This window comes from Actinomycetota bacterium (assembly GCA_018830725.1).
Classification (GTDB): Bacteria; Actinomycetota; Humimicrobiia; order JAHJRV01; family JAHJRV01; genus JAHJRV01.
In genome coordinates this window covers 1-40676 of record JAHJRV010000005.1, presented here as the reverse complement: position 1 = coordinate 40676, position 40676 = coordinate 1, and the positions used below count along the sequence as shown (strand labels likewise).

Sequence of the window (40676 nt, the reverse complement as noted above, 5' to 3'; positions counted from 1 at the left end):
TCATCAGGAAAAAGCATAGTGTCAATAATTAATACCCCTTCCCTTGTTAAAAATGCACTTGAGTTGATATTATGATATCTTGAACTTGAATATATATATAAGTTATCAGCTATTTTTATCTCATTTACACTCATTTTTTATGTTTCCAATTTCCTTACTCATCAAGGCGGAGATTTTAGCGCATTATTTTTTATAAAGTAAATTTTAGACCTATTTTGTTAATAACACACTAATATATTACTCTAAATAGTTTAACACACTTTACACTTTAAAAAATAAGTTTGGTGATTGTTTTATCCCTTTTGTTGAGCTTGGTAGTATCTATTAGGTTATTCTTAGGTTATTCAAAAATTCTTTTAAACTAACCAATACCGTCTATCTTTTTCTATTGTTCCTCTTAATCGTGGCATAGATTATAAATATCGCTGCAGTAAATAACATCAATCCAAAAATAAAAGCTAACATCAATTTGCTTTGATAGGTTTCTTTTAGAAAAAGAGAGGCTAAGCCAAAAGTTCCACAAATAATATAAAGTATTATAACTGCTTGAGGTTGTGATAATCCGATATCTACAAGCAGGTGGTGAAAATGTCCTCTATCTGCATTTATCGGGAGCTTCCCTTTAAAAGACCTTCTCACTATCGCCCAGACCAAATCCAATATTGGAAAACCTAAAACTATAATTGCTGTCGGTATTTTCGCTGCTTTAAGCAGTGATATCACTGCAAGCATATAACCCAAAAACATGCTTCCTGTATCACCTAAAAATATTCTTGCGGGATAAAAGTTATGTGGTAGAAATCCAAAAATAGCTCCAGCAAAAATCAATGCCATAATAGCTGTTTGAGGTTTTGTTAAAATAATTGACTCTGCGGCAATTCCAAAAAGAACTAATGCAGCAATTCCAGATACTCCACTGGCTAAACCATCCAATCCATCAAGAAAATTTATTGCATTCTCTAAAATCATAACCCATAAAATGGTAAAAATTATTGAAAAAATTGGAATAATAAGAGATTTTCCAAAGAGAGCAAAAGAAAGATTTATTTTATCTAAATAAATAGGTTCTGCACCAAATGGGTTAGTGATAACACTGGGATAAAATCCAAATATAATTAAAATAATTGCTGATGCTAATTGCCAAAAAAGTTTTTTCAGCGGTGAAAGCTCATATATATCATCAATAATACCTGCTGTAAGTATAACTAAACTACCCAAAATTATCCCTATAAGACTTTTATTAATCCCTATTGCAAAAAAAGAGGTGATAAAAAAGGAAAGGAATATGGCAAGTCCACCCATAGTTGGAGTTATATCCTTATGAATGTCCCTCTCTCTTCTTTCCCTTTGAACATCAACATAAGCACCCACTTTTAGAGCTAATCTTCTTACCCATGGAGTGAAAATTACTGTAAGAACTATTGCTACTAAAAATAGTAAAAATTCTAAGAATTCAAATTGCATTTTACTATAACCATCTATATTGATTTTTAAATTAATTATAAGTTTTTATGGAATTTAAAATTTTGGATAATATTCTTATTTTACTATTTATATTTAAATAATATTTGCTAGTATCCTCTTTTTCCTGGATAATATCAATAATTTATTTTTATTCCCAGTTAATTTTGCAATAAAAAATATTAATCTAAGTCCAAAAACCATAAACTTGTTCTTCTTTATCCAGTGGTCAGATTCCTCCCCGATTATTCTGTTTAAAATTGTTTCCTCTTTACCTGTATAGACTATCTTAAAACCAATTTTGTTTAAAAGAATTGTTATATTCTTTTTAGAGAAGTAGTATAAATGATGTATATCATAGACTACATTTGCCGGGGTCTTCCATCTTCCAAAACTAAGTTTGTAACTTAAATTAGTTGTCTTTTTTATTAGAGAATTTTGATTAGGAGTTAATATTAGAACAATCCCTTCAGGCTTAAGAATCCTACACACTTCTTTTAGTAGCTTCTTTGGCTCTCTTACATGCTCTATTAAATCCCATAATGTCACAACATCAAAACTATTTTCCTTAAAAGAAAAATCTTTTAAAAAACCATATCTTATATCCAACTTAAAATTCTTTTTGGCATAATTTACAAAATCTTTTGATACATCAATTCCAAGTGTCTCCCATCCTCTATCTTTTGCCATATTTAAAAAAACACCTGATGAACAACCTACATCTAAAATCTTTCCCTTATTAGGATTTAATTTTTCAATCAAATTTAAACCTTTTAAAAAGAGTTTAGCTTCGGGACTTCCTTTAAAATTTATTGTTATATTCCTAAAATAAGCAGATTTGGGATAGAGTGGATCATTATAATGTCTTTGAATAAAATTTTTAGAAGGAATGGGATAGATTGAAATCATACTGCAATTTGAACATTTTATAACCCTATAGGGTTTCTTTGATATCTTCTCGAGATTAAAAACTTCTTTAAACCTGTTACCATCACATATAATGCATTTATAATTATTTATTTCCAACTCACTTGTCATAATAAATATATAAAAAATTCCTTTAATTTAAAAAACTAATTTATTACAAATAATATTTATCTTATATAGCTTTGTGGCATAGTTTCGAAGACATTTTTATTTTCTTTTTATAAATTTCTCATAATTTTTTATTATAAAAAACACCAAAACTCTAAATCCTAATGCTATTGCTAGAAATGGAATTAAAATAACTCTCCAACTATATCCATAATTCTTTAAAAAATATCTAAAAACACTTTTTTGTTGTTGGTAAAAAAGCTCAACACCAGTTCCCTTCGTACTTCCACCTATGTAATGAACAACTGTAGCCCTGGGAAAATATCTTACCTCCCATCCAGCATTCCACATTCTTTCACAGAGGTCGAGATCTTCAACATACATGTAGTATCTCTCATCAAATAAACCAACTTCATCTAAAGCTCTTCTTCTTAAACCCATACATGCTCCACTCACCCAATCTATCTTCACTTCTTTATTATGATCAAAATCCATCATCTTATATCTTCTTGTATACGGATTTCTTGACCAAAATATACCTACTAAAACATGCATTGCAGCTTCTTTAAAAGATGGGAACCTTCTACATGAGAGATGTGCATTACCAGATGGGTCAATTATTTTTGGTCCTACTACACCTACTTCAGTATTGTTTTTTAAATATTCAATAATTCTATCTATGCTTCCTTCAAAGACCTCCGTATCACTATTTAAAAGTATTAAAAAATCTGAATTTGTTAATTTTATTGATTGATTTGCTGCTGCTGTATAACCTATGTTCTTAGAATTTACAATAAGTTTTACATCTGGATAATTATTTCTTACCATCTGAACACTACCATCATCTGAATTATTATCAACAACTATTACTTCAATATCATATTTAGAACCAAATTTATAGATTGAGTTTAAACATTTATCTAAAAAGTCTTTTGTATTGTAATTGACTATTGCAACTGTAGCTTTCATATTCTTTTAATATTCTTATAATGAGAATTTAATATATTACTAAATATAATCTCTATTAATAGATTTGTGGTATGGTTTCGAAGACATTTCAGTCGAGAAACTATACCCAAATCTTCCAATACTTTTTTAGTGAGAATCTGATATTTTATAAATTTTTTGGCGGAGGTGGATAGGAATCGAACCTACCTGGGAAGCACTTACTCCCCACAACGGTTTTGAAGACCGAGCTGCCCACCAGAACAGTTACACCTCCTTCAGTCATTCTTTTTAAGAATCCTGTAATCTTCTACTCTTTTTGTTAAACCTTCTTTGTCAAAATATTCCAATAATGCTTCTGAATATTTTCTTGAAGTCTTTAAAACATCCCTAAATTTAGCTAATGTAATTTTTCTATTTTTATTAATTGTTTCTATTAATTTATCTTTTGCTTTTTCAAATGATTCTGTTGCAAAAAAAAGTCCGTCTTTTAATTTAATAACCTTTTTTTCTCTTTTTAAAATATTTAGAATCTGGTTAACTTCTTCAATACTTAGATTGATATTTTTAGATAACTCTTTCACATCTGGTGGTGAAAACTTTCCACTTACTATACTATTTTTTACTAATAAATAATTCTGTTTTTCCTTTCCACTTAGCTCATAGGATATAAGAGGGGACAATATTTTTGAGCCTTCTTTAATTATAATTTTATCTTGCTGAAATTTTTGTAACAATGTCTCATACTTTGTTTTTGGAATTGTGAAAAATATTTTTTTTCTTAAAATTTCAGTATCAATTCCAATTTTTAAGATATTTTCTAAGTGATATTCTTCCAAATAGGAAAGCATTTCCTGTCTAAGTCTTTGAAAATCAGTTAATAAAAGATATTGTGGTTTATCAGATATTGATACACCAGTTGACATATTAATAACTTTATTTAAATGCAATAACTTTTTTATTACATCTTCTACTTCCTCAACTGAAATTTCTGACTTTTTCGATATTTCGCCTGTAGTTAATGGTTCCGGATAATTTTCCTTAAGCCACAAAGATATTATTTCATCTTTATTTCCAGCATAAAGTATATTAAGTTTATCTATAATTTTTTCTCTCTTTATTCTTTTTTTAGATGGATGTGAGAGAAGTATTAACCCGCCCCCCATTGTTCTTAGTAGAGATGAATTTCTTATTATAAATTTATCATAATTTTTAACAACTAATGGGTAGTCCAATTTGAATCTCACATAACCTGTTTCTCCAGGTTTTATCTCTCCCACACCAAGCAGAGAGGCTTTGGCTATAATCTCTCTCGTTCCATGATGCAAACTCACTTTTCTTCCTGACTTAAGGCTACTCTTTTGATTTGATAAAATTTCAATATGGGTATCTAATAAAGAAGTTGGGGTTAAATATCCAGGTTTTAAAACGACATCTCCTCTACTCAACTGATTCTTTTTAACTCCTATTAAATTTAATGCAACTCTTTGTCCAGCAAGTGCTTCTTTTACATCTTCGTTAAAGACCTGAACATTTCTGATTCTACATCTTATTTTATTAGGAAGTATCTCTATTTCATCACCAGATTTTACTTTTCCTGACCATAATGTACCAGTAATTACAGTACCTATTCCAGAAAGAGTAAAGACACGATCTATTGGAAGTCTAATTGGCAAATTAATATCTTTTGTAAATTTTAATGAGGTTAGTTTTTCTAACTCTTTAACTACTTCCTCTATCCCTTCTCTGGTCTTTGAAGATGTCCTAACTATTGCTGCATCTCTATAAGGACTATTTTTTAAAAGTTCTTTAATTTCACTTTCAACTATATCTACTGTCTCTTCATCTACTAAATCCATTTTTGTAATCACTACCAATAGCTTATTAATATTTAAAAGTCTTAATATATCAAAGTGTTCAATAGTCTGTGGCATTATTCCATCATCAGCAGCAATCACCAAAAGACCAATATCAATTCCTGATGCACCTACCATCATATTTTTTACAAATTTCTCATGTCCTGGAACATCTATTACTCCAACAATTTTACCTGAAGAAAAAACCAGGGGAGCGAAACCTATATCTATTGACATACCCCTCTGTTTTTCTTCTATTAGTCTATCTGTATCTATACCTGTTATTTGCTTTATAAGCTCAGTTTTTCCATGGTCTATATGACCTGCTGTCCCTATTATGACTGAAGGATAGGAGTTTTTATTCACTAAGAATTACCTCCTTTACTGAATTTACTACTATTTCATCCTCACCTGGTAGAAGAGTTCTTGGATCAATAATCATTAAATCCTTATCTATTCTTACTATTATGGGTATTGACAATAATCTTAGTTTTGATGCCAACTTATTTGGTGATATTGTCCTTGGTAATAGTGTAACTACTCTTGTTTTTAAATTCAAAAGTGGCAACGCACCACCACCAACCTTCGAAAATTCCTTTTTAATATCAATATCACATTTGCTACCTAATTCTTCTACTAATTTTTTTTCAATATTTCTTGCCATACGTGCAATTTCATTAATAGGATAAGTTATCATTTTAGTTACTGGAATTTGCGCCTTAGCCTTCTTTGGGTCAAGATATAATCTCAATGTAGCTTCAAGTGCAGCAAGTATCATTTTGTCTACTCTAAGAGCTCTTGTCAGAGGATTTACTCTCATTTTCTGTATAAATTCAGTTTTTCCTAATATTATTCCTGCTTGGGGGCCTCCTAATATCTTATCCCCAGAAAATGTAACGATATCAGCACCAGCTTCTATACTGCTTTTCACAATTGGTTCATCTTCAAAACCTTCAACATCAAGTTCCAATAAGACACCGCTTCCCAAATCATCCATAATGGGAATATTATACTGATGCCCCAATTTAACTAAATCAGATAAGCTTACTTGCTCAGCAAATCCTACAATCCTGTAATTGGAAGTATGAACTCTCAAGATAATAGCTGTTTCATCAGTGATTGCTTTTTGATAGTCTAATAATCTTGTTTTGTTGGTGGTACCAACTTCTCTAATTATAGCTCCACTCGAACTTATAACATCAGGAATTCTAAAAGAACCTCCTATCTCTACTAACTGACCCCTTGAAATTATTACCTCATTATCCTTAGCTATACTGTTTAATGCTAAAAGAACAGCAGCAGCATTGTTATTTACAACCATTGCATCCTCAGCATTGGTTAGTGTTGTAAGAAGAGCTTTTACATGCATCTGCCTGTCGCCTCTTTCACCTTTAATAAGATCATACTCAAGGTTTGAATATCCTTCTGATATTTTGCTTAATGAATTGAGTGCTTGCTCAGAAAGTGGAGCTCTTCCTAAATTTGTATGAATAATAACTCCTGTAGCGTTTATCACTTTCCTCAAGCTTGGAGTCATAATTTTTTCTACAAGTTTAGAAATTATTGGTATAAGATCCTCTGAATCAATGGTTATAGATTCAAGTTCTTCTTCTTTCGCTTCAGATATGGATTGCCTTAATTCTTCAAGAACGGTTCTTATTGCTTCTACTACAATATTTCTGGGAAACTTTTCTAAAAGCTTTTTAGTATCAGGAATTGATAATATGTTATCAACCTTAGGTATCCTGCTTAAATATTCTTGTCTATCCATAAATTTCACCCTTACTCTTTCTATAAAATACCTATTTTATTTTTTTCTGAAATCATATATACCACCTATTATTGGGAATTTAGCACCACATTGATTACAGATTAGTTCATCTTCTTTTTCATCTATAATATCACTTTTACAATAAATACATTTCCACGGAATTTTTTCAATAGCAGAAGAGATCTTTATAGTTTTTTCATTCCTCTTTTGAGATAACACAAAAATTGACGGTCCAGTTTTTATTAAGCCAAGAGGTAATTGAACTATATTATCTATCTTCGAGAGAATTTCTGGATTTATTATATTTTTTATAAAATTTAATCTAAAATTGGATACACTTAAAATTTTAAGAATTTTAAACTCAGCTAATTTTAACTTATCACTGATAAATTTAGGATGAAAATTGTATATATTTTTTCCAATCATTGAAGGCTCATAAAAAAATGGATTTTCTGCTCCCTTTCTAATTAAGAATTTCCCCATTCTTTTGAGATTTCTCTTATTTGCATATTCTAAAATAAAAAAGCTCTGAGGTGTTAAAATCCTGCTTATTTCATCGAAAAAGTTCTGAGGTTGAGTAAGATGATGTATCAATCTTATAGAAATAGCAAAATCAAACGTGAAATTTTTAAAAGGCATATCGTAGGCATCCGATGCCACAAAAAAAATCTTAGACTTCGATCTCTTGGATAGTTCTTTTTTTGCTACTGAAAGATTTTTGAGAGAATAATCCAATAAAACTGTCTGAGGAAATAAATTAATGTAAGTACTTGAGAGTCTACCATACCCTCCACCAATATCAATAAATCTTTTCCCTTTCTTAGAAATAAGTTTTTTTAAAGCATAAATTTCAGAAAGGTGCTCATAGCTTCTTTTTTTACCACTCCAAAATTCTCTGTAATCATAATCCTCATAATCAACTATTTCTCCTGACAAACTCTCCACCTTCTAAAAAAAGTTTTAAATTCTTTAAAAATAATACATTACCTGTGGAAGTGAATATATATTACATCACCATCTTTTACTAAATAATCTCTACCTTCAACTCTATAAGTTCCCATCTCCTTTACCTTAGATATTGAACCTGCATCCGATAAATCCTCCCAGTTTGTAACTTCAGCTTTTATAAAGCCTTTTTCCATATCGGAGTGTATTTTTCCCGCAGCTTTTACTACAGGTGTGTTTCTTTTTATGGTCCAGGCATGAACCTCATTTTCGTTCCCGGTAAAAAATGTAATAATATCTAAAAGCTTGTAACTTGCTCTTATAAATTCACTTAGTCCCTCATATGGAATTTTCATATCCTTTGCAAATTCTTGAGCATTTTCATCTGGTAATTCCGATAATTCCTGTAAAATTTTTGCAGATATTATCATAACTTCAGCTTTATCTAACTTAGCAATATCTTCAACTTCTTTGACAAGTTCTTTGCTCTTATTAGTCTTGTAATAATCTTCCTCAACATTTGCAACATAAACAACTGGTTTTTGTGTTAGGAGGTTTAATCCTTTTATTATTCTTAACTCATGTTCCTTTAACCTAATAGCTCTTACTGAATCACCTTTTTGTAAAGAATCTCTTATCTTTGTTAAAACTTCTAATCTCTTAAGTTCTTCCTTTTTTCCAGATTTACTTGCTATTTTAGTTTTTTCTAAGCTTTTCTCAATAGTAGAAAGATCAGCCAAAATCAATTCTAAATCAACTATTTCAATATCCCTTTTTGGAGAAAGAACTGTATTAATGTGAGCTACATTTATATCTTCAAAGCAACGTACAACATGAACAATTGCATCAGTATCTCGTATTTGTGCTAAAAAATTGTTGCCCAGACCTTCCCCATGACTGGCTCCTTTGACCAATCCAGCAACATCTAAAAAATTTATTGAAGTTGACACTACTCTCTTTGGATTAAATACATTTTTAAGTGCTTTTAATCTTTTATCAGGTATTTCTACATCACCTAAATTTGGTTTAACCGTAGTAAATGGATACCTATCAATCTTTGCATTTTGTTTAGTTAAAGCATTAAAAAAAGTGGACTTACCTACATTAGGAAGTCCAACTATCCCTATCTTCATCTACATTTCCTTTTCTTTAAGCTCCTCTTTTAAATACCCTCTAAATCTTCTATTAAATTCTCTTCTTATCAACTTTATTTTTCTTCCGCATCCTTGACACTCGAGCCCAATATCCATTCCAACCCTAAAAACTTGCCATCTGTTTTTTCCACATGGATGATTCTTTTTTAATTTTACTAAATCACCTATTTTAATAGTCGTGGTCTTTACCAATTATTTTAATCCTCAAATATATAACTTTTATTTTATATCTTCCAGATATTCCTTTATATTTTCAGCATACTGCTCTGTTATTTCTGAAAATTGAGCTATTTTCTCATTTAACCAATCTGATGATTTCTGGATATATTGTTTTCCTATTTCTGATAATATCTTTCTTGTTTCCTCTCCTGTTCTCGGAGCGATTAAAACTCCAACACAAAATCCAATAGCAAATGAAGTAATTAACTCAAACTTTTTATCTTTCTTATTTTTCATCTTGTCTCGCTACTAAATGAATATAAATTAAAATATTATTAAATAATCTTTTTAAATAATTTTAACATATCACTTTATTTATTTTTTGCTATTACCCTAAACTCAATGCTAAGAGGACTGAAAGGTAAGTACATTTAATGATCCTCTAAATTTGATCTCTAATTAACTTAAAAAGAAAATAGAAGAGAAGGATTTAATATTTTATATAATCTAATTTCTATTAATCGCTTTGTGGCATAGTTTCTAAGCTATTTTAGATTTCTTTTTTGCTTTTTCTTCTTTTCAATACATACCTAACAATAAGAAATCCTATAACCACTAAAAATACTATTGGTGAGATTATCATCATAAAAAGGACCAAACCATCAATTACTTTAATAATTGCTCTAACACCTTCTCTAAGAGTATCCAGAAATTCCCACCTAATTGGATATGGCTGAGGTTTTACATGTGGTTCACTAACAGAAATAGTTATGGTTGAGAAACTTATCTGTTCATCCAACCATCTTAATCTTCCCTTTATAATCTCAATCTGTTCTTGAACACTTGAAAGTTCTCTATGTACAGCAATGCTATCCTCTATCGTTCCTGATTTATCCATCATTTGTAAAAGAACCTTTTCTTGAGCCTGGAAATGTTTGAGTCTACTATTTAAATCCACATATTCCTGGGTTACTTCATCAGCATATGTATTTAAATTTTTCACATTGCCAAGTTTTTTTATCTGATCAATAACTGAATTAAAATTCTCTGAGGGTACCTTTATTGTAATTGTCCCTATTGCAGGTTCATCTCCATATGCTCTACTACTTGTATTAGATACAAAACCACCTGCTGCTCTTGTAATATTACCTATCTGTTCAAATTTTTCACTAAATTTACCCTTCTCAACTTCTAACTCTATATTTCCATGATAAATAATCATTCTTTCCAATGTTGTAACTTGAGGATTAAAAACAATCTCACCTCCAGTTGCTACTTCAGTTTCAATATATTCAGCTCTATCAGATTTTTCAGCTTCTTCTAAAAGTATCTTTTCCTCTAACACGTAAGGTGTTTCTTTTGCAATTTCATTGGTTTTTAAACTTTTGAACGTTGAAGTAACCATGGCACAACCTACAATATTCATAGTCATAATCAGAACAAGAATCATTGAAAATAAAGTTAATGTAGGAATTTTAAGAATTCTTGTTTTTTTAAAGAAACTTTGTTTTGAGTTTTTTCCCATTTTTTCCTCCTTCTTATAAATAATTTTACTTTTTAAAATAAGCTCTTTATTAGATAAATGAATGTGCTTTATTCTTTTTCTCTTTAAAACTAATTCTATTTAAAAACAGTATTTCTAAAAGTTCAAATCCTATTAGTTTCTTTAATATATTTAATGAGATTTCCTTCAGACTATGTCCTCGACCCTCGAGTGTAACGAAGGGGAAGGAATGACAAATATTTTTATTATATTATATTAGTCCTTCAAGGAGCAAACTGTAAACTTATCTCGTGTATAGTACATCTTATGTTTAATATTAACATTTCTAACTTTTAGACTAATAAAAATTGAAAATTGTTCATAAGAAGGATTTATTTTTAAATTAGAATTTTATTTTTTTTTCAAGTATTCATCTATAGCTTTTGCAGCTCCTTTTCCAGCACCCATTGCTAAAATAACTGTGGCAGCTCCTGTAACAATATCACCACCAGCAAAAACCCCATCTATACTTGTCATGGGAACATCTTCCTTTACTACTATTGTCCCCCATTTTGTGGTCTTTAAATCAAGAGTAGATTGGGGAATTAATGGATTTGGTCTTGTTCCAATTGCCACTATGAATAAATCTATATTAAATACAAACTCAGACCCTTGTATAGGAATAGGTCTTCTTCTACCCGACTCATCGGGTTCACCTAATTTCATCTTTATACATTTAAGAGCTTTTACCCAACCATTTTCTCCAATTACTTCAACTGGATTTGAAAGTATCATGAATTTTATACCCTCTTCTTTAGCTCTTTCAATCTCTTCTATCCTTGCAGGCATCTCCTTTTCACTTCTTCTATAAACAAGGTAAACCTCATCTGCTCCCAATCTTAGTGCAGTTCTTGCTGAATCCATTGCGACATTCCCACCTCCAACTACTGCAACCTTCTCTCCCCTCTTTATTGGAGTATCCCACTCTGGGAAAAGATATGCCTTCATCAAATTTGACCTTGTAAGAAACTCATTAGCTGAATAAACTCCATTATAATTCTCACCTGGAATCCCTAAGAACATTGGAAGACCAGCACCAGTTCCTAAAAATATTGCATCATATTTTCCTTTCAATTCATTAATTGTATATAGTTTACCAATCAATGAATTCACTCTTAAATCGACCCCAAGACTCTTAATATAATCAACCTCTCTTTGTACTATTTTTTTCGGAAGTCTAAATTCAGGAATACCATAAACCAGAACCCCACCTGACTTATGAAGTGACTCAAATAGAGTAATCTGGTGTCCCATTCTAACAAGATCAGATGCACATGTAAGCCCTGCGGGTCCTGACCCCACAACTGCAACTTTTTTACCTGTTGATGGAGGTATCTCAGGAACCTCAACTGTTCCATGTTCAGCTTCCCAATCAGCGGCAAATCTTTCAAGTCCCCCAATTGCTACTGGTTCAAATTCTTTCTTTCTTCCCAAAACACATACCTTTTCACACTGGTCTTCCTGAGGACAAACTCTTCCACATACAGCTGGAAGGCTGTTTTTTTCTTTTATCTTCTTTGCAGCTTTATCAAACTTGCCATCTTCTATTAATTTTATAAATGCTGGAATATCAACATCTACAGGACATCCCTCAATACATTTAGGTTTTTTGCATTGAAGACATCTTTTAGCTTCTTCAATTGCTTGCTCTTCACTGTAACCAAAAGGGACTTCATTAAAATTTTTAATTCTTACTTCTATTTCCTGCTGTGGTATAACAACTTTTAATTTTCTTTTACTGGGTTTCCTCTTTTTCCTTTCCTCTTTTCTCATTTCTCTTTTCTCTTTCACTCTTATTGTCTTCCTATCTTTTTCTTAAATTCATCTAAAGATAGTTTTTCACTATTAAGATACATCTGTTGACGAGAGAGTAGTAAATCCCAATTTACTTTATGCCCATCAAATTCTGGTCCATGAACACATGTAAATTTAGTTTTATCATCAACTTCAACTCTACAAGCACCACACATACCTGTTCCATCTACCATGATAGGATTTAAACTGACAATAGTTTTAATTTTATATGATTCTGTAGTTTTGCAGACAAATTTCATCATTATAGCAGGTCCAATAGCCCAGATTGCATCTATAGGATTATCCTCGTCAAGCAATTTTTTTAATATATCAGTAACAAATCCGTGATGTCCATAGGAACCGTCATCGGTTGAAATATGAAGTTCATTACATATTCCTCTCAACTTATCCTCAAAAATTATAAGATTTTTTGTTCTTGCACCTATAATTCCTATAACATAATTTCCAGCATCTTTAAGTGCCTTACAAATTGTAATTATAGTAGCAATTCCCAATCCACCACCAACACAAATGACTCTTCCGTAATTATCAATCTCGGTTGGATTTCCTAAAGGACCAACAACATCTAATATCTCGTCCTCAGCTTTTAATGTGCTTAAAAGATGGGTTGTTTTTCCCACTCTTAATGCAACCAAAGTGATAGTTCCTTTCTTAGCATCAAAATCAGCAAGAGTAAGTGGTATTCTTTCTCCAGTCTCATTAATTCTTATTATTACAAATTGACCCGCTTTTGCTTTTTTAGCAATTTCTGGAGCATGAATTTCAAAGAGGTCGCTATCTTCTGCAAGTACTTCTCTTCTTACAATTTTATACATGTATCCCTCTCTTTCTATTTTAAAGATTTAAAAAATTTTACTAATTTGATTTAAGTTAAACAATTTTTCACCCTCCCCCTACCCCCTCCCATCAAGGGAGGGGAACTAAAGGAAAATGCTTATTATTAAACTACTTCCCATTAAGGGAGGGGCTACATATGTAGGGCAACCCTTTAAGGTTGCAATTATAAACTACATACATTATATTTTTCTAAATTTTATTTATTACTATGACATTGTTTTTACAAGGCAAGGCTAAAGCCTTCCCTACTTAATTTTTATTAATAGATTTGTGATTTTTTTTGGGTTATTTTGGTATCCAGCTTCTTCTTTATTTGATTAAGATTCTTCACAAACTCCTTATCAACTTTAAAAGGGATTTTCTGACCCAGATCTGCTAAGCGAATTTTTTCACTAAAATATATAGTTCCTAAAATTTCAAAATCATATAATCTCTCTTTTAATAACTTTTCTTCATCTTTTGTTCTAACCTTATTGAGTATTATATAAATATTTTTTAAACCAATTTCACCCGCAAGTTTTTTCATAGTAAAAGCGGTTTGTATACTCCTTTGTCCAGGTTCTACTACTATTATTAAAGAATCCACTGCACTTGCAGTAGCCCTACCTAAATGTTCTACCCCCGCTGCCATATCCATTATCACAACTTCATCTCTTCTTAAAATAAGATGAGATACCAATCTTTTAAGCAAAACATTTTCAGGGCAAACACATCCGGAACCACCCTTCTTTACTGTTCCCATGATGAGTAGTTTAATTCCATTTATTTTATGGCAGTATTTATCAGGGATATCATCAACTTTTGGATTCATCTTAAAGAAAGTACCATAAGTTCCAGGCTTTGCTCCAGTTCTCTCCTCTATGAGTTCTATCATTTCAGATATGGGGGTGATTTGAGAAGACTGGGCATAACTTATTCCTAAAACAGATGCGAGATTTGTATTGGGATCAGCATCCACAACCAATACCTTTTTCTTATCTAATTCATAAATAAAAGCGAGTGTTCCTGCAATAGTTGTTTTTCCGACACCACCTTTACCACTTATAGCTATTTTAAATCCCTTCATTCAACCCTCTTATTTTTTACAAATTGAATTTTGAATTTCTTTATAAAGTCCTTACGCACTGGATAAAAAATATCCAGCATTATAAAGAGCTCATTGCCAATATAAACATCACTATGTGGCACACTTATCTCCTTTGAAAACTCTTATGATTATTAAAATTTTTTTGATAGACTACTGTGACACCTCCAACGACTAAAACCGTTGGGTTTCTTTCTAATTTATTCCTAAAATCATATCAAAAAATTATAACACAACTATATCCTTACTTTTGTTAAAATATTATTAAACAAAAATGATAATAAGTTATTAATAAAATAATAAAAAGAAGCTTTCTATGTTAGGAGGTATCTTGTGAGTATATTAATAGGAACATCTGGTTATAGCTATGAGGATTGGAAGGGAAATTATTATCCAACTGATATAAATAAATCTGATATGTTAAAATTCTATTCTAAAAATTTTAAAACAACTGAAATAAATTTTACATATTATAGAATGCCAAATCCATACATAATCAACAGGATGGCTCATAAAGTACCTGATGATTTTGTTTTTTCAGTAAAAGCAAACAGCTTAATGACACATGAAAGAAAAGCTAAGTCCAAGGATTATAATGGTTTTATAAAAGGTATATCTCCATTAATTGAAAGAGATCAGTTAGCTTGTGTTTTAGCACAATTTCCCTGGTCTTTTAAGCTTGATCGTTACAACTTAGATTATTTAAAACATTTAAGAGATAATATGATTGATATCCCCCTGGTTATAGAATTCAGAAACACTTCCTGGATAAATGATGAAACATTTGATTTCCTTGAACAGAATGAATTAGGATTTTGTTGTGTTGACCAACCAAAACTAAGGGGTTTGATTCCTCCTGTTGCTAAAATAACCTCTGATATTGCTTATGTCAGATTTCATGGAAGAAATTCTCAAAAATGGTGGCATCACAAGAAGGCATATGAGAGGTATGATTACGAATACAAGCAAGATGAATTATTGGAATGGGTTCCTAAAATAAAGGAACTAGAGGAAAAAGCTATTAAAACTATGATTTATTTTAATAATCATTATAAATCAAAGGCTGTAAAGGCTGCTAATCTCTTGCTTTCCCTGCTATAATTTCTTTCATCTATTAAATAGGTTCTATATCACGAGAAGAAAATGGAACAATTTCATGTTTGAAACTTTTGCGAACATTTTCTATTTCTCTTTCCATTTCTTTAGTTAGTCTTTCCAATTCCATTTGTGCTTTTTTAAGATCTAATTCAGCTAACTCAAGTTCTTTTTCTAAATCTAAAATCCTTCTAACACCTGCTAAATTTATCCCAAGGTTTTGAGTTAATTCGTGAACATATATAGTCTGCTCAATATTTTCCTCTGAATATAAACGTATGTTAGTAGACGTTCTTACGGGCTTCACTAATCTTCTTCTCTCATATAATCTTAGAGTTTGAGGATGTACTTGAGCTAGTTTAGCAGCTATGCTTATTATATATACTGGTTTCTTTTTATCCCTGTTCATATTTGTAATTACTCTTTAAAAATACTTAAGAAATGTTTTACACACAAAATTTAAAATCTTTTAATGATATTTAAATATTTTTTCCCTTGGATTTGATTTGCTAATCCTCTCAAGGTCCATAAATAATCTTTTTTCCTTTACTGAAAGCTTGTTGGGAGTTACAACTTTAAGTTTTATAAAAAAATCTCCGTTGCCACTTCCTTTTAATTTTGGTGCTCCCTTACCTCTTATTCTAAACAGTTTCCCGCTTTGTGAACCAGCTGGAATCTTTAATGAAATTTTTCTATTTGGGGTTGGAATTTCAATATTTGTTCCTAAAGCAGCTTCAGTGAAGGTAATAGGTAAATCTATTAAAATATCACTATTTCTTCTTTTAAAAATGGGATGCGATTTTACTTTAGTAATAATATATAAATCTCCAGATGGACTTCCTTTGTCACCAGATTCCCCCATACCCTTAAACCTTATTTTTGAACCATTTTTCACTCCAGCTGGGATTTTTATAGTTAATTTTCTTACTCTCCTCTCCCTCCCTATACCTTTACATTTAGTGCAAGGGTGCTTTATTATTCTACCTTGACCTAAACATCGAGGACATGTTTGACTTATACTAAAAAAGCCCTGATTTCTCGATACTACTCCCCTTCCATTGCAATTTGGACATGTTATTGGAAAAGTCCCTGGCTCAGTTCCCGCACCTTCGCACTTCGTACATGCTAAATTAGCGCTTACATTTATTTTTGTAGTTACACCTTTCATTGCTTCGTCAAAGGAGAGATTTATTTTATATGTAATGTCATTTCCTCTCTTTGGCGCTTTAGTTCTTCTGTTTCTTACACCCCCAGTTTTAAATAAGTCAAATATGCTCTCGAAGGCTGAAGATTCACTAAATTCCTGAAAGTTCCAAATTGTTTGAAAATCCTCTGGTCTAAATCCTTTAGCTTGAAATCCAAAAGGTCCCTGACTGTACGTTCTAACCTGTTCATCATATCTCTTTCTCTTCTCTTTATCTCCTAAAACTGAGTATGCAACTGAAATTTCTTTAAATTTTTCCTCTGCATCTTTATTATTTTGGTTAATATCAGGATGGTATTTCTGAGCTAACTTTCTATATACTTTCTTTATCTCATCCTGTGTTGCGTTTTTATCCACACCCAGAATTTTGTAATAATCCTTAAATTCCAATTAATTCACCAATAATAAATTTAAAATCTTCCAATATTTTTTTCTTAGGACTTGTCCGTTTTTTTTGAAACTTTTACAGTTGCGGGCCTTAGTAATGTGTTATTCAGAAGGTATCCTTTCTGTAATACTTCAAGTACTGTCCCTTCCTCGTGTTTATCACTTTCGATTTGCATTATTGCATGATGACACCTTGGATCAAATATTTCTCCTTCAGAATAGACTTCTCTTACCCCCTCTTTATTTAATATCTGATCAAATTCCTTATATATAATATCTATACCATCAATAATGGCTTTAACTTCATCTTTATTTTCTTTAGAAATTATTGCCTTTTCAAGATCATCAAGTATGGGGAGCAACTTCTTTATTAAATCCATATTAGCTAATGTTTTGGATTTACTCTGTTCTTTTAGAATCCTCTTTCTATAGTTTTCAAATTCTGCCTGTAGTCTCTGCAGAGTATCAATATAATCATTTAGTTTATTGTCTTTCTCATCTAATTCTTTTTTTAATTCTACAATCTTTTTATTCAACTTTATCTCACTCTTAGTTTTTTTTCTTTTTACCTTCTTTTTTTTAATTGATTCTGGCTTGATTTTTTGAGATCGATTTTTACTTGTCTTCTCATTGCTTTTTCCATTATTTTTAAATAGAATTTTGCCATAACTAATTTTTGAATACGATTCATTTTTCTTTTTAGCTTCTGACATAAAATCTCCTCATGACTATTTATCTCCTTTCTATTTTTTAAATAAGATTTATCATTTAAAAATTAATACAAATTATTCGTTTTCATCCACAACTTCATAATCAGCATCCACGACTTCTTCCTCTTCTTCTGGTTTCACTTTTTCCTCACCTTTAGACTCTTCAGCTTTTGTAGTCTTTTGAGTTGTCTGGGCATACACTGCTTCAGCTAATTTATGAGAGGCATCCATCAAATCTTGTGACTTCTGTCTTATAGCTTCAACATCTGTTCCAGCTAATGCTTTTTTCAATTCTGAAATAGTAGATTCTATATTGCTTCTTTCTCCTGAAGGTAATTTATCACCTAATTGTCTTAACGATTTCTCTGTTGAATATATGAGATTATCTGCATTATTTCTTGTCTCAGCTTCTTCTCTTTTATTTTTATCTTCCTCTGCATGAACTTCAGCTTCCTTCATCATTTTTTCTATCTCATCATCAGATATACCAGCTGAAGAAGTTATTGTTATTTTCTGTTCATTTCCAGTTCCAAGATCTTTGGCAAATACATGAACAATTCCATTAGCATCAATATCAAAATTTACCTCAATCTGCGGGATTCCTCTTAGAGCTGATGGTATTCCTACAAGTTGAAATCTACCCAATGTCTTATTGAAAGCTGCCATTGGTCTTTCACCTTGAAGTACATGAATCTCAACAGTTGTTTGATTATCCTCAGCTGTGGAAAATATTTCTCCCTTTTTGGTAGGAATTGTTGTATTTCTCTCAATTAACCTAGTAAAAACTCCGCCTTTTGTCTCAATACCTAATGACAAAGGAGTAACATCCAGTAGAAGAACATCTTTAACTTCACCCTTTAAAACCCCTGCTTGAATTGCTGCTCCTACAGCAACAACTTCATCAGGATTTATATCTTTTCTCGGTTCTTTCCCTGTCAATTTCTTTACTAAATCTCTTACTGCGGGCATCCTTGTTTGCCCTCCAACTAATAGGACATGGTCTAAATCCCCAGGCTTTACTCCAGCATCCTCCATTGCTCTTTTTGTTGGACCAACACACTTATCAATTAGATCAGAAACCAATTGAACAAGTTTGGCTCTGGTAAGTGTCATCTCAAGGTGTTTTGGTCCTGACTCATCAGCTGTTATAAAAGGTAGATTTATATTAGCAGTTTGAGTAGTAGAAAGTTCACATTTTGCCTTCTCAGCTGCTTCTTTAAGTCTTTGCATTGCCATCTTATCACCAGAAAGGTCTATTCCTTGTTCTTTTTTGAATTCAGAAATTATCCATTCCGCTATTTTCTCATCATAATCATCCCCACCCAAAAGATTGTTCCCACTTGTAGCTTTTACTTCGAAAACTCCATCTCCAATATCTAAAATTGAAACATCAAATGTTCCTCCACCAAGATCAAAAACTAATATTTTCTGATCTTGCTCCTTGTCCAAACCATATGCAAGAGCAGCTGCTGTTGGCTCATTTATTATTCTTAGTACTTTCATGCCTGCTATTTTACCAGCCTCTTTTGTAGCTTTTCTTTGACTATCCTCAAAATAGGCTGGAACTGTAATTACTGCCTCAGTTATCTCTTCACCTAAATATGCTTCTGCATCAGCTTTCAACTTTTGTAATATCATTGCAGAAATTTCTTGTGGTGAATAATTTTTATCATCTATCTTTACTCTATGTTTCGAACCCATTTTTCTCTTAATAGATGATATAGTTTTATCCGGATTTGTTATTGCTTGTCTTTTTGCTATCATTCCTACTAAACGCTCACCAGATTTAGTAAAAGCTACAACTGATGGTGTTACCCTACCACCTTCCGCATTTGGTATAACTGTTGATTCTCCTCCCTCAAATACAGCAATACATGAGTTGGTTGTACCTAGATCAATACCAATTGGTTTTGACATTATTTAATCCTCCTTTTTATTTTTATTTTAAAAATTTCAAATATTTAATAATAACCCAAAATTTGTTTACAAAATTATAAAACTTTATAATAATATTGTCAAGTATCTTAATAATAGTATTATCAAGTTTTGATATTTTACCAGAATTTCACAAAAAAATCAATATTTTTTTTACATATTTTGTTAGGAGAATAAAATCGTCAAGATAAACAATAATTTTGTAAATGCGGAAGTAATAGAGGTTATATAGAAATTGTGTTTAAAAGAATTTCTTACTCATGAATGCGATATATTTCTTTAATAAGTCTACCTTTTTCAACTTTTTTTACTCAAGGTTGTGGCTTTAAAGACATGAAGGTTTCTTCAAAATTGATTTTCCACTTCCCATCTTCATAAATTAGGAATATTTCTTCTGTTCTTATCTCTTCTCTGTCATCAACATAAGTAATAATAAAATTTGCACTTACCGCTGCTTTCTCATCATTCCTTTTTAATAAATCAGTTCTTTTTAACTCTATTTTTTTGACAGAGGAGAGAGATTTGGAAATCAATAAATTAAAATCTTCCTTGTCTATCTCTAATTTATCATTATTTAAGAGATATTTATCATATATCCTTTCAACATCTTTTAAATTCAGGTCATTAAAAAAACTAAAAACCGTTCTTTCAGGTTCAGATTTAAATATTAAAAATTCACAACCTAACAAGATAAGTAGGTTTGTAATCAATAGAAAAACTAAAAGTAAAAAACGGAATTTAATATATTTTTGGATTACATATTTTTTTAAAAACATTTCTTATAATTTCCAATATCTTTTTTGAATTTCTATTATTTGTTCTATTTCCCTGCTTGAATTCCTCTCCTTTAACTCTTCTGATGGATAAGGAACTGGATCATTATACCCGACCATCGCTCTGAGGGTTTCTATTACACTTTGAGATAATCCATTTAAGTAATAGCCACCCTCTAAAGAGAAGATAATTCTACCACTACAAACTTCATTCGCCATTTCTATTGCAGCTTTTGATAATCTAAAAAATGTATTACTTGTTAAAAGAAGTTGAGTTAAAGGATCCTTATAATGTCCATCATATCCAGCACTAATCAAAATGAATTCTGGTGAAAATTGATAAACAATCGGAGAAATGATCCTTTCTATTGCCAATAAATAAGTATTCTCTCCACTATATGCAAACATTGGTATATTTACATTAAATCCTTTTGCAATACCCGTTCCAATTTCATTAGCAGAACCAGTTCCTGGATAAAAAGGAAATTGATGTAAAGATATATAAAGGACATCTGGGTCATTATAAAATGAATCTTGTGTACCATTTCCATGATGAGCATCCCAATCAATAATAACTACTTTACGCAAACCCATTACATTCTTTAAATACTTAGCAGCTATTGCAATATTATTAAATATACAAAAACCCATAGCTTGGGAAAAAAGTGCATGATGTCCAGGTGGTCTCACTAAAGCAAATGCATTTCTATAAATCCCCTCATATACTGACTTGACTGCATTTAAAACTGCTCCACATGCATGAAGCGCGCTTTCATATGACTTTGAACAGACTGCTGTATCGGGATCTAAATGTTTTATACCTTTTATTTCTGATGTATTTTGAATTAATTTAATATAGCTATCACTGTGATTTAATTGAATATCCTTTATAGAGGCTTTATCAGGCGAAACAGTTTCAATATTATTTAAATCTTTTCTTTTTTCAATTTCATCTAATATTGCAACTAATCTTTGTGCTCTTTCCGGATGACCCCACCCCGTATCATGTTCTAAAAAAATTGGATGATAAAATAATCCTGTAGACATTTTTTTGATAATTTTAGAAGTTTGTTATTAGTCTTAAATACGACAGGCTCCGCAATAGTTTTTTAACCTATATGGATTACTTAATGATTCTACTCTTACTCTAGTTCCAGTATGCGGAGCGTGAACGAAGTTTCCATTTCCAATATATATTCCAACATGACTAAAGTTTTTGAAAAAAACTAAATCTCCTGGTCTAAGATCTGATTTTGAAACAGAAGCTCCTGCATTATATTGACCTCTTACAGTCCGAGGTAGATAGGTTCCAAATTGTCTAAAAACCCAATAAACAAGTCCTGAGCAATCAAAACTATTAGGACCTGAAGCTCCCCAGACATAAGGTTTTCCCTGTTGAGCTAATGCAAGAGATACCACACCTGTATAATCAGATGGAGAAATGAAATTAATTACTGGTGTATACATCTCTCTTTCTAAGATTTGTATATCCTGCTTAACCTTGGCAAGAAGTCTTTCCTTCTCTCTTATTTTTTCTTCTACTTGTTCTCTTATCAAATTTAACTCTGACATCAAGCCCAATGTTATCTTCTTTTGCTTCTCAGCTTCCTGCTCAATATTAATAATTTCATTTCTCATTTCCTCAACCTTCATTATCAACTGAGCATGCTTATCTCCAGCTATTGAAAAGAGTTTTATTCTATCCATCAGATCATTAACAGTGTCTGGAGACGACACTACATATACAAAATTCATCTGTCCATATTTATAAATTTCTTCTAATGCAGCTTCAAGCTCTGTTTTTAAAGAGACGAGTTCAAAATTAAGTCTACTTTCTCGTTTTTCAAGAAATATTATCTTTGATTCAACCTTATTAAGCTCATCTGTATAAAAATTATATTTCTCAACTGTTTCATCAAGGTCCTCATGAATGCGATATATTTCTTTAATAAGTCTATCTTTTTCAGCTCTTTTTTCACTTAAAGGCGTGGCACTAAGTGGTGACGAATAGGAAAGTGTAAATGAAATGACTAAAATTACACTAAAAACAATTTTACTTATAATAAAGAAGCTTCTCCTCTTTCTAAGTAAAGGATCTTCCAATAAATAACCTCCGTTTTTCACTTCTTCAACTACTTATCATTTACTATTACTGTAAGATTCTAATATAAAATTAATAATATTGCAAAAAAAATAATATTTTAAATTCTAATAATATCCTTAAATATCCTTATTTAGAAAATCTTTTATGCCTGTTAAAATGGCAATTGCTACATTTTTTTTATATTTTTTAGTTGCCATCCTTTTCTCTTCCTCTGGATTTGAAATAAATCCTGGTTCCACTCTTACAGATGTCATTGATGTCTCTTTTAGAATTGGTATATTCATTCCATGAACCCTGCAATCCGGTACCCTTAATCTTTTGATTAAATTGTCCTCTATTAAGTTTGAAAGTATTTTTCCAGAATTTGAGAATGATAATCCGGATGAGAAATAATAACAACTACTTCCCTCAGCAAATGGGCTATCACAATAATTTAAATGAACACTTATTAAAATATTTGCCTTTTTTGAATTCGCAACCGATGCTCTCTCACTCTCATTTAAATTTTCACCAATCTTTTGAGTTATGCATCCAGCCAATTCTGTTTTTGAAATCTCTTGAATCAGATTTTCAGCAATTTCCCAGCAGACTTCAGCCTCAGTTAACCCGTAAACTCCTATTTTACCTGGATCAGCAGGTAACCCATGTCCCGGATCAATACAGATTATTGGCTTAGTTTGCTTGATGATTTTTCTTTCTGGAATATGATAATTAGTCCCTCTCTCTAATGATCTTTTTAAATTATTAAGAGACTTTATAGTTTCCGGACCAACAAGTCCATCTTCATCTAAAGACATGTTATTTTGAAATTTTCTAACAGCAGTTTCTGTTTTTTTGTTAAAAATTCCTGTTACTTCTCCTGAATCAAAACCAAGTGAATTGAGATAATGTTGTAAAGTCTTAACATCATCACCTCTAAAAGGTGGTACTTTAAAATATAGAGTTCTACTTCCTAAAGTGTATCCTGCTTCAACAACTTCCAGCCATGTAATTGAATCAATAGTACCTGTAACTGCCAGACCTCTTTTTTGTTGAAAGGATTTAACAGCTTCTTCTGTCTTTATTCCAAAAAAACCATCAATATCCTCTAAACCAAGTGAAAATCCTAAGGATTTTAACCTAGTTTGCAAATCAACAACCTCTTTACCCTTGGATCCTATTTTTAGTTTCATAAAAGTTCAAACACAAAATAATATTTATCTAAACAAATTTTGAAGAATTGATAAATTTAATTTATAGGATATTTTTATTATTTTTGAGAGAAAGTTAAATTTTTACAATATTGTTGAATTATTTCAAACCAAATTCTTCTAAAAATTTCTCCTTTGGGCGAGCTCCCATTGCTTTTTTCACTAATTTTCCATCTTGAAACATTATAAATGTTGGAATGCTCATAATCTCATAATTCTTAGAAATTTCAGGATTTTCATCAACATTTAATTTTGCAAGTATTACCTCATTTTCCAATTCCTTTGCTAATTCATTAAATATTGGTTCCATCATCCTGCAAGGTCCACACCATGAAGCCCCAAAATCCACAATTATAGGAAGATCTGTATTTTTAATAGTTTCCTGAAAATTTTCATCAGTTAGTTTTAATATTTTCTCTGGCAAATCCTTCACCTTTCTATTTTAAAAAGTATATTCATTATTTATTTTTATATATACTTTTAAATTTTACAGATTAAATTTTCATCTCGTATTCTAAATATTCTTCTGCGTTTATAGCTGCTATTGCTCCATCTGAAACAGCAGTAACGACTTGTCTTAAAGGTGTATTTCTTACATCCCCAGCAGCAAATAATCCAGTAGTAGAAGTTCTCATTTTATGATCTGTTATTATTCTACCCAGTTTATCCATTTCTACTAAGTCTTTAACTAAGGATGAATTTGGTTTAAATCCCACATACATAAAAACGCCATCTATTCTTATCTCTCTTTTCTGATTTGTTTTATTATTAAAAATTACTACCGTCTCGACCAAATCCTTTCCTTTGATTTCCAATAGATTAGAATTCCATAAAATATCTATTTTGGGATTTTTAAAAGCTTTTTCTTGTAGCATCTTTCTTGCTCTTAATTTATCCCTTCTATGAACTACCTTTAAAGATGATACAAATTTAGTTAAATAAATTGCCTCCTGAACAGCTGAATCACCACCACCAACAACAAGGATATCTTTATCCTTAAACAAAGGGCCATCACAAGTTGCACAATATGAAACTCCTCTTCCTTTAAACTCCCTTTCTCCAGGAATACCCAGTTCAGCCGGACTTGCTCCAGTTGCAACTATAACAGTTTTAGCAAAAAAATCACCCCGGTTAGTTTTTAACTTAAAGATTTTGTTTTCCTTTTCAACAAAATCAACCTGGACAAAGTTCATAAACTCAACATTAAAATTATTACACTGTTCTTCCATAAGTTTAGTTAACTCTTGACCAGACATACCATTGGGAAATGCTGGGTAGTTTTCGATAAAATCTGTAAGAGCTACCTTACCACCGGGCATTTGTGATTCTATAATGAGGGGTGATAAAGCTGACCTGGCTGCATATATTCCAGCACTCATTCCCGCTGGACCTGCTCCAATAATAATTAAATCTCTTACCTTCATTTTTTATTTCAACCTAAATATAACTATAATTATTCAAATAGATAGAAAAAAGTTTAATCAAATTTTTATATAAAGTCAAATTGTGGTATATTTTTGTTGTTACTAAAACAAAATGTTAAAAATAATTACTAAAATAGCTTATTATTATAACCTTTATATGAGAATATTAGTTTTAAATCCAGTAACAGTCAAATATAAAAGAAAAAAAATATTTCATGACAATAAAATTTAAAAGAGAAAAAATAAATGATGAAAAACTTATAAGATATTACACAAGAGGGGATGAGGAAGCTCTTGTTCAACTTGTAAAACGTCACCAGAAAAATATCTATAATTTATCATTCCGCTTTATGAATAATTCTCAAGACGCATGGGATGCAACTCAGGAAACATTTATCAGATTAATTAAAAGAGCTAAAAGCTTTAAGGGAGCTTCCAAGTTTTCTACATGGCTTTATAGAATCACATGTAATGTCTGTAAAGACATACTTATTAAAAGAAAAAAATTAATATCTGGTTCTTATGAAGAACTAAAATTAACAGAAAAGGTTACTTATAAAAATAGATTTAATGAAGTTTCAAATAGAATTTTAGAAGCTGAAGAAACAGATAAAGTACAGAACCTACTTCAAAAACTACCACAACATCTTAGAATTGTAATTGTACTAAATGATATATACGATTTGAAATATAAAGAAATATCTGAAATTTTAAATATTCCCTTAGGAACAGTTAAATCAAGAATAAGCAGGTCTCGAGAGATCTTAAGAAATATTTTGAAAGAAGAAAGAGAACAAAAAATAGATTTTTAAAGTCTTATATTAAAAGATATATTTAAAGGTGATAAATTGAATTGCAAAAATATAAAAAATATGATTTCTGAATATATTGATTCTGAACTCTCTATTAACCAAAATAAAAAAGTAGAAGAGCATATAAAAACATGCCCAGATTGCAAAAAGTATTTTAATGAGATAAAAGGTGTAAAAGAGTTCATCTCCTCATCTGCTTTTTATGATTTATCTTTTGATAAAGCAAAAAAGTTGGCTAAATTAGTTAGAGAAAAAAGTATAGAAATTCATCCAACTCTAATACCCAAACCAATCTGGTCAAGATGGCAATTTATTTCAATTATAAGCGTATTAGCTATATTAATATTAGGAACTTTAGTACTTAGAACCTATGGTCCGTACTTTGCTTCTCCAATTCTTATGGAGAAAGCAGCTCAAGAAGCTGAGGAATTGTCAAAAGGAGCCACTATTTCAGAAGAAACTACACCTAAAGAATTTGGCAATGGAGAAGATACAGTAGAAGGAGAAGTTAAAGATGAAGAAGTAGCTGAAGCTGAGCAATCGGTAGTAACTGAAGAGGGTATAGTGGAACGAGAATTAATAACTATAAAGCCTGGAGTTTTCGTACCACAACCTATAATAACTGTTTCAGAAAATGATTATACACAAAATTATATTGATGAATTTTTTACAAAACAAAAATCTGAAGAAAGGATATCTACACAAGAAACTATTGAACAAATTTTACCAATAGATTCAAATCAAGTCCTCTTAATAAAAGATGAATACGATAAGATATTATATAAAAGTATAAAATCCAAAGTTTTACAATTTCCACATTTTGATGAAAATTTAAAGATATTAGAATCTGAAATATATAAATATCTTACAGGGCAAGAACAATTACCTGAGAAGTTCCCACTGTTAATCTTCTCTGTAGAAAAAGCAAGGTTTGAGGGGAAAGATGCTTTCATAATTTCTGGTATAGGTCCTGGAAAAGATTTTGAAAAAGATAAACTTACTAAACAATTTGTTTGTGTTATAGAAGCTGGTACAAATAAGATACTCCATCTAAAAACTATTGACTAACGCAATCATCCTTAAAGAACATCTGTGATTATCATATAGTTCTCAGTTTATTTATATTTCCTGAATGCTTCTTTTATTCTTGATTCTAACTCTTCCTCAGAATTTATATTACTTACATCCAAATCCACATCCATAATAGCCTTAAGTGCACATCTTACTATCCATGTTACTTGAAGCTTCTTACCTCCTGTTTCTTCAGATTCAGTACCTAACTTTAACATGTATGTATACATTTCTTTAGGCATAGTAATAGGTACTCTCCTGTAATCAGCTTTAGATTCCATTAAAACCTCCAAAATTTATTTTTAAGTAAAAATACTTTTATCTACTTGAGTATAAACTCCTTGATGCAAAAAGTCAAAAACATATACTATTAAAAGCATTATATTTAATGGATTTTCTTAAGCTTATTAACTATAAGATCAACATTTTTTAAATATGATTTTATATTTAGACACTCGCTTATCTGCTCATTAGTTAAAACTAAACAAATTTCATCACTGCTTAGTAATGCCTGTTTAAAACTGATTTTTTCACTGTAGACTTTGTCTGAACATTTTTTTACCAAATCATGTGCTCTATCTCTTAATAAACCAGCTTTAACAAGTTCTATTAAAACATTTTCAGAAAATATAAGTCCCTTTGATAGTTCAAGATTTTTCCTCATATTTTCAGGAAAAACAATCAAGTTTTTCATCATATACTTAAATTTATAAAGCATATAGTCTAATAAGATTGTGCTATTAGGTAATATGAGTCTCTCTGTTGAAGAATGAGACATATCCCTCTCCCCCCAAAGAGAAATATTTTCCATAGACGTCTGAGCATAACCTCTTAATAATCTTGCAAGTCCACATAATCTCTCACTGATAATTGGATTTCTTTTATGAGGCATAGCAGATGAGCCTATCTGGCTATTAGAAAACGGTTCCTGAACTTCATCTATTTCTGTTCTCTGAAGATTTCTTATCTCTGTTGCCATTTTCTCAATACTGCTTCCTGCTAAAGCCAATACATTTAGACAATAAGCATGTCTGTCCCTATGAATTATCTGACTTGAAATTGGCTCTGGTTTTAAATCTAACTTCTCACATACATATCTCTCAACCTCAGGATTTATATTAGAATATGTTCCAACTGCTCCTGAAATCTTGCAATAACTTATCTCATTCTTTGCTCTCATAATTCTTGACCTATTTCTGTCCATTTCAAATGCCCAGTTAGCCATTTTTACTCCAAAGGTTATAGGTTCTGCATGCATGCCATGTGTTCTTCCTACCATCAAATCGTATTTAAATTTAATCGCCTTTTCTTTGAGTATTTCTATTAATCCATTTAAGTCTCTTGTTATAATTGTGAGGGCATCCCTTAAATTTAGAGATAATGCTGTATCCTTAATATCAGATGATGTAAGACCAAAATGTAGAAATCGAGCGTCTTGTCCAATATTTTCTGAAATATTTTTTAAAAAAGCAGCTACATCATGTTTAGTTGTTTTTTCTATCTCTGAGATTCTCTTTAAATCAAAACTTATTTTCCCTTTTATCCTTTCTAAAACACCTTTTGGAATTATCCCAATTTTTGTTTGTATCTCACATACTAAAAGCTCAATCTCTAACCATCTTCTGTATTTGTTTTCATCTGACCAGATTTTTTTAATCTCAGGTCTGCTATATCTTGATATCAATGAATCCTCCTATAAAAGTATATTTTTTAAATTAATATAATTTATATTTTGTTAAATCTAATTATTGTTAGAGATTTGTGCCATGATTCTGAAGACATTTTAAATTCCCCCTCTCCCTTTCCCTCTCCCACCAAGGGAGAGGATAAATCCCCCTACCCCCTCCCATCAAGGGAGGGGAATCGACTGATTTTGATATTTAGTTTATTACCAAATTGATTCTTCAAACTTAATTATTTGATCTCTTTCCGGACCAACAGATACTAATTTTATAGGAACTTTTACTTCATCCTCTATTCTCTTTATATATTTCTTTGCTTCTTTCGGTAAATCATTAAAATTTCTTACTTCTGATATCTCCTCTTCCCATCCTAAAAAATTCTCATATAAAGGGTTCACATTATGGAAAATGTTTTGATTATAGGGAAGCTCCTTATAATATTTATCATTATAAGAGTAGCTATTACAGATTTTTATATTATTTAAAAATGAAAGCACATCTAATTTTGTAAGAGCAAGGAATGTAATACTATTAATTCTACTTGCGTATTTAAGTAAAACTGTATCAAGCCATCCACACCTTCGAGGTCTTCCTGTTGTAGCTCCATATTCAGAACCTTTCTCCCTCAACATAGTTCCTAATTTCCCCTTTATCTCTGTTGGGAAAGGTCCTTGACCAACTCTGGTTGTGTAAGCTTTAGTTACTCCTATAATCTTATCAATTCTTGTTGGTCCAATACCAGAACCGATACATGCGCTAGCTGCAACTGTTGATGATGAAGTCACAAAGGGATAAGTACCATGATCTATGTCTAAAAAAGTTCCCTGTGCTCCTTCAAATAATACTTTTTTGTCTTCATCAAGAGCATCATTTATTAATTTTGATGTATCTGAAACATAATCGCCTATTTTTTGTGATAAATATTTGAATTTCTCCAATATATCATTAAAATCCAGTGGCTGGAGATTATAGATTTTAGTTAAAATAGCATTCTTTTCCTTTAATACAAATTCAAGTTTTTTGTTAAATACTTTTATATTTAATAAATCTTGCATTCTTATTCCAGAGCGAGAAGCTTTATCAGAATAAGATGGTCCAATTCCTCTTTTTGTTGTTCCAATCTTCATATTACCTAATAGATTTTCTCTTACTTCATCTAAAATTCTGTGATAAGGCATCACAAGATGAGAATTTGGACTAATTTTCAAGTTTGAAGTAGTAATTTTTTTACTGTGCAAATAATCAATTTCATTGACTAATGCTTCTAAATCTACAACAACACCATTGCCAATGACATTTATAATATCTGGATTTAAAATTCCTGAAGGTATAAGATGGAATTGAAATTTATGTTCTTTTGTTACTACGGTATGACCAGCGTTATTCCCACCCTGAAATCTTACAACTACATCAGCATCTTTAGAAAGATAATCTATGATTTTACCCTTTCCTTCATCACCCCATTGAGTTCCAATTACTACAATACCTGGCAAATTAAATCACCTTTCCTTTTTAATTTTTTAATTAGTATTTATTATTCTGTTAAATGACCTCTTATTTTATGCAAGGCTAAAGCCTTGCCCTCCTATTTTTTGTTTTTTTAAAACATCTCTAGCAGTTATAACTCCCGAAACAGATGCATGGACTAAACCTCTACTGATCCCAGCACCATCTCCAATTGCATACATATTTTTTATCTCTGTTTCTAAATTTGGAGATAGATGAAGTCTACACGAGTAAAATTTGGTTTCGATTCCATAAAGAAGAGTATCTCTTGCTTCCACTCCTGGAACTATATCATTTAGTGCACTTAACATCTCTAATATATCTAAAAGATATCTATACGGAAGTACAAAACTTAAATCACCAGGTGTTGCTTCTTTTAGAGTTGGTATTACTTTACTTCGTTTTATTCTAACCATAGTAGACCTTCTTCCCTTTTTCAAATCACCCAATCTCTGAATAATAGTTCCACCACCAAGTAGATTCGCTAATCTCGCAATATATTTTCCATAAGCTATGGGTTCTTTAAATGGTTCTGTAAAATTGGTAGATACAAGTAAAGCAAAATTTGTATTATCTGTCTTATCTTTCGCATAACTATGACCATTTACAGTTATTACATCTCCATATTTTTCAGTAGAAACAATACCATATGGATTCATACAGAATGTTCTAACCTGATCCTCAAACTGCTTTGAGTAATATATTAATTTTGATTCATGAAAGTAATCTGTAACTGGTTTCATAACATATGCTGGCACCTCCACCCTCAATCCAATATCTACCGCATTATTTTCTACTTTTAGCTTTAACCTTTTCACCTCTTTCATTAACCAGTCTGAACCTTCTCTACCTGGTGATAAAATTAGATTTTTGCATAAATATCTAGTTCCATTAGCAAGCACTACACCACCAACCTTGTTATCAGATGTTAAAACTTTTACAACTTCACTTTCAGTCAATACTTCTACCTTGGAACTTATATAAGATCTCATCCTCTCTAAAACATGAACACACCTATCCGTACCTAAATGTCTTATTGGGGTAGGAATAAATAACAAACCAGATCTTTTAGCTTTATCTTTCAAAGCCTTAACTCTATCTTCATCCAAACAAATATCGTCGTTAGGAGCTCCAAATTCTAAATATATGTCATCAATATATTCTATTAATTCTGAGAATTCCTTTTCAGAAATATACTCACTTAACCATCCACCTATTTTCGTAGATAGATTTAACTTTCCATCACTAAAAGCTCCTGCTCCTCCCCAACCACTAGTAATGGCGCACAATTTACACTTTAAGCATTTTTTGCCTTTTCCTGGACAATCCCTTTCTTTAAGATCTTTTCCCTTTTCTAAAAGTAGAACATCTAAATCGTTATTTTTTGTCAACTCAATCGCTGAAAAAATACCAGAAGGTCCTCCACCAACAATAATCACATCATATATTTTTGCCAATCTATCTCCTTTTAATAAGAATAATTTTCATTTTTCACCACATCTTATTTTATATTATTCAGGTGAAAATAGAAAAATAAAAAATAATTACCCTTGGAAGATTTGAGCATAATTTTACGAAGGCTGTCTATAATTTTTAATGTGGTAAGTGTTTTAAGAAATAAATAACAATTAGTCTGGGTATTAAATGATAATAAGTATCGGAGTTTTATAGAAATTATCTGTATTTTTTATATGGCAACAAACATTAAAGTATTTATGAAAGTTCTTTGTATTCTTCAGTATAATCAGCAAATTTTGTAAATCGAGGTCTAAAAGTAAGCTTAATATCACCGGTTGGACCATTTCTATGTTTTCTAATTATTATCTCTGCAATTCCAGCATCTTCAGTATCCGAATTATAAAGCTCATCTCTATAAATAAAGATTACTAAGTCAGCATCCTGTTCTATTGCTCCAGACTCTCTTAAATCCGCAAGTTGAGGTCTTTTATTCTGTCTTAATTCACATGCGCGTGAAAGTTGTGAAACTGCAACTACAGGAACATTAAATTCTCTACCCAAAATTTTTAAAGACCTGGATATTTCGGAGACCTCTTGTTGCCTATTTTGAAGATTAGCAGGTCCAGTCATTAATTGTATATAATCAACAACTATCAAGGCAATATTTTGTTGAGTTATAAGTCTTCTTGTCTTAGTTCTTAACTCCATCATATTTATTGATGCTGTGTCATCAATGAAAATAGGGGCTTCAGCTAACTCACCTACAACTTTTGCCAACCTGGGCCAGTCATCTTCTTTAAGTCTTCCAGTCTTAAGTCTGGTTGCATCAATCTCTGCTTCCGAACACATAATCCTTTGGGAAAGTTGGTGACAAGCCATTTCTAAAGAGAATATAGCTACTGGTTTTTTCAATTGTAGTCCAACATATTGAGCTATTCCTAAAACAAGTGATGTTTTTCCCATTGATGGTCTTCCAGCAACTATGATTAAATCAGATGGTTGGAGTCCAGATGTTAATCTATCAAGGTCTTTAAATCCAGTTGAAAGTCCAGTTATCTGAGTTCCCATTCCATGAAGCTTTTCGATCTGCTCAAATCCTTCTTTTAGAAGATCTTTTAAGACTGTAAAGTCTCCTTTAATTTTCCTCTTTGATACATCAAAAATTATCTGTTCTGCGGTATCAACTGTCTTTTCTATACTCTCTGGAACCTCATAGCCCATAGCAGCAATCTTTGTCGCTGCTTCAATGAGTCTTCTTAAAGTAGCATTTTGCGTTATAATGGTCGCATAATGTTTCGCATTTGCTGCTAATGGTACATTACTTATTAGTGTATGAATGTAGGCTTTTCCGCCTACATCCTCCAAGACATTCATTCTTTTTAATTCTTCAGTAATAGTTATCGGATCTGCTGCTTCTCCTCTAACATAAACATTCTTTATTGCACTATATATCTTTTTGTGGTTACCTCTGTAAAAGTCGTCATCATCTAATATTTCTCCACCAATTGCAATCGCATCCTGAGATATCATCATTGCACCAAGGATTGATTCTTCTGCTTCAATATTATGTGGTGGAATTCTATCAAGCCTTGTTAAATCGAGTGAACTTTTTGAATTTTTTCTCGCCATTTTTAACCTATTATTTTCAAATGTTAAAAATATTTTAAAAGGAGTTTTTTATATTAAAATTAAACATTTTTCTAATTTAATTATCTTTGAATTTTATTTATCTTCTTCTTTTTTTATCTTCTCCTTCTCCTCTACCTCTTTCTTCTCTTTTATTTTCTCTTCTTCTATTTCCTTTCTCCATGGCTCGAGTTCTAACCACTCTCTTCCAGTTTCATCTACTACCCTTATTTTTACATGAGCCTCCACTTCAGGATAAAGTCGAATATCAACTACATATTCCCCGATATATCTGATACTTTCTTTTAAAATTATTCTTCTTTTGTCTATAGCTATTTCAGTTTCATCCTGAATCTTTTCAAATATATCTCTTTCTGTTACCGATCCAAAAAGTTTTCCTTCTTCTCCAACTTTCTTAGATATTGTGAGAACGAGATTATTTAAGATCTCAGCTTGTGCCTTGGCATGAGCTCTATCTTTCGCTTCCGACTCCACACCCTTCTTTTTTATGACTTCTATATGTTTAATATTTCCCTCAGTAGCTTTAACTGCCAATTTTTTAGGAATTAAATAGTTTCTGGCAAATCCATCTTTTACATCTACAATATTACCAGCTCTTCCTAAATTCTCTATTGTTTCCTTAAGAATAATTTTCAAATCTATCTCCTATTAAACCTTTGTAATATATCCCATTAATGCAAGTTCTCTTGCTCTTTTAATAGCTCTTGCTAAATCAGATTGATGTTGAACACAAACCCCAGTAATCCTTCGAGGTCTTATTTTGCCCCTATCAGAAATATATCTTCTGGTTAAACCAATCTCTTTGTAATCAATATATTTAATTTTATTCTTGCAGAAAAAACAGTATCTTTTTCTCCGCTTAATTGGATATTCTGTTCTCTTTGCACTTCCTCTCTCACGCACTAATACCTCCTCTCTTAAAATGGTATATCATTTGTTTCTCCCGATTCCCCTTCAAGTAGCTCTGAGGATACTTCTTGGGCTTTTATATTTTTGGTAATTGAAGCAGTTGCCCACTCAAGACTTGGCCCTATAACTCTGGCTATAACCTCAATCTTATTTCGTGTTTGACCATCCTGAGTCTCCCAGGTTCTCATCTGAAGCCTTCCATTTACAATTATCCTATCCCCCTTTTTCAAAGATTCAGCACAATTTTCAGCTAAACTTCTCCACGCAACTACATCAACATAACTTACATCTTCCTGCCACTCTCCTATGCTATTTTGCCATCTCCTACTCACTGCTATTCCAAAATTTGCTACAGGACTTCCACTTGGAGTGAATCTTAATTCTGGATCTCTGGTTAAGTTACCTAATATCGTTATATTATTTATACTTGCCATCTTTTCCCTCTCTTAAATATTTAAAATAATACACTAAATTTTATTATAAATTTTTATAAAGTAATACTTTTTATTTTGGACCTTGGTAATTATTATTAATAATAATCTTTTACTCTACTTTCTCTAAATCTTCTCTTCTAAAAATTCTAAATCTTATTATTCCTTCTGTTATTTTTAATACCCTTTTTAATTCTTCAATTAATTCATTTGAACCTGAAAAAAATAAAACATAATATGTTCCTATATCATAACCTTTTATTGAATAAGCTAATTTTTTCTCTCCCCACTTATCAATGCTATATAACTCAGCATCATATTTTGATATTATATCCTTGACTTTGGAAACTAGATCTTCTTGTTCTTTTTCACCAAGAGTAGAATCAGTAATCATCATCATCTCATATCTCCTCACAAATTACCTCCTTTGGACAAAATTACCCCTAAAAGGGATAAGATTCTTACAAATAAGTGCAAATTATACCATGAAATCTTCAGAATAAATAATATTTATTCATACATATTCTTATAGAATTATTTAACGAAGTGTATTGAAAATTTAATAAAAATTCTATAAGAAAATTTTTTTTATAAAAACTTTGTATCTTAAATTATAAACTAATTATTTTGTAATTTTAATTAAATTCTTATAAATTGTTGTTACTATAACAAAATGTTAAAAATAATTACTAAAATAAAACGTTAAGTTTATTTTTAAATATTCATTTATTACTCACCCCAGGGAAATTTTACCTCAGAACTGGAGGTAGCTTTTATTTCTATAGAACCTTTTATAAAATTATCAATAAATATAAAATTTGCAATTTTAGAGGTTGTTACTATAACTTCGTTATTATTAGCAAAATATGATACCAACTTAGCATTATTTTTTTCAGCTATAGCTTTTGCTACATTCTCACCATCTTCTAAAAACAGAATCTCTTGAGCTGCAGCTAAAGAGGCTGCATCTGAAGCTGATTTTGCATCTGCTCTAGTCTTAAAAAGAATTGCAACATCTATAATAAATGGAGTAAATACTATTAGAACTATAGTGATTGTTATACTTAGAATAGTTACATTACCTCTTTGAAAGTTGAACTTTTTTATAAATTTTCTAAGTTTAATTATAAGACCCTTATTAAGATTTTCCATTTTATCTATTAAACTTCATAGTTTATTACTCTTTTTCAATCCTCATTGTCGCTGATGATCTTAAACAAATATTACTAGGAAAAAATGATTTTATTATAGGAATAACAATTGGAGGTTTATATTCAATCAATACAGTCAAATAATCTCCAATTTTTCTACCTGATGAGGGGTTAATAGATATATTTAACATATCATAATCAAGAGTTCTTGTTGAATTTCTTATTGAGTTTATAATCTTTGAGTTATTATTTGTAACTGAACCATCCCTTACCCCTTCCCTCGCAGCATGAGTAATAACAAGTTGAGCGTTTACTATGATTCCTGATTGAACAATCACTAAAATTACTATCAGTATAATTGGTAAGACCAGAGCAAATTCAGTTGCTGATTGACCTTTCTCTTTTCTAAATAATACATAAATATTGTTCATAAACTTATCCTTATTTTATAGAATTTTATGGCTCTTCACTAAAAAGTGTAGTTAATATTATTTTTTTAAATTATTTTTTTCAAAAATTTTAAGCTCTTTTCCAAAAAGTATAGTTATCTACAACTGTAGTTTCTAACAGTGTAGTTATCTACATATGTAGTCCCCTCCACTCGTGAAAGGAGTAAGAAGATCTTCTCTTATTATTCCCCTCCCCTTGTGGGAGGGGATTTTAGGGGAGGGGGAAATATTTAAATTATCAAATTTACACCCTCTCCCTATCCCTCACCCATAAAGGGAGAGGAAAATGATCTTAACTTTAAGGAACACCTGCTATTAAATTTTAAGGAGTACTAAAATTTTATAAAAAGGACATTAATTTTGAAAAAATTGCATTCAGGTATTCTGAAAATTTAGGACTTGCTATTTTAAGAAGTATTCCAACAAGTACAAAAGCAACCGCAATAATTAAGGCATATTCAATTGTGCTTTGCCCTTTCTCCATTTTTACTCTCTTTAGTATTACTTTCATTTGTTTTCCCCTTTCTTATAATTATTGACTCTTAAATAATTATTGTTCTTTTAGGTTAAATATTTAAAATTGAAAAAATAAATGTTCCCACTGCGATAGTCAAAAATCCTGGAAGTATAAAAAATATTAGTGGAAAAAGGATCAAAATAGGAATTTTTCTAGCTCTTTGTTCTTCCCTCTTATGAACTCTAAGTCTACAATCCTTTGCTTGATTTTCTAAAATCTCAGATACGGGAACACCAAATATTTCTCCCTGTATTAAAGCTGAAATAAAACTTTTTAATTCACTGCTTTCTGTTCTACCAATCAGTTCATTAAAAGCTTCCTGTTTAGGTTTGCCCAATTTCAAATTCCTTACCAGATTCCTTAATTCTTTACCCAACAAACCAACTGTATTATTTGTAACCAAATATAGTGCTTTCCTTAAATTCAACCCTGCTTTACAACTTAAATTTAGTTCATCAATCACCTTTGGCAAATCTCGATCTATTAAAACACTCTCTCTTGCTACCTTCTTCCTAATATAAAAATCTGGTATAAAAAAGAAAAGTATACTAATGACAACTAAAAACAGGGTAAAGGATTTAATTGAATTACTATAGATGATGGAGATAATTATTGCTAATACTACAAATACTATTTTCATAGAAATTATTTTTTCTAATAAGTCTTCATCAAAATTTTTATAAGAATCGTTATAGAAAATTAAAAAATTTTTAAAATTTTTAGATTTAAAAAATAATCTAATTAGCTTATGTCTCTTTAATATTTCAATAATTTCTTTGAACAGTAATTGAAATTTTTTTAAAATTTTATTATTTTCTCTTTCCTTGTGTCTTGAATAATTGATTCCTGGCTTTGTTATTCCTCTTATAATTAAATAACCAATTAGATTTAGCAACAAGCCTGTTAAAACAATTGTCACACCTAATGTTTTTGAAAAAACTAACTTAACATGTTCACTTTCAAAAATGTAAAATAATACGAAATATCCCAACGGAAGAAAGGAGATTATGTTTCCAGAAAGACGACCTTGCGTTGTAAAGACTCTTATTTCCTCTTTTAGATTTTGTCTTTCTCTTATTATATTTATTAAAGAGCTAAATATTTCAGTGACATCGCCTCCAACCCTTCCCGTTATTTCTATTGCTGAAACAATCAAATCTATCTCTGGTATTTTAATTCTACTTGCCATATTATGAAGTGATTTCAATATGTCAATATCTATATTTATTTCATTTATCACTTTTTTAAGTTCCTCACCTAATGGTGACTTTATCTTTTTACTACATATCTCAAGCCCATTTCTTATAGTAAGTCCTGCTCTTAAGGTAATATTTAATAAAGATAAAAATTCTAAAATCTGGTTTTCGATAAGATTTCTTCTTTTTCTTTTTAATAAATCATTAATGGGAATAAATATAAAAATGCCAAATGGCGAAAAGATAGTAGAAATAAGAAGATTTTCAGAAAACAGATAAATTAATAAACCCAAAATAAAAATTCCGTTTAATACTACTAATAAAAGCTTTTTAGCTGAAAGATATATTTCAAATTTCTGAGCAAATCTTTCATAGCACTGCTTGAAGAAGTTATATAAATTATTAACAAATCGAGGTCTTTGTAATTTTAAAAATTTAGTATTTATAAATAAATTCATAATGACCTAACATAAAGGAATTTTAAAAATCAATGCATTTTTAACTTAATACCTTGTGAAAGCAGTTTATTATAAAAATTTGGCATATTACCTGTATAGTAGAAGTTTCCTAATACCTTACCACCAGAATCCACTCCCTCCTGTTTGAAAACGAAGATATCCTTAACTTTTACATCTTCCCTTTCAAGCAGTATCTCACTTATCTTAGTTACTCTTCTTTTACCATCAGGGAATCTCTCCATATGTATTATTAAATCTAAGGCTGCTATGATCATTCTCTTAACCGATTTCGTTGATAGGTTTACATCAGACATTAATGTTATTGTTTCTAAACGAGAAATGAGATCTTCTGGAGAATTTGCGTGAACAGTTGTAAGAGAGCCATCATGTCCAGTATTCATAGCTTGAAGCATATCAAGTGCCTCTTTACCCCTAACTTCGCCAATTATTATTCTATCAGGTCTCATTCTTAAGGCGTTTCTAACCAAATCTCTTATGGTGATCTCACCTTTTCCTTCAATATTTGGGGGTCTGCTTTCCAAAGAAATTACATGCGGTTGTGCTAACTTTAGTTCTGCTGCATCTTCAATAGTTACCAGCCTTTCATCTGATGAAATAACTGTAGAAAGAGCATTTAGGAAAGTGGTTTTACCACTTCCAGTTCCACCTGAAATTATGATATTACATTTTCCCATAATAACTGACTTTAGAAATTTCACCATTTCATTACTTAAAGTCCCGATTTTTACCAGTTGATCCAATGAAAATAATTTCAGAATAAATTTCCTTATAGTTATTATTGGACCTACCAAGGAAAGAGGTGGAATAATAACATTTATTCTTGATCCATCTGGTAAACGAGCATCAACCATAGGGGAACTTTCATCAACTCTTAAACCCAGTGGAGATATTATCTTATCAATTAAATGATAGAGCTGCTCTTCACTTGATAATTTGATTTTAGTTTGATAGATATGTCCATCTCTTTCTATATAGATATAATTTTCCCCATTTACCATAATTTCTGATATTTCACTATCATTGATCAACGGCTCTAATCTACCCAAACCCAAAATAGAGTTAATTAAATCCTCTATTAAGTTATTCATTTGTGTTCTGGATAATATTATTTTCTCTTCCTTGAAAAGATTTATAATCTCCTTAATAAGTCTTTCTCTTTTATTTTCGAAATCGGGTATATTAAAGAGTGAAGAGTCTAATTTCTCAAGCAACTTTATTTGAATCTGATTTCTTATTTCAGATAAATCTGGCTGAGAATTTACGATACTTTCGTCACTCTTTTTAAAGAAATTCTTTTCAGAAATTAGAGAATTTCTCACTGCAGCGATCATTACTAATCCTCTTTAACCTTTAAATTTTTAGAATTAGAAATTATATAAACAAGTTTATTAATAGAACTAATTACAGATAAATCTTTTCTATCACATAATAATGTACCTTTTTGATCAAACATCATTCCCAGTGTTAAATCCTCGGATATCACCTGAGAAATTGGAATTTCTAAAAACTGCTCTATATGTCTTAAAGGAATTGCAGAAAAGCTATCATATCGATTTACAACAAGATGAATATTTGCTCCCTTTTTAAAGGAAGTAATTTCTTTTAGTAGACAATCGCATCTTCTTATTGAAAGAAATTGTGGAAGTGTAACTATTATCAGCTCATCTGAAGAATTAATACCAGCTTTTGTAGAATTTAAGTTTAAGTTATTAGGTAGATCTAAAAATATATATTCATATGAACTTCTTAATATATCTACTATCTGTTGAATATCATCTTCTCTGAATTTTTCTACTTTTTTAAAATCATTTGGAGAAAAAATAGCTGATATCTCATTATTAGTATCCTCAACCACATTTTCAACAGAGATATCACTTAATTCATCCAAAATTGAACTTAAATCACCCAAATCTTTAACTGGCTCAGTTTGAATAAAAACAG

General features: G+C 30.7%; 41 protein-coding genes and 1 tRNA gene. 3 read left to right on the top strand and 39 right to left on the bottom strand.

Annotated elements, in window-relative coordinates; genetic code table 11:
* Positions 1-375: 375 nt before the first annotated feature.
* From KKC53_00275 to KKC53_00210, 14 genes are all read right to left on the bottom strand, one after another.
* Positions 376-1464, bottom strand: coding sequence for an undecaprenyl/decaprenyl-phosphate alpha-N-acetylglucosaminyl 1-phosphate transferase (locus tag KKC53_00275; protein ID MBU2597610.1), 1089 nt, complete (start codon positions 1462-1464; stop codon positions 376-378).
* Positions 1465-1557: 93 nt separating this feature from the next.
* Positions 1558-2487, bottom strand: coding sequence for a class I SAM-dependent methyltransferase (locus KKC53_00270; protein MBU2597609.1), 930 nt, complete (start codon positions 2485-2487; stop codon positions 1558-1560).
* A 108-nt stretch (positions 2488-2595) separates the two neighbouring features.
* Positions 2596-3465, bottom strand: a complete 870-nt coding sequence (locus tag KKC53_00265) for a glycosyltransferase family 2 protein (protein MBU2597608.1) — start codon at positions 3463-3465, stop codon at positions 2596-2598.
* A 157-nt stretch (positions 3466-3622) separates the two neighbouring features.
* A tRNA-Sec gene (locus KKC53_00260) sits at positions 3623-3718 on the bottom strand.
* Position 3719: 1 nt separating this feature from the next.
* Positions 3720-5663, bottom strand: coding sequence for a selenocysteine-specific translation elongation factor (gene selB / locus KKC53_00255; protein MBU2597607.1), 1944 nt, complete (start codon positions 5661-5663; stop codon positions 3720-3722).
* Entirely contained in the window at positions 5656-7068 is a 1413-nt protein-coding gene (gene selA, locus KKC53_00250; protein ID MBU2597606.1) for an L-seryl-tRNA(Sec) selenium transferase, read from the bottom strand. Before selA ends, selB begins: the two co-directional genes overlap by 8 nt.
* Before the next feature lie 36 nt (positions 7069-7104).
* The gene (locus KKC53_00245; protein MBU2597605.1) at positions 7105-8004 is read right to left on the bottom strand and encodes a methyltransferase domain-containing protein; all 900 of its coding nucleotides are present in this window, start codon (positions 8002-8004) and stop codon (positions 7105-7107) included.
* A 47-nt stretch (positions 8005-8051) separates the two neighbouring features.
* Positions 8052-9146, bottom strand: a complete 1095-nt coding sequence (ychF, locus tag KKC53_00240; protein ID MBU2597604.1) for a redox-regulated ATPase YchF — start codon at positions 9144-9146, stop codon at positions 8052-8054.
* Complete coding sequence (locus KKC53_00235; GenBank protein ID MBU2597603.1) at positions 9147-9341, bottom strand: DUF951 domain-containing protein; 195 nt, start codon at positions 9339-9341, stop codon at positions 9147-9149.
* A gap of 45 nt (positions 9342-9386) precedes the next feature.
* Complete coding sequence (locus tag KKC53_00230; protein ID MBU2597602.1) at positions 9387-9623, bottom strand: YtxH domain-containing protein; 237 nt, start codon at positions 9621-9623, stop codon at positions 9387-9389.
* Positions 9624-9876: 253 nt separating this feature from the next.
* Positions 9877-10851: a DUF4349 domain-containing protein gene (locus KKC53_00225; protein MBU2597601.1), complete on the bottom strand. Its 975-nt coding sequence runs from the start codon at positions 10849-10851 to the stop codon at positions 9877-9879.
* 369 nt (positions 10852-11220) lie between these two features.
* A complete protein-coding gene (gltA, locus tag KKC53_00220; protein ID MBU2597600.1) occupies positions 11221-12642 on the bottom strand; it encodes an NADPH-dependent glutamate synthase in 1422 nt (473 codons plus the stop codon).
* Between the two features lie 20 nt (positions 12643-12662).
* Positions 12663-13499 carry a sulfide/dihydroorotate dehydrogenase-like FAD/NAD-binding protein gene (locus KKC53_00215; GenBank protein ID MBU2597599.1) on the bottom strand — a complete coding sequence of 279 codons (837 nt, stop codon included), beginning with the start codon at positions 13497-13499 and terminating at the stop codon, positions 12663-12665.
* Between the two features lie 281 nt (positions 13500-13780).
* Positions 13781-14587: an AAA family ATPase gene (locus KKC53_00210; protein MBU2597598.1), complete on the bottom strand. Its 807-nt coding sequence runs from the start codon at positions 14585-14587 to the stop codon at positions 13781-13783.
* 435 nt (positions 14588-15022) lie between these two features.
* Between KKC53_00210 and KKC53_00205 the strand changes: the two genes are divergently transcribed.
* Entirely contained in the window at positions 15023-15706 is a 684-nt protein-coding gene (locus KKC53_00205) for a DUF72 domain-containing protein (GenBank protein MBU2597597.1), read from the top strand.
* A 13-nt stretch (positions 15707-15719) separates the two neighbouring features.
* On the opposite strand, the gene KKC53_00200 is transcribed toward KKC53_00205, so the two are convergent.
* The 10 genes from KKC53_00200 to trxB all read right to left on the bottom strand — a co-directional run bounded on the left by KKC53_00200 (position 15720) and on the right by trxB (position 25427).
* Positions 15720-16109, bottom strand: a complete 390-nt coding sequence (locus KKC53_00200; protein MBU2597596.1) for a MerR family transcriptional regulator — start codon at positions 16107-16109, stop codon at positions 15720-15722.
* Between the two features lie 60 nt (positions 16110-16169).
* A complete protein-coding gene (dnaJ, locus tag KKC53_00195; protein MBU2597595.1) occupies positions 16170-17294 on the bottom strand; it encodes a molecular chaperone DnaJ in 1125 nt (374 codons plus the stop codon).
* A gap of 44 nt (positions 17295-17338) precedes the next feature.
* Positions 17339-18004 (bottom strand): nucleotide exchange factor GrpE, encoded by a 666-nt coding sequence (gene grpE, locus KKC53_00190; protein MBU2597594.1) that lies wholly within the window; start codon positions 18002-18004, stop codon positions 17339-17341.
* Between the two features lie 72 nt (positions 18005-18076).
* Positions 18077-19918: a molecular chaperone DnaK gene (gene dnaK / locus KKC53_00185; GenBank protein MBU2597593.1), complete on the bottom strand. Its 1842-nt coding sequence runs from the start codon at positions 19916-19918 to the stop codon at positions 18077-18079.
* 329 nt (positions 19919-20247) lie between these two features.
* Positions 20248-20712, bottom strand: a complete 465-nt coding sequence (locus KKC53_00180; protein MBU2597592.1) for a hypothetical protein — start codon at positions 20710-20712, stop codon at positions 20248-20250.
* 3 nt (positions 20713-20715) lie between these two features.
* Entirely contained in the window at positions 20716-21756 is a 1041-nt protein-coding gene (locus tag KKC53_00175; GenBank protein MBU2597591.1) for a histone deacetylase, read from the bottom strand.
* Between the two features lie 33 nt (positions 21757-21789).
* On the bottom strand, positions 21790-22812 hold the full coding sequence (locus KKC53_00170) for a C40 family peptidase (protein ID MBU2597590.1): 1023 nt from the start codon (positions 22810-22812) through the stop codon (positions 21790-21792).
* Positions 22813-22929: 117 nt separating this feature from the next.
* Complete coding sequence (locus KKC53_00165; protein MBU2597589.1) at positions 22930-23985, bottom strand: N-acetylmuramoyl-L-alanine amidase; 1056 nt, start codon at positions 23983-23985, stop codon at positions 22930-22932.
* 118 nt (positions 23986-24103) lie between these two features.
* On the bottom strand, positions 24104-24427 hold the full coding sequence (gene trxA, locus KKC53_00160; protein MBU2597588.1) for a thioredoxin: 324 nt from the start codon (positions 24425-24427) through the stop codon (positions 24104-24106).
* A gap of 70 nt (positions 24428-24497) precedes the next feature.
* Positions 24498-25427: a thioredoxin-disulfide reductase gene (gene trxB / locus KKC53_00155; GenBank protein ID MBU2597587.1), complete on the bottom strand. Its 930-nt coding sequence runs from the start codon at positions 25425-25427 to the stop codon at positions 24498-24500.
* Positions 25428-25642: 215 nt separating this feature from the next.
* On the opposite strand from trxB, the gene KKC53_00150 reads away from it, so the two are divergent.
* Positions 25643-26239, top strand: coding sequence for a sigma-70 family RNA polymerase sigma factor (locus tag KKC53_00150; protein MBU2597586.1), 597 nt, complete (start codon positions 25643-25645; stop codon positions 26237-26239).
* Between the two features lie 36 nt (positions 26240-26275).
* Positions 26276-27307 (top strand): zf-HC2 domain-containing protein, encoded by a 1032-nt coding sequence (locus KKC53_00145; protein ID MBU2597585.1) that lies wholly within the window; start codon positions 26276-26278, stop codon positions 27305-27307.
* A 47-nt stretch (positions 27308-27354) separates the two neighbouring features.
* Here KKC53_00145 and KKC53_00140 read toward each other — a convergent pair whose 3' ends face one another.
* From KKC53_00140 to KKC53_00070, 15 genes are all read right to left on the bottom strand, one after another.
* Positions 27355-27591 carry a hypothetical protein gene (locus KKC53_00140; protein MBU2597584.1) on the bottom strand — a complete coding sequence of 79 codons (237 nt, stop codon included), beginning with the start codon at positions 27589-27591 and terminating at the stop codon, positions 27355-27357.
* 104 nt (positions 27592-27695) lie between these two features.
* Positions 27696-28994: an adenylosuccinate lyase gene (locus KKC53_00135; protein MBU2597583.1), complete on the bottom strand. Its 1299-nt coding sequence runs from the start codon at positions 28992-28994 to the stop codon at positions 27696-27698.
* A gap of 204 nt (positions 28995-29198) precedes the next feature.
* Positions 29199-30485, bottom strand: coding sequence for an adenylosuccinate synthase (locus tag KKC53_00130; GenBank protein ID MBU2597582.1), 1287 nt, complete (start codon positions 30483-30485; stop codon positions 29199-29201).
* 66 nt (positions 30486-30551) lie between these two features.
* Complete coding sequence (locus tag KKC53_00125; protein MBU2597581.1) at positions 30552-31955, bottom strand: NAD(P)/FAD-dependent oxidoreductase; 1404 nt, start codon at positions 31953-31955, stop codon at positions 30552-30554.
* A gap of 256 nt (positions 31956-32211) precedes the next feature.
* On the bottom strand, positions 32212-33585 hold the full coding sequence (dnaB, locus tag KKC53_00120; protein MBU2597580.1) for a replicative DNA helicase: 1374 nt from the start codon (positions 33583-33585) through the stop codon (positions 32212-32214).
* Positions 33586-33678: 93 nt separating this feature from the next.
* The gene (rplI, locus tag KKC53_00115) at positions 33679-34239 is read right to left on the bottom strand and encodes a 50S ribosomal protein L9 (GenBank protein MBU2597579.1); all 561 of its coding nucleotides are present in this window, start codon (positions 34237-34239) and stop codon (positions 33679-33681) included.
* A 12-nt stretch (positions 34240-34251) separates the two neighbouring features.
* On the bottom strand, positions 34252-34506 hold the full coding sequence (gene rpsR / locus KKC53_00110) for a 30S ribosomal protein S18 (GenBank protein MBU2597578.1): 255 nt from the start codon (positions 34504-34506) through the stop codon (positions 34252-34254).
* A 14-nt stretch (positions 34507-34520) separates the two neighbouring features.
* Positions 34521-34946: a single-stranded DNA-binding protein gene (gene ssb / locus KKC53_00105; GenBank protein ID MBU2597577.1), complete on the bottom strand. Its 426-nt coding sequence runs from the start codon at positions 34944-34946 to the stop codon at positions 34521-34523.
* Positions 34947-35055: 109 nt separating this feature from the next.
* Positions 35056-35358, bottom strand: a complete 303-nt coding sequence (gene rpsF, locus KKC53_00100; protein MBU2597576.1) for a 30S ribosomal protein S6 — start codon at positions 35356-35358, stop codon at positions 35056-35058.
* A 314-nt stretch (positions 35359-35672) separates the two neighbouring features.
* The gene (locus KKC53_00095; GenBank protein MBU2597575.1) at positions 35673-36095 is read right to left on the bottom strand and encodes a hypothetical protein; all 423 of its coding nucleotides are present in this window, start codon (positions 36093-36095) and stop codon (positions 35673-35675) included.
* 25 nt (positions 36096-36120) lie between these two features.
* Positions 36121-36525, bottom strand: coding sequence for a pilus assembly protein (locus KKC53_00090; protein ID MBU2597574.1), 405 nt, complete (start codon positions 36523-36525; stop codon positions 36121-36123).
* Between the two features lie 358 nt (positions 36526-36883).
* Positions 36884-37054: a Flp family type IVb pilin gene (locus KKC53_00085; GenBank protein MBU2597573.1), complete on the bottom strand. Its 171-nt coding sequence runs from the start codon at positions 37052-37054 to the stop codon at positions 36884-36886.
* A 55-nt stretch (positions 37055-37109) separates the two neighbouring features.
* Complete coding sequence (locus tag KKC53_00080) at positions 37110-38714, bottom strand: type II secretion system F family protein (protein MBU2597572.1); 1605 nt, start codon at positions 38712-38714, stop codon at positions 37110-37112.
* Between the two features lie 29 nt (positions 38715-38743).
* Positions 38744-40066, bottom strand: a complete 1323-nt coding sequence (locus KKC53_00075) for a CpaF family protein (GenBank protein ID MBU2597571.1) — start codon at positions 40064-40066, stop codon at positions 38744-38746.
* A 2-nt stretch (positions 40067-40068) separates the two neighbouring features.
* On the bottom strand, positions 40069-40676 hold a 608-nt coding region (locus tag KKC53_00070), incomplete at its 5' end, for an AAA family ATPase (protein ID MBU2597570.1).

Bases quoted from the DNA above. Each gene is read 5' to 3' on its own strand.
- KKC53_00275 (MBU2597610.1), bottom strand. From the start codon at position 1,464: ATGCAATTTGAATTCTTAGAATTTTTACTATTTTTAGTAGCAATAGTT.
- KKC53_00265 (MBU2597608.1), bottom strand. From the start codon at position 3,465: ATGAAAGCTACAGTTGCAATAGTCAATTACAATACAAAAGACTTTTTA.
- selA (MBU2597606.1), bottom strand. From the start codon at position 7,068: ATGGATAGACAAGAATATTTAAGCAGGATACCTAAGGTTGATAACATA.
- ychF (MBU2597604.1), bottom strand. From the start codon at position 9,146: ATGAAGATAGGGATAGTTGGACTTCCTAATGTAGGTAAGTCCACTTTT.
- KKC53_00230 (MBU2597602.1), bottom strand. From the start codon at position 9,623: ATGAAAAATAAGAAAGATAAAAAGTTTGAGTTAATTACTTCATTTGCT.
- KKC53_00225 (MBU2597601.1), bottom strand. From the start codon at position 10,851: ATGGGAAAAAACTCAAAACAAAGTTTCTTTAAAAAAACAAGAATTCTT.
- gltA (MBU2597600.1), bottom strand. From the start codon at position 12,642: ATGAGAAAAGAGGAAAGGAAAAAGAGGAAACCCAGTAAAAGAAAATTA.
- KKC53_00215 (MBU2597599.1), bottom strand. From the start codon at position 13,499: ATGTATAAAATTGTAAGAAGAGAAGTACTTGCAGAAGATAGCGACCTC.
- KKC53_00210 (MBU2597598.1), bottom strand. From the start codon at position 14,587: ATGAAGGGATTTAAAATAGCTATAAGTGGTAAAGGTGGTGTCGGAAAA.
- KKC53_00205 (MBU2597597.1), top strand. From the start codon at position 15,023: ATGTTAAAATTCTATTCTAAAAATTTTAAAACAACTGAAATAAATTTT.
- KKC53_00200 (MBU2597596.1), bottom strand. From the start codon at position 16,109: ATGAACAGGGATAAAAAGAAACCAGTATATATAATAAGCATAGCTGCT.
- grpE (MBU2597594.1), bottom strand. From the start codon at position 18,004: ATGTCAGAAGCTAAAAAGAAAAATGAATCGTATTCAAAAATTAGTTAT.
- dnaK (MBU2597593.1), bottom strand. From the start codon at position 19,918: ATGTCAAAACCAATTGGTATTGATCTAGGTACAACCAACTCATGTATT.
- KKC53_00180 (MBU2597592.1), bottom strand. From the start codon at position 20,712: ATGTTTTTAAAAAAATATGTAATCCAAAAATATATTAAATTCCGTTTT.
- KKC53_00175 (MBU2597591.1), bottom strand. From the start codon at position 21,756: ATGTCTACAGGATTATTTTATCATCCAATTTTTTTAGAACATGATACG.
- KKC53_00165 (MBU2597589.1), bottom strand. From the start codon at position 23,985: ATGAAACTAAAAATAGGATCCAAGGGTAAAGAGGTTGTTGATTTGCAA.
- trxB (MBU2597587.1), bottom strand. From the start codon at position 25,427: ATGAAGGTAAGAGATTTAATTATTATTGGAGCAGGTCCAGCGGGAATG.
- KKC53_00150 (MBU2597586.1), top strand. From the start codon at position 25,643: ATGACAATAAAATTTAAAAGAGAAAAAATAAATGATGAAAAACTTATA.
- KKC53_00140 (MBU2597584.1), bottom strand. From the start codon at position 27,591: ATGGAATCTAAAGCTGATTACAGGAGAGTACCTATTACTATGCCTAAA.
- dnaB (MBU2597580.1), bottom strand. From the start codon at position 33,585: ATGGCGAGAAAAAATTCAAAAAGTTCACTCGATTTAACAAGGCTTGAT.
- ssb (MBU2597577.1), bottom strand. From the start codon at position 34,946: ATGGCAAGTATAAATAATATAACGATATTAGGTAACTTAACCAGAGAT.
- KKC53_00095 (MBU2597575.1), bottom strand. From the start codon at position 36,095: ATGGAAAATCTTAATAAGGGTCTTATAATTAAACTTAGAAAATTTATA.
- KKC53_00090 (MBU2597574.1), bottom strand. From the start codon at position 36,525: ATGAACAATATTTATGTATTATTTAGAAAAGAGAAAGGTCAATCAGCA.
- KKC53_00085 (MBU2597573.1), bottom strand. From the start codon at position 37,054: ATGAAAGTAATACTAAAGAGAGTAAAAATGGAGAAAGGGCAAAGCACA.
- KKC53_00080 (MBU2597572.1), bottom strand. From the start codon at position 38,714: ATGAATTTATTTATAAATACTAAATTTTTAAAATTACAAAGACCTCGA.
- KKC53_00075 (MBU2597571.1), bottom strand. From the start codon at position 40,066: ATGATCGCTGCAGTGAGAAATTCTCTAATTTCTGAAAAGAATTTCTTT.